This window comes from Alloyangia mangrovi (genome assembly GCF_002300555.2).
Taxonomy (GTDB): Bacteria; Pseudomonadota; Alphaproteobacteria; order Rhodobacterales; family Rhodobacteraceae; genus Salipiger; species Salipiger mangrovi.
The window spans coordinates 1-50,530 of sequence record NZ_NTHN02000039.1; the positions used below are offsets into that span (position 1 = coordinate 1).

A 50,530-nucleotide genomic window follows, 5' to 3' on the forward strand; every position below is an offset into this window, starting at 1 on the left:
CCTCTTCCAGCGCCCGCGCCGCGGCCCGGGCGGCCTCGCCCGGGGCCTGCGCCAGCGCCGGGCCCGCGATCAGGCAGAGGATCAGCGCCGCGGCTCTCATTTGTCGATCAGGCTCGTCCCGGTCATCTCCTCGGGCTGCGGCAAGTTCATCAGCTGCAGCAGCGTCGGGGCGACATCGGCGAGGATGCCGTCATGCACCATCGCGCCCTCGGGCCCGCCGAAGAGGATCACCGGCACCGGGTTGGTGGTGTGGGCGGTGTGCGGGCCATTGGTCTCGTCGTCCCACATGGTCTCGCAGTTGCCGTGGTCGGCGATGACCACCATGGCGCCGCCCACCTTCTCGAGCGCCGCGACCACCTTGCCGAGGCCCTCGTCCACCGCCTCGCAGGCCTTGATCGCCGCCTCGAGATCGCCGGTGTGGCCGACCATGTCGGGGTTGGCGAAATTGGTGACGATGAGATCATAGCCCTTCTCGATCGCGGCGACGAAGCGCTCGGCCACCTCGGGCTCGGACATCTCGGGTTGCAGGTCGTAGGTCGCCACCTTGGGCGACTTGGGCATGAAGCGGTCCTCGCCTTCCTCCGGGGTCTCCTTGCCGCCGTTGAGGAAGAAGGTGACATGCGGATACTTCTCGGTCTCGGCGAGGCGGAACTGCGTGAGCCCGTGCTTGGCCACCCATTCGCCCAGCGTGTTGACGATCACCCGCTTGGGATAGGCGGTGGTCATGTAGGCGTTGTGCTTGTCGGAATACTCGACCATGCCGAGAAGCGCCGAAAGCCCGGGCTTCTCGCGCGCGAAGCCATCGAAGTCGGGCGCGCCGATGGCGGCGAGGATCTCGCGCGCCCGGTCGGCCCGGAAGTTGAGGCAGAAGAAGCCGTCGCCCGCCTTGAGCCCCGCGTAGCCACCCACGACGGTGGCCGGGATGAACTCGTCGGTCTTGTCCTTGGCATAGCTCTGGCTGACGGCGGTCACAGCATCGGGCGCGCTCTCGCCCTCTCCCTTGATCATCGCGTCATAGGCGGTCTGCACCCGCTCCCAGCGGTTGTCGCGGTCCATGGCGTAGTAACGGCCAATAACGGTGCCGATGCTGGCGCCCGCGGGCAGGCTCTCGGAGAGGTCCTTCACGAAGGCCTCGCCCGATTTAGGCGGAACGTCGCGGCCATCGGTGATCGCGTGCAGCACCACCTCGAGGCCCTGATCGACCAGCAGCTTCACCGCCGCCTTGATGTGCACGATATGGCCATGCACGCCGCCGTCCGAGACGAGCCCCATAAGATGCGCGCTGCCGCCAGCGGCCTTCACCTTGGCAGCGAACGCGAGGATCGCCTCGTTCTTGAAGAAGGAGCCATTCTCGATCGCGAGGTCGATCTGCCCCAGATCCATCGCCACAACACGGCCCGCGCCGATGTTGGTGTGGCCCACTTCCGAGTTGCCCATCTGCCCGGTCGGCAGGCCCACGTCCGGCCCGAAGGTCACCAGCTTGGCGTGCGGGCAGGTGGCGTAGAGCTTGTCCATGGTCGGCGTCTTGGCCAGCGCCGGCGCGTTATACGCCGTCTCGTCACGCAGGCCCCAGCCGTCGAGGATGGTCAGGACAACGGGTTTCGGAGTGGTCATGCTCAAACGCCCTTTTTCTCGCGAGGTTGTCGCAGGTGTAGCAGGGCCGCGCGGCGATGTGGAGGGCCGCCGCGCGCCGGGCTCAGCCGAAGATCAGTTTCGGGATGAAGAGCGAGATCTGCGGCAGGTAGGTGATCAGCAGCAGCACCAGGATGTTGACCACGACGAAGGGCCAGACCCCGGCGATGATCTGCGACACCGGCTTGCCCAGCGTCGAGGAGGCCACGAATATGTCGAGCCCGAAGGGCGGCGTGATCATCCCCAGCGAGATGTTCAGCGTGACGATCATGCCGAAATGCACCGGGTCGATCCCCAGCGACTGCGCCACCGGGAAGAGCGGCGGCACCAGCACCAGCAGCGCCGAGTTCGGGTCGATGAACATCCCTGCGATGAAGAAGCAGAGGTTGGCCACCATCAGGAAGGTGATCCAGCCCGCGTCCACCGACTCCAGAAGACCGATGATCGAATTGGGCACCTGCGCCAGCGTCACGAAGAAGGAGATCAGCCCGCCCATCGCCAGAAGCACGAAGATGATCGCGGTGTTGATGGCGCTGCGCTCGGTGATCTTGAAAAGGTCGTTCCACGTCAGGCTGCGCAGGATGAAGGCCTCGACGACGATGGCATAGACGACGCTGACCGCCGCCGCCTCGGTGGGCGTGATGAAGCCGGAATAGATGCCGCCGAGGATGATGACCGGCATCCCCAGTGCCCATTTCGCCCGCCAGATGGCGCAGAGTCGCTCGGCCCACGGCACGCGCGGCTCGCGGGTCACCCCGCCCTTGCCGGCCTCGATCCAGACGAAGAGCGCGAAGGCGAGCCCAAGCACCAGCCCCACCGCGAGCCCCCCGGCAAAGAGCCGCGAGATCGAGGTGCCGGTCATCCAGCCGTAGACGATGAGGGTGATCGAGGGCGGGATCAACAACGAGGTCTCGGCGCTGGCGACCAGCAGGCCGAGGCTGAACTTGTCCGAGTATCCGGCCCGACGCATCTCGGGATAGACCATCCGGCCCATGGCCGCGACCGTCGCCGGGGCCGAACCCGAGACCGCGCCGAAGGCCATGGAGCCGCCGACAACCACGTGGCCGATGCCGCCGCGGGTGTGGCCGACGAGCGCCTTCACCACGTTAACCAGCTGCGCGGCGATCTGCCCCGCGCCCATGAGGTTGGCCGCGAAGATGAAGAAGGGGATGGCCAGCAGCGTCGTGTGGTCGATGCCGCCGACGATCTTCTGCACGATCGCGGGGTCCGGCAGCTTGGCGTAGAAGATTTCCTTGTAGGCCAGCGCGGGCACACCCAGCACCAGCAGCATCTCGAAGCCCGCAAGCAGCAGGAGCGCGGCGAGGAGAACGATCAGGATCAGCATCACTCGGCCTCCGCCTGCGCCGCGAAGCGGTCTATGACGCCGAAGAGGCTGAGCCCGTAGCGCAGCGCCAGCAGCAGGAAGCCGATGACCGGCGCGAGGTAGATCAGCCCCATGGGGATGCCCAGCGTCGGCGAGGTCTGGCCGGATTTCAGCACGAATTGCACCATCTGCACACCGAGCCATGCGACGTAGACCGAGAACAGCAGCCCGACCGTGTCGATACCCCGCAGCAGCCAGCGCCGCGCGCCCTCAGGCAGCTTGTCCCGCAGGTTGGTGATGCCGACGTGCTTGCCGCGCTCCAGCGCGAGGCCGAGCGCGAGAAAGACCAGGAAGAGGTTCATCAGCCGCACCGCCTCTTCGATCCAGGCGAAGCGGCTGGCCATGGTGCCACCGAATTCCCGCACCACGACCGAGCCGAAGAACAGCGCCACCATTGTCAGGAAGAGCACCACGAGGATCGTGCGCTCGACCTTTCGCAAGAGGGTGAGAAGGGGCATGGGCGGTCTCCGGGTCTGTCGCGAGCGGCTTGCAAAGAGGCGCCCGAGAAACCCGGGCGCCCTGTGTGGTCTTGGAATGTCTGCGGCGCGTGGCCCGGCTTACTTGGCGGTGGCCTCTTCGTAGGCGGCCAGCAGCGCCTTGCCCGCCTCACCGGCCATGGCGACATAGGCTTCCGAGGCCGGGCCCCAGGTCAGTTCGCGCAGCTCGGCGCGCTCTTCGGGAGAAGCGACGCGCACGTTGGTGCCGGAGTCCTTGATCACCTGCAGCGCCTCTTCGACGGCGGCGGCCTTGTGGGCGGTCAGCTCGGGGATGACCTCGGCGAAGGCACCTTTGATCACGTTCTGGTACTCGGCCGGCAGGCTCTCCCAGAACATCGGGTTGAAGAGCACCACGTCTTCCATCGCACCGTGATCAGAGATCACCACGTTCTCCTGCACCTCGTAGAACTTCATGTTCTTGATGGTGTCGAGCGGGTTCTCCTCGCCGTCCACGACGCCGGTTTGCAGCGAGGTGTAGAGCTCGCCGAAGGGCAGCGCGATGGCCGAGGCACCCAGAGCGTTGAACTGCTCGATGAGGATCGAGCTGTCCATCACGCGGAACTTCTGGTCGGCGAAGGCGGCGAGATTGTCCAGCGGCTTGTTCGAGGTGAACTGCTTCTTGCCGTTCGGCCAGAGCATCAGTGCGACCATTCCCTTGTCGGCGAAGGTCGCCAGCAACGCCTGGCCGAAGGGACCGTCGCGCAGCGCCTGCGCCTCGGCGGCGTCCTCAGGGATCAGGTAGGGGATGTCGAGGATCGAGACCGCCGGGTTGAAGCCGCCGAGGAATGCGGCAGGGGCGACGGTGGCCTCGATGGTGCCGAGCTGCACGCCCTCGTTCATCTGGCGCTGGTTACCCAGCTGGCCCTGCGGGAAGATCTGCAGCTCGACCGCGCCCTCGGTGCGCTCCTTGACCAGCGCGGCCACCTTCTCGAGGTGCACGTGGCGGCTCTGCGCGGTGCTTTCGAGGTGGCCGATCTTGGCCACGAACTCCTGCGCCGAGGCGGCTCCGGATGCGAAGGAAAGCGCAAGCGCAAGCGCGGCGCCGGCAAAGCGGGTCATGACCATGCGGGGTACTCCAGAATTTTCAACGCCACTAGCTATCGGCGGCGCAGGGCGCAAGTCAAAGCGAACCGCCTATACGGAAGGCGGTCCCGATGCATAGGCCCGTTTCTTGGGCGCCCCGCCCCGCTTGCAGCGTCGGCGTGAGGCGCGGCTCAGAGATCGGCCCGCGGCGACCCGCGGGATCCGGGCAGAAAAAAGCGGCCCGCTCATGTGCAACGGGCCGCAGTGAGATGCACTCCCCTCTCAAAAAAGTGCACCTGTCTCATCTCGCGCGCCTGAGCCGGGTCAACGGTGCCGAGATCCGGCATCCCGGCGGCGGCGCCTTGGCCAAGTCGCACTGGCTTGCCAGCCACTTTTCGCATTGTTCCACCAGCGCGCAGCTGCGGCAGGCGGCCACCATCACCTGATACTCCTCGGGCCGGAGCCGCCCCTTGTCGATCATCTCGCCAAGATTGAGCCCCATCACCCGCGCGACGCTGCGCGCCAGCCAGAAGTGCCGTGCCTGATCGCCCAGCATGACTCATACCTCGTGCCGAAGTTCATCCCGCAACATCTTGAAGGGGCGTCGGTTCACGCAGTCCTCGGGACAGGTGCGCGGGCCCTCCGCTTCGGCCTCGATCCCGGCCATGTGGTCGAGCCACCGCGCGCATCCCTCGGCCCAGAGACAGACCCGGCAGCGCCCGACCATCCCGGCCCAGTCGCGCTGCGGCAGCACGCCGCGGCGCTGCGCCTCGACGAGATCGACCCCGGTGGCCCGGGCCATGCGCTGCACGCGCCAGTAATGGGTGCGCTCGTCTCCCAGCGGAAACGGCCTCGGACCGCGCAGCATGTTGGCCGAGATCATCGCCCTAGCCTCCGGTCAGGTCGCGGAAGAGATCGGCGTTGCGGCAGTAGCTCGGCGTGGCCGCCATGATGCCGTCGCGCGTGGCGAGCCAATGCTCGCATTCGCCGGGCTTGTGGCAGCCGGTGCAGGCCAGCACCGCATCCTCGAGACCGGCAAAGCTCAGCCGGCCGCGCAGCATCTGTTCTTCGAGATCGACGCCGAGCGCTCCGGCCATCTGGTCGACGAGACCGGCGTGGCGCTTGAAATCCTTTGCTCCGGGCATGGCAGTTCTCCCTTGTTGGCGGCCTTTTCGGCCTTGCCTCGGGATGAGCCTAGCACGGCAGGGCGGGGTCGCCCTTGATGCACATCAACGTCAGACGCCGCCGCCGGCCCGATATGCCTCTGCCGTGCGCCGTACGGTTTCGATTCTTTCGCTGTTCGGCGGATGTGTCCCGAGGAAGCGATTCCCCGGATCGGGCAGGCGCTCGAAGAAGCGCGCGCCGCGAATCGGATCGAAGCCGCTGCGCAGCGTGATCACCGTGCCCAACTCGTCCGCCTCCAGCTCGTAATTCTTGGTGAAGGTCCGTGCCCCCACCGACGCGCCGAATTCCTCGGCCGAGCGCACCGAAGCCTCGTCGGCGCCGGTCATCGCCGCGATGCCCGAGAAGATGATCGCGCCGATGGCGGCATCTTCCTGCACCCGGTCGAGGTGGCCGAGGATGTGGTGCGAGGCCTCGTGCCCCATGACAAAGGCCAGCTCGTCGGCATTCTGCGCCTCGCGGATCAGCGCAAGGTTGAAGGCCAGCACCGGCCGGCCCTGACTGTCGCGGGTCTGGAAGGCGTTCGGGGTCTCGTCGGGGCGGTCATCGACCACGATTAGGAAGTCGCAATTGGCCCCGTCGCGGGTGAAGGCGTGGCACTGGCTCTCAGCCACCGGCTCGACCCGGTGCACCACCTCGGTGAACTGCTGCGCGGCACGGGATTCGGCGCCCGAGAAGGGATCGTTGCGGCCCGAGGGCACCGAAGAAATCGGCGCCACGGTACAGGCCGAAACGAGGGCCGAGGCGAAGACAAGGAAAACGGGCAGAAGTCGGCGCATGCGGCGGGTCGCTCCGGTTCGGGTCATGGATCCAAGGATAGGCGGCGCCGCGTCCCGGCGCCAGTGCAGCGCGCATTCAGTGGCATCTTTGTGCTTTTTGCGTGTGCCCAGCTTCCCCGCCGCGCGTTGGTACATTTTGTGGATTGCGCGCCGCGGGGCGGCAGGTCTAGGCTAGGATCATGTTCAGCATCGAGCACGAATTCGACGCCACCGTGGTGACCCTCGTCGACGAGGGAGAGCCGCATTTGCAGGAAGACGTGATCGTCTCGAGCTTCGAGGAATGCGTCACGGTCGAGCAATACGACCCGCGCACCGACAGGGTGAACAAGATCACGCTCTCGATGACCCAGATGCGCGATCTCGCCGCCGCGATCAGCTTGCCCGAGGGCGTCTACACACGCCAAGAACCCGACGAGGAGGAGTGATCACTCCTCGACCCGGAAGGCCTTGTCCCGCGAGGTCGCACCGCGGGTCAGCGTGAGCCGTGACTTCGGCACCCCCAGCGCCTTTGAGAGCAGCTTGACCACCGCCTCGTTGGCCTTGCCGTTCTCCGGAACGGTGGTGACGTAGACGCGGATCTGCCCCTCCTCCTCGCGGATCTCGTTGCGCGACGCCTTGGGTGTGACGCGCAGCTCCAGCACAGTGCCGGGCGCGGCGAGGTGCGAGAGGTCGGTCTTGGCCATGGCGGAGCTCCTGTAACAAGGGTGCATGGCGTCATAGCAGGCCCTCGCGCCGCGGGCATCCTGTTCTTTCGGACGTCCCCCCGCGCGCCGCAACCGGTTGAATCCGCGCCGCCAAAGCCTGACATAGGGGGCAACTGAATGAGGAGACGGCGATGCCCACCCCCAACCCGCAGGCGATGGATTTCCTGCTCAGCCGGCGCTCGCGCCCGGCCAAGACCCTGACCGGCCCGGCACCGGACCGCGCGGCGCTGCTGCCGCTGCTCACCGCCGCCGCCCGCACGCCGGACCACGGCAAGCTCGAACCCTGGCGCTTCATCGTCCTGGAGCGCGGCGCGCTCGACCGCGTGGCCGAGGCGGTCACCGCCCGTGCCGCCGCGCTCGAGATCGAGCCCGAGCAGGCCGCCAAGGCCCGTGCCGCCTTTGCCGACAGCCCGCTCTGCGTCGCAGTGATCGAGGTGCAGAAGCAAAGCCCCAAGATCCCGCCGCTCGAGCAGACCTACTCGGCGGGCGCCGCCTGCCTAGCCCTGCTCAATGCCGCGCTGGCCTCGGGCTGGGGCGCGAACTGGCTGACCGGCTGGGCCTCACACGACCGCACCTTCGTCGCCGAAACGCTGGGGCTGGCCGAAAACGAGCGCGTCGCAGGCTTCATCCACATCGGCACAGAGACCTCGGCACCGCCCGAGCGCCCCCGCCCCGACCTCGAGGCGATCACCACCTGGATGGACGCATGATCCCGGCGTCCTTCCTCGCCGCCATCGGCCAGATCGGCGATCCGCGCTTTCGCTCGGTGCTGCTCAAGGGGCTCGGCCTGACGGTCGGGCTCTTCGTGCTGATCTACTTCGTCTTCGTCACGGTGGTGGGATGGCTGGTCGGCGACACGGTCACCCTGCCTTGGATCGGCGAGGTGACCTGGGTCGACACTGCGATCAGCTGGGGCGCGGTGCCGCTGATGATGCTGCTCTCGGTGGTGCTGATGGTGCCCGTCGCCTCGGCGATCACCTCGTTCTTCCTCGATGACGTGGCGCAGGCGGTCGAAGACCGGCACTACCCCGCGCTCGGCCCGGCCTACGAGGTGAGCTGGGGCGAGGCCATGCGCGACACGCTGAGCTTCCTCGGGGTGTTGATCGGGGCGAACCTCGTGGCGCTGGTGCTCTACATCTTCTTCGCCCCCTTCGCGCCCTTCATCTTCTGGGGGCTGAACGGCTTTTTGCTGGGGCGGGAATATTTCACCCTCGCCGCCATGCGAAGGGTCGGGCGCGAGCAGGCGGCGGTGCTGCGCCGCCGCCACCTGGTAACGATCTGGATCGCCGGGGTGCTGATGGCGCTTCCGCTTTCGGTGCCGCTGGTGAACCTGCTGATCCCGATCCTCGGGGCGGCGACCTTCACCCACCTCTACCACCGGCTGCAGGGCGAACGCCCCGCAGGCTAGGCGAACAGTCTAAGCTGGCGGGGTCACTCGCCAGCCGTCACCGGCGGGCCCATCCGGTTGAACATCCAGCCGTCGATGTCCCGCACCGAGATCATCCCGCTGAAGATGATCCCCGCGAAGATCCCCCACAGGACGACCGAGATCCCTGTGGTGATCCACGCCTTGCGCTTGAGGTTGTGCACCTCGGGGCTGCCGGCGTGGGTGCCGGGAACGATCTCGCCGAGATCCCCCTGCGTCTTCAGCCGCACGGGGATCACGCAGAGAAAGGTCATGAACCAGATGACCGCGAAGAGCACGATGCCGGAGGTGATTGCCATGACCCTGCCTCAGACCTGCTCGAGCTCGACCAGCGTGCCCTGGAAGTCCTTGGGATGCAGGAACAGCACAGGCTTGCCATGGGCGCCGATCTTCGGCTCGCCGCTGCCCAGCACCCGCGCGCCCTGCGCCTTCAGGTGGTCGCGCGCGGCGAGGATGTCCTCGACCTCGTAGCACACATGATGAATGCCGCCCGAGGGGTTCTTGTCGAGAAAGCCCTTGATCGGCGAGCCCTCTCCAAGCGGGTAGAGCAGCTCGATCTTGGTGTTGGGCAGCTCGATGAAGACCACCGTCACGCCGTGATCCGGCTCGTCCTGCGGCGCGCCGACCGCTGCGCCCAGCGTGTCGCGGTACATCGCCGAGGCCGCCTCCAGATCGGGCACGGCAATGGCGACATGGTTGAGACGACCGATCATGACACTCTCCCTCGAATCCTCGCGTCGCCCGGTTATCGCGCGTGCGGCCCCTGCCCCGCAAGCCGGGTGCGTCCATTAACCGCCCATTAGCCAAGGGGGCGCAGGATGGACCGGCCCGGACGCCCCTTCGCGGCCCCGGCGCACAGCTCTATCGAGGAAGGCCCGATGACCGACAGCGACATGACCGACAGCGACCGCAACACGCCCTTTCCGCCACGCCCCACCGCCACCAGACCCCTGCTCGGAATGACGATCCTTGCGGTGGAAGACAGCCGCTACGCCTGCGATGCGCTGCGCCTGATGGCCCTGCGCAGCGGCGCAAGGATCCGCCGGGCGGACTGCCTGCAGGCGGCGCGCCGGCACCTGTCGCTCTACCGGCCGACCGTCGCGGTGATCGACCTTGGCTTGCCGGACGGATCGGGCGCCGGGCTGATCGCCGAACTGGTGGCGCGCAGCCCGCGGCTGCCGGTGATCCTCGGCATCAGCGGCGATCCCTTTGCCGAGAACATGCTGCGCGCCGCCGGGGCGGACGGCTTCCTGGAAAAGCCGCTGCGCAGCCTGCTCGAGTTTCAGAACGCGATCATCGCCGCCCTGCCCGACAGCCGCAAACCAGGCGGCATCCGACTGGTCTCGGACGACCCGATCCATCCCGATCCGCTGGCCTACCAGGACGACATCGCCCATGCCGCCGCGCTATTGCAGGAGGCTGGAGAGCCCGGACTCTCCGACTATCTGGCGCAGTTTCTCGCGGGGCTGGCGCGCAGCGCCGGGGACAACGCGCTCGAACGCGCGGCGCGGGCGCTCGCCGCGGCGCGGGCCGAGCGGCGCCCGACGGCGCAGGCGCTCACCCAGCTCTCCGCACTGCTGCACCAGCGTCTGGCGACCCGCATGGCTATCTGAGCCGGATTCCCGGAACCCCCCCCGCCTCTCTCCGCGTTGCCTGCGCAATCGCCATCTGCACGCGGAGAGCTGCCATGACCTCGATCTACGACGCCATCAAGAAGGACCACGAGACCCATCGCGCCCTACTCGAGCGCATCGACGCAACCAGCGGCGACAGCCCAGAACGCCAGGAGGCCTGGGACGCCTTCTATCGTGACATCAAGTCCCACTCCGCCGCCGAGGAGGAGGAGTTCTATTCCGAGCTGATGAAGCACACCTGGGGCCAGGACGCAGCCCGCCATTCGGTGCATGAGCACGCCGAGATGGATGAGATTCTCGAGGAATTAAACGAGATGGACATGTCCTCGCCCGGCTGGCTGACCCGTTTCCGCACGCTCAAGCATGACTACGAGCACCACATGGACGAGGAAGAGGAAGAGGTCTTCGCCCGCGCCCGTGAGGTCGTCGGCGAAGAGGACAACGACGCCTATGGAAAACGCTTCCTGGACCGCAAGGAAAAGGAGTTAGGGCTGATCGAGGAGAAGAAGGAAGATCATCTCGAGGACTGACCGCCAAGCTCTGCGAGACGCCGCGCAGGAGGGAGTCCCGAGGACCTCCCGGCGCGGCGGCCCGCCCCGATGCGGCCCGCGCCATCTCTCTACCGGGGACCGCAACGTCGAGGCAATTTCCCGCGTTCCCCAGCGTCGAATCGTTCCATTTTTGTTCGCTCCCTGCCATAGAGCGCAAATCCCCCGCGCGCGCGAAAGCCGCGTGACATTTGATCGATCCGGGGGCTATATTTCGACGATGACACAAAGCGCCGCGCAACATCTATCCGAGTTCCTGGGGAACGACCGGTTCGCCACCGTGATGGCCGATCCGCCGTGGCGGTTCACCAACCGCACCGGCAAGGTCGCCCCCGAACACAAGCGCCTGGCCCGCTATCCCACGATGACGCTCGAGGAAATCTGCGCGCTGCCGGTGGCCGACCACCTGCAGGACACGGCGCATTGCTATCTCTGGGTGCCGAACGCACTGCTGCCCGAGGGGCTGCAGGTGCTCCGCTCCTGGGGGTTCGAGTACAAGTCGAACATCGTCTGGCACAAGATTCGCAAGGACGGCGGCTCGGACGGGCGCGGCGTGGGCTTCTACTTCCGCAACGTGACCGAGCTGCTGCTCTTCGGAACCCGCGGCAAGAGCGCCCGCACCGAAGACGCGGGCCGTCGCCAGGTCAACATGATCCAGACCCGCAAACGCGAGCATTCGCGCAAGCCGGACGAGCAATACGCGCTGATCGAGAGCTGCTCGAAGGGGCCCTACCTCGAAATGTTCGGACGCGGCGTGCGCGACGGCTGGACGGTCTGGGGCAACCAGGCCGACGCCGACTACAAGCCAACCTGGAAGACCTACAGCTACAATTCGAGCGTCGCGGCCGAGTAACCGCCGCCAACTGCACGGATCAGCGCAGCGCCAGCCCGACGGCTGGCGCTTTTTGGTCAGTCTTGAACATTTCCGAAAATCCGGCGTCCCCAGGCGTCAGCCCAGCAGGATCGCGTCCGGCAGGCCGATCAGCACCAGCGGGCAGGGATTTCCGACGCCGCGGCGCACACGTTCCTCGAGCTTCGACCAATGCGTGGTGGCGGTGCCGAACTTGTCGGCGACGAACTTGCGGGCGAAGGCTTCGGGGAAAGACACGCCCCTGGCCACCTGCATCTCGACCGCCGAGCGCTGCTTGGCGGTGCGATCGCCGATGCCGAGCCGCTGCAGGTCTTCTTCCGATTGCAGCCCGTTCGCCTCGAGCCAGCCGCGGATGCGCGGCAGCATGCGGTCCTGCAGCGTCGAGCCGCGGGTCACCACGATCCCCAGCGAGATCGCAGACTGGGCGTGCAGGCGCTGGAAATTCTCGAGGTCGCGGTCGAAGAACGGATCCTTGTTGTTCCACTCGATCTCGAGCGCGAGCCGCCCTGCCCCGGCGCGGCGCACGTGGTCGATCTCGTGGGAAATCGCCTCGCGCTCGACGCCGTCGACGATGGTCTGGACAAGGAAGTTGTGCTTTTCCCAGCCGCGGGCGCTGAGCGCGCGCCGCAACCGCTGGGTCTGCCCCGACTCGCCGCCGCCGCCGGCGATCAGCTCAGAGAGTTCGATGGTGAACTCCGAAAGCGTCTCGACCAACTCGGCCGTTTCCTCGGGGAAGTCGACGCTCAGAATCGCCGCGGCATGGTTGCGCACTTCGACATCGAAGCCGCGGGTCCTGAGCGTCTCGAGCATCAAGGTCACTCCTGCGGGATGACCCGCAGGGAGAGCTCCATCAGCTGGTCCGGGCCCGGCACGGAGGGAGCCTGCATCATCAGGTCCTCGGCGCGCTGGTTCATCGGGAACATGATGACCTCGCGGATATTCTGTTCATCCGCCAGCAGCATCACGATCCGGTCGATGCCCGCCGCGCAGCCGCCGTGCGGCGGGGCGCCGTAGTGGAAGGCCTGGTAGAGCGCGCCGAAGCGGTTCTTGACCTCCTCCTCGCCGTAGCCCGCGATCTCGAAGGCCTTGAGCATGATCTCCGGCTTGTGGTTCCGGATCGCGCCCGAGACAAGCTCGTAGCCGTTGCACGCGAGGTCGTACTGGAAGCCGCGCACATCCATCGGATCGCCCAGCAGCGCGTCCATGCCGCCCTGCGGCATCGAGAAGGGGTTGTGCTCGAAGTCGATCTCGCCGGACTCTGCGTCCTTCTCGTAGATCGGGAAGTCGACGATCCAGGCAAAGGCGAAGCGATCGGTCTCGGTCAGGCCGAGCTCGGCACCGATCACGTCGCGCGCCTTGCCTGCCACGCGCTCGAAGCTCGAGGGCTTACCACCAAGGAAGAAGGCCGCGTCGCCGACACCCAGGCCAAGCTGCTGGCGGATCGCCTCGGTGCGCTCGGGGCCGATGTTCTTGGCCAGCGGGCCGGCGGCCTCGATGCCTTCGCCCTGATCACGCCAGAAGATGTAGCCCATGCCCGGCAGGCCTTCCTTCTGGGCGAAGGCGTTCATCCGGTCGCAGAACTTGCGCGAGCCGCCGGTGGGCGCGGGGATGGCGCGGACCTCGGTGCCTTCCTGCTCAAGCAGCTTGGCGAAGATCGCGAAGCCGGAGCCGCGGAAGTGCTCGGAGCAGTCCTGCATCTTGATCGGGTTGCGCAGGTCGGGCTTGTCGGTGCCGTACCACTTGGCCGCGTCACGATAGGAGATCTGCGGCCATTCACCGGGCGCGTCGACCTTACGGCCACCGCCGAACTCCTCGAAGATGCCCGCGATCACCGGCGAGATGGTGTCGAAGACGTCCTGCTGCTCGACGAAGCTCATCTCCATGTCGAGCTGGTAGAAGTCGGTCGGCGAGCGGTCGGCGCGCGGATCCTCGTCGCGGAAGCAGGGCGCGATCTGGAAGTACTTGTCGTAGCCCGACACCATGATCAGCTGCTTGAACTGCTGCGGAGCCTGCGGCAGCGCGTAGAACTTGCCCGGGTGCAGGCGCGACGGCACGAGGAAGTCGCGCGCGCCCTCGGGCGAGGACGCGGTGATGATCGGCGTCTGGAACTCGCGGAAGCCGTTGCCCCACATGCGGCGGCGGATCGAGGCGACCACATCCGAGCGCAGGGTCATGTTGCGCTGCATGCTCTCGCGGCGCAGGTCGAGGTAGCGATACCGCAGGCGGGTCTCTTCCGGGTATTCCTGTTCGCCGAAGACCATCAGCGGCAGCTCGTTGGCGGCGCCCAGCACCTCGATGTCGCGGACGAAGACTTCGACTTCACCGGTCGGCAGCTTGGCGTTCACCAGCTCGGGGTCGCGGGCCTTCACCTCGCCGTCGATGCGGATGCACCACTCGGAGCGCACCTTCTCGACCGCCGCGAAGGCGGCGCTGTCGGGGTCGCACAGGACTTGCGTGATGCCGTAATGGTCGCGCAGGTCGATAAAGAGAATGCCGCCGTGATCGCGGATGCGGTTCACCCAGCCGGAGAGACGGACGGTCTCGCCGACGTTGGCCTTGGTCAGATCTGCGCAGGTATGGCTGCGATAGGCATGCATGGCTCTTGCCCTTCGGAAACTGCTGGAAAGTTAGGCGCCGATACACCGCTAGAGCCGCGGGAAGTCAAGGGAGGCCCACGGTATTTGCCATATTTCGTTCATGTTGTAACGTCTGGGAACCTTTTTGCGATTCAAGCGGTTTTTCTGAGTTTTTTGCACTTCACGCAGTATAGGGGGGGCCGGCATGTGGCAGACCTTGCTCGAACGGATCTTGAAAAGACTCATTGTAGAAGGGCGCTTGCGAGTCACCTGGCCTGACGGCACCAGCCGCGACTACGGGCCCGGGGCCGGCCCGGAAGCCGAGGTCACGCTGACCGACGACAGCATCATCGGCGAGCTTTGCCAGAACCCCGCCCTGGCGCTTGGCGAGGGGTACATGGACGGCAGAATCGACTGCCCGCCGCACAGGCTCTATGCCTTCATCGCGCTGCTGGTGCGCAACCAGCAGTCAGGCAAGATGCCAAGCTGGTTCTCGGCCAGGGACAGGATGCGCGTCGCTCTGCGCGGCATCGAGCAGCGCAACAACCCGCTGCGTTCGCAGACCAACGTGAAGCACCACTACGACATCTCGGACGATCTCTACCGGCTCTTTCTTGACCAGGACATGCAGTATTCCTGCGCCTATTTCACCGATCCGGGCATCAGCCTCGAAGCGGCGCAGAAGGCCAAGAAGGACCACATCGCCCACAAGCTGCTGCTGAAGCCCGGCATGCGCGTGCTCGACATCGGCTGCGGCTGGGGCGGCATGGCGCTGACGCTGGCGCGCGACTACGGGGCGCAGGTGACCGGGGTGACCCTTTCCGAGAACCAACTCGCCACCGCCAGGCGCCGCGCCGAGGAGGCCGGGCTTGCAGACAAGACCGACTTCCGACTGCTCGATTATCGCAAGATCGAGGATCGCTTCGACCGGGTGGTCTCGGTCGGGATGCTCGAGCACGTGGGCTACCCGCACCTGCGCGAGTATTTTGCCAAGGTGCATGACGTGCTCGCCCCGGACGGTGTCGCGCTCATTCACACCATCGGCCACACCGCCCCGCCCGCGCCGACCTCGCCCTGGATCGACAAGTACATCTTCCCCGGCGGCTACATCCCCAGCCTCTCGGAAGTCTCGGCGGCGGTCGAGAAGTCCGGCCTCTGGACCTCCGATGTCGAAGTGCTGCGCGGCCACTACGGGCCGACGCTGAACCACTGGCGCCGCCGCTTCGAGGCGGCGCTGCCGAAGGTGCGCGAACTGGGCTACGACGAGCGCTTCATCCGCATGTGGCGGCTCTACCTTGTGGTCTGCGAGGCGGCGTTCGAGGAAACCCGGCAGGGGGTCTTCCACGTGCAGCTGTCGCACAAGCAGTACGCCGTGCCGACCACCCGGGATTACCTCTACGGGACACACGAGCAGGAAATGCTGCACGCTGCGCAGTAGGGTCTCGTAACCCGCCACCGCCTCGACCCTGGCCGCTCCACGGCCCGGCGCTTGCCGTTGAAATTCCGGGAAGACTTCGTGACCCAAGGGCAGCCTGCCGTCACGCCGCTGTCACCGCCATTTGCTTTGCAGAAGAAAACAAGGCGGATCTGGGGTTGCGTGGGCAAAGCTTCTGTCTATAACGCACGACAATTTGCGGGGAGCGGCGACTCCAGCGCGTGCTGCCCCATGCCCGACCGCGACATACATGACATGAAGGTGCCCCCATGCCTAAGAGAACCGATATCAAATCCATCATGATCATCGGAGCGGGGCCCATCATCATCGGGCAAGCCTGCGAATTCGACTACTCCGGCGCCCAGGCCTGCAAGGCCCTGCGCGAAGAAGGCTACCGGGTCATCCTGGTGAACTCGAACCCGGCCACCATCATGACCGACCCCGAGCTCGCCGATGCGACTTATATTGAGCCGATCACCCCTGAGGTCGTCGCCAAGATCATCGAGAAGGAACGCCCCGACGCGCTGCTGCCGACGATGGGCGGCCAGACCGGCCTCAACACCTCGCTGAAGCTCGAGGAAATGGGCGTGCTCGAGAAGTTCGGCGTCGAGATGATCGGCGCCAAGCGCGACGCCATCGAGATGGCGGAGGACCGCGCCCTGTTCCGCGAGGCGATGGACCGCATCGGCCTCGAGAACCCGCGCGCCACGATCGTCACCGCGCCGAAGAAAGAGAACGGCAAGGTCGATCTCGACGCCGGCGTCGCCATCGCGCTCGAGGCGCTCGAGGACATCGGCCTTCCGGCGATCATCCGCCCTGCCTTCACCCTCGGCGGCACCGGCGGTGGCGTCGCCTACAACCGCGAAGACTACATGCACTACTGCCGCACCGGCATGGATGCCTCGCCGGTGAACCAGATCCTCGTCGACGAGTCGCTGCTGGGCTGGAAAGAGTATGAAATGGAGGTCGTTCGCGACAAGGCGGACAATGCGATCATCGTCTGCGCCATCGAGAACGTCGATCCGATGGGCGTGCACACCGGCGACTCGATCACCGTCGCCCCGGCGCTGACCCTGACCGACAAGGAATACCAGATCATGCGCAACGGCTCGATCGCCGTGCTGCGCGAGATCGGTGTCGAAACGGGCGGGTCGAACGTGCAATGGGCGGTGAACCCCGAGAACGGCCGCATGGTCGTGATCGAGATGAACCCGCGCGTGTCGCGCTCCTCGGCGCTGGCGTCGAAGGCCACCGGCTTCCCGATCGCCAAGATCGCCGCGAAGCTCGCCGTCGGCTACACCCTCGACGAGCTGGACAACGACATCACCAAGGTGACCCCGGCCTCCTTCGAGCCGACCATTGACTATGTCGTCACCAAGATCCCGAAATTCGCCTTCGAGAAATTCCCGGGCTCCGAGCCCTACCTCACCACGGCGATGAAGTCGGTCGGCGAGGCGATGGCGATTGGCCGCACCATCCACGAATCGCTGCAGAAGGCGCTCGCCTCGATGGAATCCGGCCTGACCGGCTTCGACGAGGTCGAGATCCCCGGTGTCGATGTCGACCTCTGGTCGAACGCCCCCGAGAAATCGGCGGTGATCAAGGCAATCAGCAAGCAGACCCCGGACCGCATGCGCACCATCGCGCAGGCGATGCGCCACGGCCTGTCGGATGACGAGATCCACGGCGTGACCATGTTCGACCCGTGGTTCCTCGCCCGCATCCGCGAGATCGTCGAGGCCGAGGAGCAGGTTCGCAAGGAGGGTCTGCCGACCGACGCTGACGGGCTGCGCGCGCTGAAGATCATGGGCTTCACCGACGCCCGCCTCGCCAAGCTCACCGGCTTTGCCGAGAAGGACGTGCGCAAGCGCCGCACCGACCTCGGCGTCGTCGCCAGCTTCAAGCGCATCGACACCTGCGCCGCCGAGTTCGAGGCGCAGACGCCCTACATGTACTCGACCTACGAGATGCCGATGATGGGCGAGGTCGAATGCGAGGCGCGCCCGTCCGACCGCAAGAAGGTCGTCATCCTCGGCGGTGGCCCGAACCGCATCGGCCAGGGCATCGAGTTCGACTACTGCTGCTGCCACGCCTGCTTCGCGCTGACCAATGCCGGCTACGAGACCATCATGGTCAACTGCAACCCCGAGACCGTGTCGACCGACTACGACACCTCGGACCGCCTGTATTTCGAGCCGCTGACCTTCGAGCACGTGATGGAGATCCTGCGCGTCGAGCAGGAGAACGGCACGCTGCACGGCGTGATCGTGCAGTTCGGCGGCCAGACCCCGCTGAAGCTGGCCAACGCGCTTGAGGCAGAGGGCATCCCGATCCTCGGCACCACACCCGACGCGATCGACCTCGCCGAGGACCGCGAGCGCTTCCAGGCGCTGGTCAACCAATTGGGCCTCAAGCAGCCGCGCAACGGCATCGCCTCGACCGACGCGCAGGCGCTGGCCATCGCCGAGGACATCGGCTTCCCGCTGGTGATCCGCCCCTCCTACGTGCTGGGCGGCCGGGCGATGGAGATCGTCCGCGACATGGCCCACCTCGAGCGCTACATCGCCGAGGCGGTGGTGGTCTCGGGGGACAGCCCGGTGCTGCTCGACAGCTACCTGTCGGGTGCCACCGAGCTTGACGTCGATGCGCTCTGCGACGGCGAGGCCGTGCACGTGGCGGGCATCATGCAGCACATCGAGGAAGCCGGCGTGCACTCGGGCGACAGCGCCTGCTCGCTGCCGCCCTTCTCGCTCTCGGACGAGATCATCGCGCAGATCAAGGAGCAGACCGTGGCTCTGGCCAAGGCGCTCAACGTGGTCGGCCTGATGAACGTGCAGTTCGCGATCAAGAAGAACGAGCAGGGCATCGAGGAAATCTACCTCATCGAGGTGAACCCCCGCGCCTCGCGCACCGTGCCCTTCGTCGCCAAGGCGACCGACAGCGCCATCGCCTCGATCGCCGCGCGGATCATGGCCGGCGAGAAGCTCTCGGCCTTCCCGCTGCGCGCACCCTACCCCGAGAACGCCGATTACGACACCGCCCTGCCGCTGGCCGATCCGATGACGCTGGCCGATCCGAACATGCCCTGGTTCTCGGTGAAGGAAGCCGTGCTGCCCTTCGCCCGCTTCCCGGGTGTCGACACGATCCTCGGGCCGGAAATGCGCTCGACCGGCGAAGTGATGGGCTGGGACCGTTCGTTCCCGCGCGCCTTCCTCAAGGCACAGATGGGCGCTGGCACTCACCTGCCGGAAGAGGGCGCGGTGTTCATCTCGATCCGCGATCAGGACAAGACCCCGCAAATGATCGAGTCCGCGCAGATCCTGTCGGACCTCGGCTTCAAGATCCTCGCCACTGTCGGCACCGCGAAGTTCCTCGAGGAGGCCGGGATCACCTGCGAGGTGGTCAAGAAGGTCTACGAGGGACGTCCGAACGTGGTCGACCTGCTGAAGGACGGCGGCGTGCAGCTGGTGCTCAACACCACCGAGGGCGCGGCCTCGATCTCCGACAGCAGCGCCATCCGCTCGGTCGCGCTCTATGACAAGATCCCCTACTTCACCACCGCCGCAGGCGCCCATGCCGCCGCGCAGGCGATGCAGGCCCGCGAAGAGGGCGATCTGGTGGTCAAGCCGCTGCAGGCGTAAGCCACGGACCAGAGACAAGAAAGGGGCGGGAAATTTTCCCGCCCCTTTTTGTATTCTAGAGACTCCCTTCGATCTAGATTTAGGAAGTGATCTCTCCGGAAAGCAATTTATAGACTCCGGCACCAATTGTTGAGGGAAGTTCTAATCATCCGGATAATTGTTGACTCAGCGGCGCCTTATTTACACCATTATCCGCAGACAGCTCCGGAGATTCGAAAGCCGCCCAAGCGGCCAGGCTTGAGCGGCTCGTTTTTCCGGTTCCGCCAACCAATGAAGGTCGGGGCGGCATCCAGAGTACAAACCGAGTGAATCAACTCGAGTGCGGTGTGTCAACGGCCTTCGCAAACAACGGAGACCTGCGATGGCTCGATATTACCTTAACGACAACGCTCAGGCGAATGGCGATCACGAAGTGCACAAGGAAGGCTGTGCTTGGATGCCGCTAACCTACAACCGCACTTACTTGGGAATTTTCGGCTCTTGCCGACAGGCGGTACAGCAAGCGCGCCGCCACTACAGTTCTGTCAACGGTTGCTATTACTGCAGCACCGATTGCCACACGAGCTGAGGTGCAAGATGGCGACAAATCCTCCTAAAGGCGATGGCCACCGAAACGGTGCTGTTCGCGGCAGATCGCAAACTCAATCACCCAACGGGAATTGGGTGAAGAGGGACACAAAGACTGGCCGCTTCTTGGATCAGAAGACGTCCAGCAAGACTCCGTTCAAAGGCGTCAGAAAAGAGAAATGAGAGGCGCGGGGCAGCAATGCCCCGCCCTACTCGACAACCGTCAAACCCCCAGGTAGCGCTCCGCGACCTCGCCCTTCACCTCGGCGAACACCCCGTCCCAGACCGAGCGCCCGCGTTCGAGGATCACCGCGCGGTCGGCAACCTGCGCCAGTTCCGCCAGCGCCTTGTCGACCACCAGGATCGACAGCCCGCTCTCGCGCTTGAGCACCCCGAGCGCGTCCCAGATCTCCTGACGCACCAGCGGGGCGAGCCCCTCGGTTGCCTCGTCCAGCACCAGAAGTCGCGGGTTGGTCATCAGCGCCCGGCCGATGGCGAGCATCTGCTGCTCGCCGCCCGACAGCGTGCCCGAGATCTGCGTGCGGCGCTCAGCCAGCCGGGGAAACAGCGCCTCGACCCGCGCCTGGTCCCAAGGGCCCGGCCGGGCGGCGGCGATCAGGTTCTCGGTCACTGTGAGGTCGCGGAAGCACCGGCGGCCCTCGGGCACCAGACCGATCCCCAGCCGCGCCACCTTGTGCGAGGGCAACTTGCCGATGTCCTGCCCGGCAAAGCGCCGGACACCCCCCGCCGCCATCATCCCGCACAGGCAGCGCACCGTGGTGCTCTTGCCCATGCCGTTGCGGCCCATGAGTGCCAGAACCTCGCCCTCGGCGATCTCCAGGGACACGCCGAAGAGCGCCTGCGACGCGCCATAGGAGGCGGTCAGATCGTGCAGTTCCAGAAGGCTCATTCGGCATCTCCAAGGTAGGCGTCGCGCACCTCCGGGCTGCGCCGGATCTCATCCACCGTGCCGGTGGCGACGATGCGCCCATAAACCAGCACCGAAATCCGGTCGGCCAATGCGAAGACCGCGTCCATGTCGTGCTCGATGAGCAGGATCGGCGCCTCGGCGCGCAGCCGGTCGAGGATGCTGGTCAGCTGCTGCGAGCCCTCGCCGCCGAGGCCGGCCATCGGCTCGTCCATCAGGAAGGCCCTGGGCTGCAGGGTCAGCGCCACCGCCACCTCGAGCTGACGGCGCTGGCCGTGGCTGAGCTCGCTGACCACAGTGGCGGCATGACCCGCCAGCCCCATGCGCTCGAGCGCGGCCATGGCCCGGTCACGCAGCTCTGCCCGCTTCAGCGCGGGCCGGAAGAAGCGGTAGGGTGAACTCGTGGCCCCCAGCGCGCCCAGCACCGCGTTCTGCAGCACCGTGTCCTCCATCGCCAGCGCCGAGACCTGGAAGGTGCGCGCCAGCCCCATGCGAGCGCGGGCCATGGTGCTGAGCCCGGTGACATCCTTGCCGAGGAAATGCACCGTGCCCTCGTCAGGCGCGATGTTGCCCGAGAGCTGCTTGATCATCGTCGACTTGCCCGCGCCGTTGGGACCGATCACCGCGTGGATCTCGCCGGGACGCAGGTCGAGCGTGATGCCGTCCGAGGCGCGCAGCGCGCCGTAGGTCTTCACCAGCCCGCGGGTTTCGAGAATGGCCTCAGTCATGGGCGCGCTCCCGTCCTGCAATCAGCCCGACAAGGCCGCCCCGCGCAAAGAGCACCACGGCGAGCAGCAGAACGCCCAGCCAGATGTGCCAGTATTCCGACATGTCGCCAAGCCAATGCTCTAGCATCACGAAGACCGCCGCGCCGACCACCGGACCGAAGAGCCGCCCGACGCCGCCGAGGATGATGAAGACCATGATCTCGCCGCTGGTCTGCCAGCTGAACATGGTCGGGCTGACAAAGCGGTTGAGATCGGCAAAGAGCGCCCCCGCAAGGCCGGTGATTGCACCAGAGATGACGAATCCCACCAGTCGCAGCCGCTTGGGGTCGAGCCCCACCGCCTGCACCCGGTCCGGGCTCTGCCGCGCCGCGCCGAGGGCGAGGCCGAAAGGGCTGCGCGCCAGCAGGTGCGCGCCCAGCAGCACGAGGCAGAGCACCGCGTAGCACAGGCCGAAGAACTGGATCGGGTCGAGCGTGTTGAGCCCCGGGAAGCCGTTGCGCACGTAGATCGACATGCCGTCCTCGCCGCCGTAGCGGCTCCAGGAGATCGAAAAGAAGTAGAACATCTGCCCGAAGGCGAGCGTGATCATGATGAAGTAGACGCCCGAGGTGCGCAGCGCCAGCAGGCCGATCAGCAGCGCCACCAGCGCCGACGCCAGCACCGCCACCAGCCAGATGACCGGCATCGAGGTGGACCCCTCGAAGAGAACCGGCCATTCGAACATCGGTTCGTAGTTCTGCACGTGGCTAGCGAGGATGCCCATGGCATAGCCGCCGATGCCGAAGAAAGTGGCGTGGCCGAGGCTCACCAGACCACCGAGGCCGAGCGCGATGTTCAGCCCCACGGCGGCAAGCGCGAGGATCGCGGCGCGCGTGGCCAGCGTGATGGTGAAGGGCTCGCCCATGAGATGCGCGGCCAGCGGCACGAGACCGAGCGCCAGCAGCACCACGGCTCCCAGAAGACGTTCGCGGCTCATGATTTCGCTCCGAATAGTCCGGTGGGCTTCCAGACGAGCACCGCCGCCATCAGCACGTAGATCGCCATCGACGCCAGCGCGGCGCCGGTCTGCGTGGCGGCGGCGGGGTCCATGAAAAGCCCGAAGATCTGCGGCAGGAAGATGCCGCCAAGCGTGTCGGTGAGGCCCACGAGGATGGCGCCGACGAGTGCCCCCTCGATCGAGCCGATGCCACCGATGACGATGACCACGAAGGCGAGGATCAGCACCGGCTCGCCCATGCCCACCTGCACCGACTGGATGGCGCCCACGAGTGCACCCGCCAGCCCCGCCAGCGCCGCGCCGAGCGCGAAGACCAGCGTGTAGAGCCGGGCGATGTCGACGCCGAGCGCGGCGATCATCTCACGGTCGTTCTCGCCCGCGCGGATGCGGATGCCGAGCCGGGTGCGGGCGATCAGCCAGAACAGCAGCGCGGCCACCACGAGGCCCATGCCGATGATGAAGAGCCGGTAGAGCGGATACTGGATGCCCCCCGGCAGGGTAACCGGCCCCGAGAGCGCCTCGGGAATGTCGAGATAGAGCGGGAAGGAGCCGAAGATCCAGCGCGTGCCTTCCGAGAAGATCAGGATCAGCGCGAAAGTGGCCAGCACCTGATCGAGGTGGTCTCGGTCGTAGAGCCTGCGGATCACCAGCCGCTCGACCAGCGCACCCGCGGCGGCTGCGGCGGCGAGTGCCGCGACCAGCGCCAGCAGGAACGAGCCGGTGACGGCGGCGGTGGCGGCAGCGGCAAAGGCGCCGACCATGTAGAGCGAGCCATGGGCGAGGTTGATCAGCCCCATGACGCCGAAGATCAGCGTCAACCCGGCGGCCATGAGGAACAGCATCACGCCCGATTGCAGGCCGTTCAGGACCTGCTCGGCGATGAGGATGGGGGTCATTCTGTGGTCCGTCTCAATTCAGCAGCGGGGCGTCGCCCGCGATGCCCGACCCGCGGGCCGGGATGGAACGCGGCCCTCCAAGCAAATGCTCGGAGGGCCGCACCCGTCTGAATTACATCTTGCACTCGTCCTCGTAGGCGTGGCCACGATCCTCGATCGCCGTGCCGACGATCTTGTTGGTGAGGATGTCGCCTTCCTTGATCACCTCGCGGACGTAGATGTCCTGGATCGGGTGATGGCTGGCCGAGAACTTGAATTCGCCGCGAACCGAGGCGAAATCGGCCGCTTCCAGCGCGGCGCGGAAGGCGTCCTTGTCGCTGATGTCGGCCTTGTCCATCGCCGAGAGCAGCAGCAGCGCGGTGTCATAGCCCTGCGCCGAGTAGAGCGAGGGCAGGCGGTCGTACTTGGCGAGATAGGCCTCGACGAAGTGGGCATTGGACTCGTTCTCGAGATCCTTGTTCCACTGCGAGGTGTTCTTCACGCCGAGCGCCGCGTCGCCCACGGCCTGCAGGATGTTCTGGTCGAAGGAGAAGGCCGGGCCCACCAGCGGCAGATCAACGCCGCTGTCGGCATATTGCTTGAGGAAGGAGATCCCCATGCCGCCGGGCAGGAAGAAGAACACGCTGTCGGCACCCGAGGCGCGGATCTGCGCGATCTCGGCGGCGTAATCGGTCTGTCCAAGCTTGGTATAGATCTCGCCGGCCAGCTCGCCCTTGAAGAAGCGCTTGAAGCCGTTGAGCGAATCCTTCCCGGCCGGGTAGTTCGGCGCGAGGATGAAGGTCTTCTTGAAGTCGGCGCTGGTGGCATAGGCGCCCGCCGCCTCGTGCAGGTTGTCGTTCTGGTAGGAAACCGAGAAGTAGTTGGGGTTGCAGCCCTTGCCCGCCAGCTGCGCCGGTGCCGCGTTGGTCGAGAGGTAGAACAGGCCCTGCGCGGTCGCCGAGGGCACCACCGCCATGGCGAGGTTCGACCAGACGATGCCGGTCAGCAGGTCGACCTTGTCGGACTGGATCATCCGGTCGGCGATCTGCACCGCGACGTCGGGCTTCTGCTGGTCGTCCTCGACCACCACTTCGAGATCGTCGCGGCCTGCCTCTTCGACGGCAAGCATGAAGCCGTCGCGGGTGTCGATGCCGAGCCCGGCGCCGCCGCCGGAGAGCGTGGTGATAAGCCCGACCTTGACCTCGGCAGAGGCCGCGGAGGCGCAGGCGATGAGCGCCGCGGAAGCGAGAAGTTGTTTGAGCATGAATGACTCCCTGGTTGTCTTCGGGACCGCCTCTTGCGTGCGGCCCGCAATTTTTGTGAGCATCAGTCTTCGCCAGACGCACGTGAAATACAATGGAAGAAAAGCCGCTCTGCCGCCTTACGTGAACTTTTCGCCCTGCCGCCGGGTCATGTGCTTGCCAGTCCACCGGCGATGCGGGAAGACTTTAAACATGAAAGAGTCCAGACCCGAGACGCAATGCCCGCCGAGACTGCGTCTGCGCATCCTCTTCGGCACCGACGCAATGCTCGGCCCCGGCAAGGCCGACCTGCTGGAGCACATCCGCGAGACCGGTTCCATCGCCGCCGCGGGGCGTGCCATGGCGATGAGCTACAAACGCGCGTGGAGCCTCGTCGAAGAAATGAACCACGCCTTCCGCGCGCCGCTGGTCGACAGCAGCCGCGGCGGTGCGAAGGGCGGCGGTGCACATCTTACCGAGACCGGCGAGGAGGTTCTGGCCAACTATCGCGCCCTCGAAGAGACCATCGCCGAAGCCGGGGCCGATCGGATCGAGACGCTGCGGGGGCTGCTGCGCGACGCGCCGGAATCGCCCCCCGATATTCCCGAGGGGAAATAACGCTTGCCCGGGCGGAGCTTGATTGCGATATGTTTTAAGAAACATATCACTTTCCAAGGCTTTCCTTCCATGCATTTTCTCCGCCTCCTCCGACCGGCGCTGACCTCTGCGCTACTCTGCGCCCTGCCCCTCGCCGCGCAGGCCGAGGAGGTGGTGGTCTTTGCCGCTGCAAGCCTGAAGACCGCGATGGACGAGATCGCCCCTGCCTTCGAGGCGCAGACGGGACATGAGGTCACCGTCTCGCTCGCCGGCTCCTCGGCGCTGGCGCGGCAGATCGAGCAGGGGGCGCCCGCGGATATCTTCATCTCGGCCAACGAGGCCTGGATGGACACGCTGGAAGAGGACGGGCTGCTCGCGCCTGGCAGCCGCAGCGATCTTCTGCGCAATTCCATCGTGCTGATCGCCCATGGCGCCGATGCCGTGCCCGTCGAGATCAGCCCCGCGCTCGATCTGCCCGGACTGCTTGGCGAGGGGCGCCTTGCCATGGCGCTGGTCGACGCGGTGCCCGCGGGAATCTACGGCAAGGCAGCGCTGGAGAGCCTCGGCCTCTGGGACACCGCCCTGCCGCAGGTGGCGCAGGCGGACAACGTGCGCGCCGCTCTGGCACTGGTCTCGACCGGCGAGGCACCGCTCGGCATCGTCTACGCCACCGACGCCGCCGCCGATGACAATGTCTCGGTGATCGGCACCTTCCCCGAAGACAGCCACCCGCCCATTGTCTACCCGGTGGCCGAACTGGCCGGGCGGGAGGGCGCGGCGGCGGTGGCCTTCCTCGCCTACCTGCACGGCTCCGAGGCTCGCGCCGCCTTCGAGGCGCAGGGCTTCGAGGTCATTTCCCAGCCCGGCGCCGGCGACTGAGGCATGGAGTGGCTGGGCCCCGAAGAATGGCAGGCGGTGCGGCTCTCGCTGCGGGTTTCCTTCTGGGCCACGCTCTCCGGACTGCCACCGGCGCTGCTGGCAGCCTATGCGCTGGCGCGCTGGCGCTTCCCAGGCAAGCAGCTGCTCAACGGACTGGTGCACCTGCCACTGATCCTGCCACCGGTGGTGACCGGCTACCTGCTGCTTCTGACCTTCGGCACCCGCGGCCCCATCGGTTCGGTGCTGCAGGAGATCGGCCTCGTCTTCGCCTTCCGCTGGACCGGCGCGGCGCTGGCCGCGGGGATCATGGCCTTTCCGCTGCTGGTGCGTGCCATGCGCCTGTCGCTCGAAGCCGTCGACCCCAAGCTTGAACAGGCCGCCGCCACGCTTGGCGCCTCACGGCTCTGGGTCTTTGTCACGGTGACCCTGCCGCTCATTCTGCCCGGCATCATCGCAGGGGCGGTGCTCGGCTTTGCCAAGGCGATGGGCGAGTTCGGCGCGACCATCACCTTCGTTTCGAACATCCCCGGACAGACCCAGACCTTGCCCTCGGCGATCTACGCCTTCCTGCAAGTTCCGGGCGGAGAACACGCCGCGCTGCGTCTGGTGGCGGTCTCGGTCGCCGTCGCCATGTCGGCACTGCTGCTGTCGGAATGGCTGGCGCGGCGGGCGCAGCGGCGGGTGTCGGGCACATGACGCTCTCGGTCGACCTGCGCCACCGGTTCAAGGGATTCGAGCTCGACGCGCGCTTTGAGGCTCCGAAGGGGATCACCGTGCTTTTCGGCCGCTCTGGCTCGGGCAAGACCACCATCGTCAACGCCGTCGCCGGGCTGCTGCGCCCCGATGCAGGTCGGGTCGCGGCCGACGATCTCGTGCTCTTCGACACCGCGCGGAGCCTCTGGTTGCCACCACACCGGCGCCGCATCGGTTATATCTTCCAGGAGGGGCGGCTCTTCCCGCACCTCTCGGTGCGTCAGAACCTGCGCTACGGCGCCTGGTTCTCGCCGAAGCGCGTGACACCCGCGGAGGTCGACCGCGTGGTCGAGATGCTGGGCATCGGCGGGCTGCTCGAACGCCGCCCCGGCGCGCTCTCGGGAGGCGAGAAACAGCGCGTCGCCATCGGTCGCGCGCTGCTCTCCTCACCGCGCATGATCCTTGCCGACGAGCCCCTGGCCGCCCTCGACGAGGCGCGCAAGTCCGAGATCCTTCCCTATTTCGAGCGGCTGCGCGACGAGGCGGAGATTCCAATCCTCTTTGTCAGCCACTCCGCCGCCGAGGTCGCCCGGCTCGCCACGACGGTGGTCGTGCTCGAGGGCGGGCGCGTCACACGGCAGGGGCCGGCGGTCGAGGTTCTTGCTGACCCCGCCGTCACCCCGCTTGGCGCGCGGGCGGCGGGCGCGGTGCTCAGCGCGCGCGTGGCGCGGCACCACGAAGACGGTCTGACCGAGCTCGACGCGGGCGGCACCGCACTCTTCATTCCCCGGCTCGAGGCGGCACCTGGCACCCCTGTGCGGGTCCGCATCGCCGCGCATGAGGTGATCCTTTCGCGGCAGCGGCCAGAGGGGCTCTCAGCGCTGAATATCATCAGCGGCGAGGTGCAGGAGATCCGCGCCGGCGAGGGTCCGGGCATGCTGGTCTCTCTGGACACCAAGGCGGGCCGGGTGCTGGCGCGCATCACCCGCCGGTCTGCCAAGGCGCTGCAGCTCGCCCCCGGCACCCCCTGCCATGCGGTCATGAAAACTGTTGCCGTCGCGCCCGAGGACATTGGCGGGCAAGGCAGGGACGTGAGTAAGTGATTGCAGGAACGACAGGTTCCCCCTAACCTATGGCTGCGTAAAGTACGGGTATTGTGTCATGGTTCTCCGCGTTGCGCCTTCGGCGGATATCGGATCTGATCTGCCGCCGGTCCGAAAGGTCTTCTTAAGCCTGCGCGACTGCATTTCGCGCAATCGGCTTCCGGCAGGGACCCTGATCGTGCTTTCCAGCATAGCCCAAGAGCGCGACCTCTCTGTCGAGACCGTGTCGGGCGCCGTCCTGATGCTGAGCCTGGGAGGCCTCGTGGAGCGCACCGCAGAAGATGAGGCGCGTGTGCTGCCAATCTCGGAGCAGCGCCTTCGGAACGCGGTCTTTCTCCGCGAGCAGTCCGAAGTCGAGATCGTGCGGCGCCTCGCCCGCAGCGCCAACGGTGATTTCCTGAACGACCTGCGCGAGCTGATCCTGCGCCAGAAGCTCGTCGGTATGCGCGGTCCGCGCGACCTGCTGCGGCTCGACGCCCGGTTCCATCGCACGCTGGCCGAACGCGCCGGGCTGGGCACGCTCTGGCCCTGGCTCGAGGAATGGAAGCTATGCATCGACCGCGTGCGCTTCACGGTCGAAGGCAGCCTCGCCCCGGAAGAGATGATCAGCCAACACAGCGGAATCGTTGATCGGATCATCATGCGCGACGCCGACGGCGCGGCGGCGGCGACCCGTTATCACTTGTCCGGCGTGCTGCGGCAGCTTCCGGAGTACCGCAGAACACACGCCGGGCAGTTCTGCGACTGAGCCGGTTCAGCCCTGCGGGGTCATCCCCGGACGCGCCTTGAACCGCTTCAACCCGAGCGCGCGCTCGCGCAGGATGATTGCAATTCCCGAAGAGACGACGATCGCCGAGCCCACGAGCATCAGCACCGTCGGCACCTCCTCGAAAACCACGTAGCCGATCAGGATCGCGAAGAGGATCGAGGCATAGTCGAACGGCGCCAGAAGCGCCGCCTCTGCGCCCTTATAGGCCGAAGTCAGCAGGATTTGTGCCACCCCGCCGATCAACCCGGTACCGATCAGCAGCGCCAGCGTGCCGGGCTCCGGCATGACCCAGCCGAAGGGCAGGCTCAGCAACGACAGCACCGTGGTGGTCAGCGAGAAGTAGAAGACGATGGCCGAGGTTGCCTCGGTCTGCACCATGCGCCGGATGTGGATCTGCACCAGCGCCCGCAGCACCGCCGAGGTCAGCACGAAGCCGATGCCCCAAAGCACCGCCGGGCTCACCTCCGATACCGTGAGCATGGGCAGCATGATCACCAACACGCCCAGGAGCCCGATGAACACCGCCGAGATCCGGAACAGCCGCACCTTCTCGCCCAGCAGCAGCGCCGCGAAGACCACCGTCAGCGGCGGCGCGGCATAGTCGAGCGCGGTCACCTCGGGCAGCGGCAGAAGTCCCAGCGCGGCGAAGCTGAAAGCCATGGCCCCGCCGCCGATTATGCCGCGCAGGAAATGCGCCATCGGACTGGCGACCTTCAGCCCGGTCTTCAGCTTCCCGGTCCATACCAGCCAGGCAAAGATCACTGGGATCGCGAAGAACGACCGGAAAAAAAACCACCTCGCCGGTCGGGACCTCGTCGGAGACCGATTTCACGATGGCGGACATGATAACGAAGAGCACCACGGAGGTGAGTTTCAGCGCAATGCCGCGCAAGGGGGACATGATGACTCCGGGCGACGCGCCGAAAGAGAAAAATCTCGGGCACACTGGCGCTTGGCCGCGGCAAGGTCAACCAGCCGTGGGGCCCTCTGTCTCGAGGCAATGGCGGCGGAAGGCGCGCTTGAGCATGTCGAGCTCGGCGCGCAAGAGCGACATCTCGGCCCGGATGTCCTCGCCCATGGGTTCGCCGGCGATCAGGGTGAAACTTTCGAGCAGCGCGCCGCTCGCCGCCTCGGTTATGAGGAAGGTCCGCACCCCGTCGCCGACCGCCTCGAGCGGCACCGGCACCTCCAGCGCCCATTGCCCTCGTGCGTCCATCTCGGTCAGCTTGACCCCGCGCAGCGGCGCGTCGTCGAGCGTGACGGCGATCTCGGGTTGGCTTCCGGCCGGGCCGGACAGCAGCCCGTGCCAGACACCTTCGCGGAAGTGGGTCTTGGTCAGGGTGTAATCGCTCATCTGTCTCTCCGACTCAGAACTGCGCCCGCGGGCTGCGGCTGAAGGTCAGATCCCGCAGGATCACCTCGTTCATCTCCGGACCCTCGAAGATCAGGTCGAGCCACATGCCCTCGACCCGCTTTTCATTGAGCCGGGTGTAGGCGAGGTCGAACTCGACAGCGATCTCCTCGGCGTTCAGCGGCAACTCGCGGACGATCTGCTCGGTGTTCGGCCCGTGGCGAATGTTGAGCCGGGCGAAGATCTCTAGTGGCTTTTCCATCTCGACGATGGTCTGGGCCCGGATCAGGTGGCGGCGCGAGAGCCCGGCGCAGGCCTCGGCGGGCAGGTCGACCGCAAGCGACAGGTAGGAACCGCTGAAACGGAAAACATCAAGCCGAAGCCCGTAGGGGGCAACGTCGGCTTCGCGCAGGTTGCGGATCTGGCGCAGGGTGATCTCGGAGCGCGGGCAGTCGTGGAACAGCGTCGCCTCGGCGCCGAGCTTGGCCTTTTCGGGCACCGAGGCGATGCCGGGTTGTGGCAGCGGCCCGCGCCAGAGTTCGGGGCGCCATGCCCAGTCGGCATCGGCCGGGCGCGGAAAGGCCTGGTTGCCGGTCAGAGGCAGCGCCAGTCGCTCCTCGGCCACGTGCAGCAGGTCGTCGAGGCGGGCGCGCAGGCGCCGCGCGGCGCGGCGCTGGTTGCGCAGCTCGGGCAGCGCCATGCCGGGCGCCTCGGTCGCCAGCCGCGACCAGCGCCGCAGCGATGCCGCCTGCAGCGCCTGCCGCATCCATCCGCCGCCCCATTTCCTTGCCATGCGTCCCCGGTCCCTCGCCCATCCCCCGTCGCGCGCTGTGTCGCGCACGTTCCGGTTCTTATGGCAAATCCCGAAGGTCGAATAAACGGGGCCGCGATCGGTGGGGCGGTCAGCGTTGCACCGCCGCCTCGGGACTGAGCCGGGTGATGTGCGCCCGCACCGCCTGCAGCATCGCCGCGCCGTCGCGCCCGGCCAGCGTGCCGTCCTTCGGCGCATAGAGCGCCATGAGCACCAGCCGCCCGTTCAGCCGGAAGGCGCCGCGCCAATAGCGCGGGTCGCCCTCGGGCAGCACCCGGTTGCCACCCGCCGCCAGATGTACCAGCGACAGCCCGTCCACCACGCCGCCGCCGGCGATCACCCTCTGCCCCGCCTCCGCGGCCATTGTCTCGGGCGAGGGCAGATCCGCGGCACCCTCCACCGGGCCGACCGTCACCGTCAGCATCATCGGATCGACGAAGGCGCCGCTCTCGCCGCCGCTGAGGATCTGGCAGGAGGCCAGCACCGCGAAGCCCCGCCCGGCGCGACGTTCAAGCGTTACCGGGTCGATGCAATATCCGCCGGGACCGGCGACGATTACCGCGCCCTCCTCGAGCGCCGCCCGCTGCAACGGCGCACGGCCCGTCGTGGCCTCGCAGGAGGCCAGTGCGACAAGCGCCAGCAGCGCCATGCCGCGCAGGGCGCGGCTCTTTCCGAGGATCGACATCATGCGAATGGGTTAGCGAAGCCCCCGAAATCGCACAAGCAACAAAGCCGAGGGCGCCGCGTGATGGTCACGGAGCCGCGCATTGACAGCCGGGCACAAGCACCTGACCATCGGTGCAAAAGGACACCCTCCATGCGCCCCGAGCGAGCCAACTCCCCCGCCCCTCCGGCGCGCCCCTGCCCGCAGGCCCCGCAATGAGATATGCCCCCTTCGCCATGCTGACCGGACCCGCGCGGCGAACGCAGCTTTGGCGGCTGGCGGTCGGCATCGGGATGGTGCTGGCGGTGACCTTCCTGCTCGGGCAGCTGCTCTTCGGCCTCGTGCTGATGCTGGCGCCGCAGCACGGCAGCGCCGCGCTGGCCGAGGCGATCCACCGCGCCGACACGCCGCTCGGGATGCTGATCCTGCTGGTTTCGATGGGCGCGCTGGGGATCGGCGCCGCGACCGCGGCGCGGGTCGTGCACGACCGCGACCCCCGGACCCTCATCGGCCCGCTGCCGCTGGCGCTCTCGCAGTTCCTGCGCACCGCGGCGGCGGCGGGGCTTGCCGCCCTGCTCGGCGCAGCGCTGATGATCTGGGCCACCGACGGAGGGCCGGGGCCCGGACTCACCCCGCTGCGCTGGCTGGCGCTGCTGCCGCTCACCCTGCCCGCAATCCTGATCCAGACCACCAGCGAGGAACTCTTGTTCCGCGGCTACCTGCAAAGCCAGCTTGCCGCCCGGCTGCCGCAGCCCTGGGTCTGGCTGACCGTGCCGTCACTGCTTTTCGCGCTCGGGCACTACGCCCCCGGCACCTATGGCAGCGCCGCCACCAGCGTGGCGATCTGGGCCTTTCTCTTCGGCCTCGCGGCGGCCGACCTGACCGCCCGCTCGGGTACGCTCGGCCCCGCGATAGGCCTGCATTTCGTCAACAATATCATAGCACTGGCGCTCATCTCCCCGCAAGGCGACATGTCCGGCCTCGCACTGATGCTCTGGCCCTTCGGCCCCTCGGACACCGAGGCGCTGCTGCGCATGCTGCCGATGGATCTGGTGACCCTGCTGATCAGCTGGCTCGCCGCCCGGCTCGCCCTGCGGCGCTGAGGACGTTGCGGCCCGCCAAAGCCCCGCGCGGCGCCGCCGCGCAGGCCGCGATTGCATTTCCCCTGCCTCTTGCTTAAGTCAGCGCCAACACAAAAACGCTGAACGCCGCACGGAACGCTCGGAACACAAGGGCAGCACCGCATGAACTGGATTACCAACTACGTCCGTCCCCGGATCAACTCGATCTTCTCGCGCCGCGAGGTGCCCGAGAACCTGTGGACCAAATGCGACTCCTGCGGGACGATGCTCTTCCACCGCGAGGTGGCGGACAACCTCGGCGTCTGCACCAGCTGCGCCCACCACATGAACATCACCCCGCGCGCCCGCTTCAGCGCGCTCTTCGACGGCGGCGTGTTCAACGAGATCGCCGTGCCCGAGCCGATCACCGATCCGCTGCAGTTCCGCGACCAGAAGAAATACCCCGACCGGATGAAGGCGGCGCAGAAATCCACCGGTGAGCGCGAGGCCATGCTGGTCGCCGCCGGCGAGATCAACCGCACCCCCGTTGTCGCCTGCGCGCAGGACTTCTCGTTCATGGCAGGCTCCATGGGCATGTACGTCGGCAACGCCATCGTCGCCGCCGCCGAAGAGGCGGTGAAGCTGAAGCGCCCGCTGATCCTCTTCTCCGCCGCCGGTGGCGCGCGCATGCAGGAAGGGATCCTGTCGCTGATGCAGATGCCGCGCACCACCGTGGCCGTGCAGATGCTGCGCGAGGCGGGCCTGCCCTACATCGTCGTTCTGACCCACCCCACCACCGGCGGCGTCACCGCCTCTTACGCGATGCTGGGCGACGTGCAGATCGCCGAGCCGGGTGCGCTGATCTGCTTCGCCGGTCCGCGCGTCATCGAGCAGACCATCCGTGAAAAGCTGCCCGAAGGCTTCCAGCGCGCCGAATACCTGCTCGAGCACGGCATGCTCGACCGGGTGACCGACCGCCGCGAGCTGAAGGGCGAGCTGACCACCATCCTGCGCATGCTGCTGGGCCTGCCGCCCGCCGTTTCCGGCGATCTGCCTGCGCCGGCCGCAGACGCCGAGGCCGCGCCCGCTCCTGCCGCCGAAGACAAGCCCGCGAAGAAGACAACCGCCAAGTGACCAGCGTGACCAGCGCGCCCCGCACCGCCGGATCGGACATCATCCTCGAGAGGATGATGTCCTTGCACCCCAAGATCATCGACCTGACCCTCGACCGGGTCTGGCGGCTGCTGGAGGCGCTGGACCACCCAGAGCGCGCCCTGCCCCCGGTGATCCACCTTGCCGGGACCAACGGCAAGGGCTCGACCCAGGCGATGATCCGCGCCGGGCTCGAGGCCAGCGGCAAGCGCGTGCACGCCTATATCTCACCCCATCTCGTGCGCTTCCACGAACGCATCCGCCTCGCCGGAGAGCTGATCTCGGAAGACGCCCTGAGCGCCGTGCTCGACGAGTGCTGGGAGAGGAACGGCGGCGCGCAGATCACCTATTTCGAGATCACCACCTGCGCCGCGCTGCTGGCCTTTGCCCGCACGCCCGCCGATTACACGCTGCTTGAGACCGGCCTCGGCGGCCGGCTCGACGCGACCAACGTGGTCGCGCAGCCAGCGTTGACCATTCTCACGCCGATCTCGCTCGATCACCAGCAGTACCTCGGGGAGACGCTGGCCGAGATCGCCGGCGAGAAGGCCGGCATCCTCAAGCGCGGTGTGACCTGCGTGGTCGGCCCGCAGCCCGAAGCGGCGATGGAAGTCATCGAGGCCCGCGCCGCCCAGCTCGGCGTTCCGCTCCTGGCGCATGGCCAGCAGTGGCACGTCTGGGAAGAGCGTGGCCGCATGGTCTATCAGGACGAGACCGGCCTGCTCGATCTGCCGCTGCCGAACCTGCCGGGCAAGCACCAGCTCTTCAACGCCGGTGCGGCGCTCGCGGCGCTGCGCCATCTCGGCCTCGACGAACCCGCCTGCGAGGCGGCGGTGACCTCCGCCGACTGGCCAGCCCGCATGCAGCGCCTGACCCGCGGGCCGCTGATCTCGGCAGCGCCGCTGGCAGAGCTCTGGCTCGACGGCGGCCACAACCCGGCGGCGGGAGAGGCCCTGGCCGAGCACATCGCCCGGATGCCGCGCCGTCCGACGCATCTGATCTGCGGCATGCTGAACACCAAGGATGTCGGCGGCTACCTGCGTCCGCTCGCCGCCGTGGCCGACAGCCTGACCTCGGTCTCGATCCCCGACGCCCCGGCGACGCTGGAGGCAGAGGAGACCGCGCGCATCGCCCGCGCCTCCGGGCTGCGCGCCCATGCCGCCGCTGACGTCTCCGCAGCCCTCGCCGCAATCACCGCCGAGGAGCCCCGTGCGCGGGTCCTCATCTGCGGCTCACTCTACCTTGCGGGCACGGTTCTGCGCGAAAACGGCTGACTTTCAGGCTGCCGAGAGGGCACCAAGACTGGTGGTCCGAAAAAATCGGACTCTTAGGGTTCGTTTAACCAACTATATCTTGACGGATCACGCGAACGTCACCTAGGCTTTGAGGTGTAAGGTTTTGCTTCACTGCAATCTGCGCGGCGAAGCACATCGGGGACAGACAGAGCTACGGGGCAGTGCCAGCCAAGACGGCACTGGAGGGACAGATCGGCCACGCACAATTCCTGTGTGGCCTCCGCTACCGAACTCTCTGCGATGCCCACGACCCCTCGGGGTCGAAGTGAATTTCTATCGCAGGCAGAAGACTTTAAAAAAAAATCGAGCAGTTAGAAGGGTCCCTAGGGACCCTTCCTTTTTACGTTCGCCGCACGACTTGTCGCGGCGCGCATCGGGCCGAACGGCCCTGTCCTCAGATCGGCTTGCCCCACTCCGCGTCCTGCATTTCGCGCAGGCGGCTGGCGGTACGCTCGAATTCGAAGGCCCCCGCCCCCTCGATATAGAGGCTTTCGGGCTCGTCCACCGCGCTGGCGATCAGCTTCACCTTGGCTTCGTAGAGCGCGTCCACCAAGGTCACGAAGCGCTTGGCCTCGTTGAAGTTGCCCCGGCCGAGACGCGGGATGTTCTCGATCACCAACACCCGCACCGCATCGGCCAGCGCGAGGTAATCCGCCGGGCCCAGAGGTTGGCCGCAGAGGTCGTAGAAAGACGCCCGGGCAACGCCGTTCCAGTAGCGCGGCAGCTCGACCTTGCGGGTCTTGATGTGCAGCGTCAGCACTTCCTCGTGGCCGTGGGTCAGTTCCTGCCAGACGTGGTCGATCTGCGCCCGTGTCTCGGCGGTCACCGGGCAGAAGTAGACCTGCGCCCCCTTGAGACGGTCCTGCCGGTGGTCCTTCTCGGAGACCAGCTCGCGCACCTCGAGCTTCTCCTTGATCTGCTTGATAAAGGGCAAGAAGAGCTGGCGGTTGAGACCATCCTTGTAGAGCTCGTCCGGCACCCGGTTCGAGGTGGTCACCACCACCGTCCCCGCCGCGAAGAGTTGCTCGAAGAGCCGCCCCACGAGCATCGCATCGCCGATGTCGGTGATCTGCATCTCGTCGAAGGCCAGCACCTTCACCGCGTCCGAAACCTTCTTGGCCATTGGCACCACCGGGTCCGACACGCCCTCGCCGCGCAGCCGGTGCAGCTCGGACTGCATCTCCTGCATGAAGGCGTGGAAGTGCACCCGGCGCACCGGCACCTGCAGGCTCTCGACGAACATGTCCATCAGCATGGACTTGCCGCGCCCCACCCCGCCCCAGAGGTAAAGCCCCTTGGGCGGCTCGGGGGCCTTGCGGAAGAAGCTCTTCTTCACCGGCTTGGCAAGCTCGGTACGGATGCGCTCGAAATGGGGCAGCGCCTCTTCCTGCGCGGGATCGCGCAGCAACAGGCCCTCGGCCACCTTCTCGTCATAGAGGTCCATCAGCGTGGTCATGCCCGCGCCATAGCGCGGCGCGGCGGGATTGTGTAGAGCCAGCCGCGGCCTGCCCGTGCAGCACGGCGGCAATCATTCCGATCCGTGATGTTTTTCATCAAGATCCGAGAATTGACGCCGCGTTCAGATGCCGTAAAGCTGCCGCGGCGCAGCAGGAGCCTCCCCAATGAGCCGCACCCCTCTCTTCACGCCCGTCCTGATGGTGGGCTGCCTGATCATCCTGATCTCCTTCGCGATCCGAGCCAGCTTCGGCGTATTCCAGATCCCGATCGCAACGGAGTTCAACTGGCCGCGCGCCGAGTTCAGCCTTGCCATCGCCATTCAGAACCTCGCCTGGGGCATTGGCCAGCCGATCTTCGGCGCGATGGCCGAGAAGATCGGCGACCGCAAGGCGATCATCCTCGGCGCGCTGATCTATGCCGCGGGCCTCGTGCTTTCGAGCTTTGCCGTCAGCCCGGTGCAGCACCAGATGTACGAAGTGCTGGTGGGCTTCGGCGTCGCAGGCACCGGCTTTGGCGTGATCCTCGCCGTCGTGGGCCGCGCCTCGTCGGACGAGAATCGCTCGATGAGCCTTGCGATCGCCACCGCCGCGGGCAGCGCCGGGCAGATCTTCGGCGCGCCGGTGGCCGAGTGGATGCTGGGCATCATGCCCTGGCAGCAGGTGTTCCTCGTGTTCACCGCGGCGATCCTTGCCGTGCTGCTCTTCCTGCCGCTGATGCGCGCCCCTGCCGCCAGCAAGGCCGAACTCGAGGAAAGCATGGGCACCATCCTCGGCCGGGCCTTCCGTGACCCGTCCTTCGCGCTGATCTTCCTCGGCTTCTTCTCCTGCGGCTACCAGCTGGCCTTTGTCACCGCGCATTTCCCGGCCTTCGTCACCGAGCTCTGCAGCCCCATCGCCGCAGGCAGCGTGCTGGCCAATATCGGCATCACCAGCACCTCGGCGCTCGGCGCGCTGTCGATCGCGGTGATCGGGGTGGCCAACGTCGGCGGCACGCTGCTGGCCGGCTGGGCTGGCAAGCGCTGGCCGCGCAAGTACCTGCTGGCGCTGATCTACCTGGGGCGGACCATCGCCGCGGGGCTGTTCATCATGCTGCCGATCACCCCGGTCAGCGTGCTGGTCTTCTCGGTGGTCATGGGCTCGCTCTGGCTCGCCACCGTGCCGCTCACCTCGGGGCTCGTCGCGCATCTCTACGGGCTCCGGTACATGGGCACGCTCTACGGGATCGTCTTCTTCAGCCACCAGCTCGGCGGCTTCCTCGGCGTCTGGCTCGGCGGACGGATGTACGACATCTACGGCGATTACACGCTGGTGTGGTGGATCGGCGTCGGGGTCGGCGCGCTGAGCGCCATCGTCCACCTGCCGGTGCGCGAGACACCCCGCGTGGCCGTCGCCCAGCCGGTCTGAGACCGGCCGGGCGCCCCACGCGGGGTGGCCCTCAACCAAACCCGCGCAGGGCTTCCTTGGCGCAGATAAGCCGTGCCAGCTCGCTGGCATGGGTGTGCGGGATGCCGTGCCAGGCATCCTCGATCAGTCGCTGCTCGGCATGGGGATTCCACGTCGAGAGCTGCTCCATGGTTCCGGCGCGGACCATCTGGTCCTGCCCGCCCCAGATCGCCAGGACCGGGATCCCCAGACCGGCAATGCGCCTATGCTGCGCCTCCTGAGGCTCCTGCAGGCAGCCACGCAGGCTCGAGAGCACCGAGCGCACGTAGCCGCGCCGGTCCAGCTCGGCGAGGTGCAGTCGGTCGATCTCGGGCACCTCCGAGCGCGAGTCCGAGCTCTCGAAGACGTTCTGGCGATGCGCCTTGGGGAAGACCATGTGGAACAGCCAGTCCCCCAGACCCCGGTGCTGCGCCGTCCAGTCGACGATCGGCGAGAGCTCCGACTCGATCCCCGCCGGCGCCAGCAGCACCAGCCGCGAGACCCGCTCGGGCATCTCGGCGGCGAATTGCACCGCCACCGTCGCCCCCAGCGAATATCCAAGCAGCGTGACCGGCCCCTGCAGCTGCAGCGCCGAGAGCAGCTCATGCAACTGGCGGGTCAAGAAGGCCGGGGTCTGCAGCGCGTGCGGGCGATCGGAATAGCCGCGGCCGTAAAGATCGTAGATCAGCACCCGCTTGCCCTCTGCCGCGAGATGCCGCGCCAGCGCCTTGAACACGACCGAAGGCGCGGTGAGCCCATGGATGCAGACCACCAGCTCCCCCGTCTCCGGGCCGAGCAGGCTGTAATGGGTGTCGCCCAGAGAGAGCCGGGCGAATTGCCCCGTGGCTTCGATGCGACGGCTGTTGTCGAGCTTCCGGCGGCGGAGTTCCCCAATCCCCGGAAGCGCTGCGAGCAGCGGAAGCGCCACCCCGATGGCGCCCAGCATATAGCTCATGCGGCGTCGCGCTCCGGCAGCAGCCCATGCGCGATCAGGCTGCGCTCCCAGCCCTCCGGTCCCTCGAAGAGATGCACCTGCCAGCCGCGCGCGGCGGCGGCGGCGATGTTGTCCTCGCGGTCATCCGTGAACAGCAGCCGCCCCGGCGCCACCCCGCTCTCGGTCTCGAGCCGCGCGTAGATCTCGGCATCGGGCTTCGTGACGCCCATGTGCCCCGAGATAAACCGGCGGTCGAAGTCCTTGAGGAACGGGTAGGCCTCCTCGGCAACCTCGAAGGTGCCGATGCCGAAGTTGCTCAACGCAAAGACCGGCACGCCGCGCCCCCGGAGCGCCCGCAGGAGCGCCACGGTCTTCGGGATCTCCGGGCTCGCCAACTCGATCCAATGGTCGTGCCAATGCCGGATTTCGTCCCGCCACTGCGGGTACTGCTCGGCCAGGGTGTAGACTTCGTCGTGAAAGTCCTGGCCCTGGTCGACGCGTTCGTTCATTTCGTGAAGATCGACCTCTGCAAAAAGCGCTTTGCGCCTCTCCTCTCCCAGAAGGCGATCGAAGTATCGCTCGGGCTGCCACTCGATGAGCACGTTCCCGATGTCGAAGACAACAGCTTCGATGGTCATTTCCTAGTCCCCTGCAGCGCGCACCTCGCGCTCTAGAGCATTTAGGAAACGGGAGCGGTCATTCTTTGTAAAGCTCCGGCCTTTCCCGCTCTGGTAGAAAGGATCCGAAGCGCGGATATCTTGCATCAGGTCGCGCATCGCCAGCTGCGCGCCGATATTGCCGGGGGTGAAGATCTCGCCATCCGGGCGCAGCACCCGCGCGCCACCCTCGATGCAGCGCGCCGCCAGCGGAATATCGTTGGTCACAACCACGTCGCCCCTGCCCGCGCGCTCGGCGATCCACATGTCAGCCTCGTCGGGCCCGGCGGCGACGGTGACCACCTCGACCAGCGGATTGCGCGATGGGCGCAACCCGCCGTTCGACACCAGCACCATCCGCAGGCGGTGGCGGGTCGCCACGCGCTCCGCCTCCTCCTTCACCGGGCAGGCATCGGCGTCGATATAGAGTGTCACGCGTAGAGCGCCTCGGCGTGGAACGCGACGTGCTCTTCCATGAAGGTCGAGACGAAGAAGTAGCTGTGGTCATAGCCCGGCTGGGTGCGGAAGCTGCCCGCCTGCCGCTTCGCCGCCATCGCCTCGGCCAACGCCTCGGGCTTGAGCAGGTGCAGGAACTGGTCGTTGCCGCCCTGGTCGATCAGCACCGGCCCGTCAAAGCCTTTCTCGCGCATCAGCAGCGTCGCGTCATGCGCCGCCCATTTGGTTTCATCCGCGCCGAGGTAGGCACCGAGCTGCTTGCGACCCCAATCGCTCTGCGTCGGGTTGGCGATGGGCGCAAAGGCCGAGACCGAGCGGAAGCGCCCCGGCAGCGACATGGCCAGCGTCAGCGCGCCATGGCCGCCCATCGAATGTCCGGTGATCGCCTGCCGCTCCATGTCGACCGAGAACTCCTGCCCGATCAGCGCCGGCAGCTCTTCGGCCACGTAGTCCCACATGCGGAAATGCGGCGCCCAGGGCGTTTCGGTGGCGTTGACGTAGAAGCCCGCGCCCTTGCCGAGGTCATAGGCCTCGTCATCGGCCACGCCCTCGCCGCGCGGCGAGGTGTCGGGGAAGACCAGCGCCACGCCCGCCTCGGCGGCCCAGGCCTGCGCCCCGGCCTTGGTCATGGCATTCTCGTGGGTGCAGGTGAGCCCCGAGAGATACCACAGCACCGGCACCTCCATGTCCTTGGCGATCTCGGGCAGGAAGAGCCCGAAGGTCATGTCGCAGGCGCAGGCCTCGGAGGCGTGGCTGTAGACGCCCTGCACGCCGCCGAAGCAGCGGTTCTTGGATTTGGTTTCCATGGGCACTCCTGTCTGGGTTTTCTGCGCCGGTTCCGGTTCGGCCCAAGGGCTACCCTGTCGGGGCGCCGCCGCGCAAGCGAAAGACGGGTTGTGGCTCAGGGATGCACCCAGGCGATCACCGCGCTGACGGTGACGATGCTCGCGACGGTCGAGATCAGGATCGCCGCCGAGACCCGCTGCGGCGCGATGCCGTAATGCTGCGCCAGGATAAAGACGTTGCCCGCCACCGGCAGCGCTGCCGCCGAGACCATCACCGCCGCCTGGTAGCTGGTCACCGGGAAGAGGAAGAAGGCGCCGATGCCGACAAGGGCCGGATGCAGCACCAGCTTGCAAACGCTCAGCCAGCCCGCCACCGCCAGCCGCTCGGCACTCTTCGAGGCCAGCGAGGCACCGATGGCGAAAAGCGCGCCCGGCGTTGCGGCATTGCCGAGGATGGTCAGGAATTCGGTGACCGGCGCGGGCAAGGGGATCCCCGATGCCGACACGCAGAGCCCTGCGGCGATCGAGACGATCATCGGGTTCTGCACCAACCCCAGCCCGACCCGCTTCAGCGTGGCGGGCGTAAGCCGCCCTTCACGCGAACCGGTGACGAGGATGACCAGCAGCGTCGAGAAGACGATGAGGTCGATCGACAGCATCAGGATGATCGGCCCCACCGCCGCCTGCCCCAGCAGCACCGCCAGCATGGGTACCCCGAGAAAGCCGGTGTTGCCGATGGCCGCGCATTGCGCCTCGATGGCGGTGGTCTGCACATCCTGCCGCCGCAGCAGGCCCACCACGGTCGCCACGGCATAGACCGCGGCGGTGCCGAACAGATAAGCCGAAGCCACGCGCGGATCGAAGATCTCGGAGATCGACAGCGTCGCGGAAAAGCGGAAGAGCATCGCGGAAAGGGCGAAATAGAAGACGAAGCGGGTGATCGCCGCCACCGACTGCTCGGAAAAGAACCGGATCCGCGCGGCCCCGTAGCCGAGGCCGATCAGCGCGAAGAACGGCAATACCTTGAGAAAGACGGCGAGCATGAACCGGGGTCAGATGGCCCGTCGGGCGCTCAGACCTTGCCCTCGAAATCCCGGCCCTCAAAATCCTTGTGCACGTAGCGCGCATCGCAATAGGGGCATTCGACGACGCCGGTCTCATGCGGCAGCGAAAGCCAGACGCGCGGGTGTCCCAGAGCCCCCTCGCCGCCGTCACAGGCGATGCGGTAGCTGTCGACGATTTTGGTCTCGGGCGCCTCGGTGGCCATGCTCCGGTTCCCTTTTCACTGGCTTTGCACTACCTGCGTTATGAGACAAGTAAGGCACGGGAGCAAGGCTCGGCATGAGTGATGACGCGATCCGCATCGAGGGGCTGCGAAAGACCTACGCAAGCGGCAAGCAGGCGCTGAAAGGCATCGACCTAAACGTGCCCCGGGGCTCGATCTTCGGCCTCCTCGGCCCCAACGGGGCGGGCAAGTCGACGCTGATCAACATCCTCGCCGGGCTGGTGGTGAAAAGCGCCGGCAAGGTGTCGATCTGGGGCTGGGACCAGGACCGCAACCCGCGCCAGTCGAGGGCCTCGATCGGGGTGATGCCGCAGGAGCTGAACCTCGATCCCTTCTTCTCGCCGCGCGGCGCGCTCGAGGTGCAGGCCGGGCTCTACGGCGTGCCGAAGCGCGACCGCCGCACCGACGAGATCCTCGAGCTGGTGGGCCTCGAGGACAAGGCCGAGGCCTATGCCCGCACCCTTTCAGGCGGCATGCGCCGCCGCCTGCTGCTCGGCAAGGCGCTGGTGCATAACCCGCACATCCTCGTGCTCGACGAGCCCACCGCCGGCGTCGACATCGAGCTGCGGCAGATGCTCTGGCGCAACGTGCGGCGGCTCAACCGCGAGCGCGGCATGACGATCATCCTCACCACCCACTACCTCGAGGAGGCCGAGGAGATGTGCGACGAGATCGCCATCATCAACCACGGCGAGGTGGCTGCGCGCGACAGCACGGCGAACCTGCTGGGCAATATCGACGCCAAGACCATGGTGATCACCCCCGAGACCATGCCCGAGGTGCTGCCCGAGGCCCCCGGCATCAAGGCCGAGCGCCGCGAGGGCGGACTGATCGCGCTAAGCTACCATGCCCGCGAGACCTCGGCCGAGGATGTGCTGACCCTCGTGCGCGAACGCGGCATCCGCCTGCGCGATGTGCGCACCGAGCAGGCCGACCTCGAGGATGTCTTCCTCGAGCTGACCCGCAGCCGCCCCGCCGCCTGACAACCAAGAGGGCGCCGCCCGATCCCGGCGCCGCCCTCTCTGCGAAGCTCCGGCAGGAGCGCCGCGCCCTTGCCCTCTTCTCTTTGAAAATACGCCCGCCTGAGGCGGTCCCGCCCGCATGGCTCGCGCGGCGGCGCGATGGCTCAGCCGCGCTCGAGCATCCGACCCAGCGACCGGCCGGCAAGGATGTGCACGTGGAGGTGCGGCACCTCCTGCACCCCCTCCTCCCCGGCGTTGGAGATCAGCCGGAAGCCGTTCGCCGCCACGCCTTCCATCTCGCAGACCTTGCCGATGGCACGGGTGTAGTCGAGGATCTCGGCGTCCGAGGCGTTCAGCGCGAAATCGTCGTAGCAGACGTAGGCGCCTTTGGGGATCACCAGCACATGGGTCGGTGCCTGCGGGCGGATGTCGCGGAAGGCGAGGCTGTGCTCTGTCTCGAGCACGGTGTCGTTGGGGATCTCGCCCCGCAGGATCTTCGCGAAGATGTTCTGGTCGTCGTAGCTGTAGGCCATGGGAACCCTCAATCGGAATAGAGTTGGTCGTCGGAGACGATCTCCCGCGCGAGCTCGGGGGAGATCGAAAGGAATTGCGCCACTGCCTGCACCTGCGCCTCGCACGGATCAAGCTCGCGCAGGTGGAAGTGGTCCGGAAGCTGCGCGTCGCGCAAAGCGTCGCTCTCGTGGAGGAAGTCGTTGCGGATCGTCGGCAGCAGCCGCGCCATTGCCGTCTCGGATGTCCGCTCCCCCGCCAACCCGATGCGGGTTGCGTGCCCGGCGAGGAACGCGTCCGAGAAGGCGCAGTCGATCTGCAGCAGCCGGGTGCTGGCGCGGTCGCGGCAGAAATCCTCGATCAGGTCGAGGTTGCCGGGATCGAGGCAGATCACCAACCGGTCGCAGCCGTAATAGTCGTAGAGCATGCGTATCAGCGCGCGGCGGTGGCGGTGGCGCTTGTCCATGGTCGACTGGACGCCGCCGAGGTCGGGTAATTCGCAGCTCTCCTCGTTGAAGAGGTAGTCGATGCAGGGCAGCCCGGTCGCCTCGCGGATACGCCCGATCAGCCGCTTGGCCACGTGCCATTTCTTGCTGACCACGATCAGCAGCTCGCGCTCGCGGCCGAGCGTGCTTTCGGTCTCCCAAAAGCGCGGCGCGAAGCGGTGGCCGTCGCGGCCCTTCTCGGTCAGGAAGCTGTAGAGCGCGCGCCCCTCGCCCGAGATCTGGAACGTCACCCGCTCGGAGGAATAGAGCACCGCGAGCCGCCGCTTCAGGTCGAGCGCACCGGGGCTGATCTTGCGGGCAAAGAGGTAATCCTGCGCCAGCAGCAGGTCGTAGTGGTCGTTGTAGAAGGTGACCGGCATCCCGTAGTCCGAGAACATCAGGAAAGTCAGCGTTCGGTTCTCGATCTCGGACCCGGGAACGAGATGCCGCACCAGCGTCTGGAAGAAGGTCTCGTCGGGGATCCAGGTGCCGCGGAAGAAGCGCAGCACGTCGGGCCGCCCGGCGATGAACTGCAGGATCGCCTCGACCGTGCGCCGCCGCAGGCACCACCATTGCGAGCCGATCATCACCTCGAGATCGGCGGGGATTTTCCGCTTCAGCCCCAGCCGCTTCTGCAGCTCGAACATGGCGTAGAACCGCCGCGTCTGAGTGCGCTCGTTGAAGGGGTGGCGGTAAATCAGCCGTTCTTCCTTCCAGCCGGTCTTGATCCAGCCGGAGGAGAAGAAATCGACGCTCTCGATGTAGTCGATCTCGCGCGCGTCGAGCCTTTCGTGGGCGTATTCGGCGGATTTGATCGCCATGCAGTCGCCCGAGACCATGTAGAAATGCGTCGCGCGCGGAAAGCGCTCGAGCGCTGCCTCCAAGGCATTCAGCGTCGCCTGCACCAGCGACCAGGCGCCCCAACCGCATTTCACCCGCCGCGCGAATGTCACATTGGGATTGTCCTCGAGCGCCGCGCGGATGCGGTCGTAATCGGCCTGCGGCGCGCTGGCATCGAAGTGGATGGCCATGCAGTCGCCAACGGCGGTCAGGCTCTGCGCCTGCTTGATGATCGCCTCGGGATCCTTGTGGCACAGCAATATAAAGGCAATCTTCGCCAAAGGATCAGGTCCGCCCAATTTTCGCCCGCTTCTTCACCTTTACCCCGGCGAAGACATTGAACAGGCCGATGTCTTTTGCTTTTTTGCATGCAGAGGGAGCCCGCGACAAGCCGGGCGGTACGAGGAGCGGGCGGTATGGGATTTCCGGGCACATGGATGACCGAAAGCGAAAGCATGGTCTATCGGGTTGTGCCGAAATGCGCCTGTTCGACCATCGGCCAGATCATGTACTACGCCGACCACGGCACCTTCTACGACGGTGACATCCATGACGCGACCGAGGGCCTGCACAAATGGGCCCGCGAGGAGAGCCAGAACCCGATCCGCGCCAACGTGAAGACCCGCGGCGCCTATGCCTTCACCGCCGTGCGCAACCCCTACAGCCGCATCCTGTCGAGCTTCTTCGACAAGATCTGCGGCATCCAGCGCAATGGCAACCGCTACCGTGGCAACCTCGTGCCGCTGCTGGTGCAGAAATACGGGATCGAGGTCGGCGGGCCGGACGGCAAGGACGAGTTCGACCAGATCCGCTCCTTCCGCCGCTTTCTGCTGTTTGCCCGCGACACCATCCGCTGGCGCCGCCCGATGGACCCCGACATCCATTGGTCGGCGGTCTCGGGGCATGTTTCGACCTTCATCGCGGGCGGCGGGCGCTACGACAGCATCTTCTGGACCGAGAAATTCGACGAGGGCATGCAGGGTGTGCTGGACCGGGTGCAGACCCGGCATCCGGTCGACCTCTCGGCCATCCCCCGCTTCAACGAATCCGAGGGGCACGGGCCGAAGCGCGCGCATCCCGTCGAAGACTATTTCGACGACCTGTCGATGCATCTGGTCTACGAGATCTACAAGCGCGACTTCGAGCTCTTCCGATATGATGTCGAGAATCCGGCGAACAAGCTGCCGACCGGCGAGATCGACCTCGACGAGGTGCATGCCAAGCTCGGCGACTGAGCCTCAGACCTCCAGCTCCTCCGAGGGGATCATCGGAAAGAACTCCCCCGAGGACCACAGGCCGAACCAGCGCGCGCCGTCGTGATCGTGGTGCGCGCCCAGCTCGACCAGCCGGTAAAAGCTCTTGCGGTCGATCAGCGCCTCGAGGTTGCGCCGCACCAGGATGTAGGGCGCGGGCTCGCCGGTCTCGGGATCGCGCACAACGCGGATCGGGTGCTCCCGCCCCGCGACGGCGAAGTCGCCGACATGGGTCTGGAAGGTCAGCACCTGCGTGCTGCCTTCCCCCTCCGCTTCGAAGTCGATGGCGACGAAAGGCACGTCCTCGACGGTGATTCCGACCATCTCGACCGGGGTGACGAGGAAATATTTATCGCCGTCTTTCCTCAAGATGGACGAAAACAGCTTCACCAGCTCGAACCTGCCGATGGGGGTTCCGAGGTAGAACCACGTGCCGTCGCGGGCGATCCGCATGTCGAGATCGCCGCAAAAGGGCGGATTCCAGCGCTCGACCGGCGGCAGGCCCTGCCCCGAAGCGGCGCGTGCTGCAGCAGCAATGCCGTCAGCCGAAGGTGTCACGTAATTTTGTGTGCGCATTGCTTTTGCCATTTTTCACCCCCGCGATACACTCGCTTCGGTAAAGGATTTACGCAAGGGAGTCTCCCCCATGTCCGAAGACCTGGTCGCCGAGATCGAGGCGCTGGAAATAAAGCTCGCCGAAGCCAAATCGGCGATCACCCGGCGCTTCATCGGGCAGGAACGGGTCGTCGACCTGACCCTAGCCGCCCTGCTCTGCGGAGGCCATGCGCTGCTGATCGGCCTGCCCGGTCTCGGCAAGACCCGGCTGGTCGAGACGCTGTCGACGGTCATGGGGCTCAACGGCAACCGGGTGCAGTTCACCCCCGACCTGATGCCCGCCGACATCCTCGGCTCCGAGGTTCTGGAGACCGCCACCGATGGCAGCCGCGGCTTCAAGTTCCTGCCCGGTCCGATCTTCTGTCAGCTTCTCATGGCCGACGAGATCAACCGCGCCTCGCCGCGGACGCAATCGGCCCTGCTGCAGGCCATGCAGGAGAAATCGGTGACCATCGGCGGCGAGACCCGCACGCTCGAGCTGCCGTTCCACGTGCTTGCCACGCAGAACCCGATCGAGCAGGAGGGCACATACCCGCTGCCCGAGGCACAGCTCGACCGCTTCCTCGTGCAGATCGACGTGGCCTATCCCGACCGCAAGACCGAAAAGGACATCCTGCTCGCCACCACCGGCACCGAGGAGGCGCAGGCGCATCAGGTCTTCGATCCCACCACTCTGATCGCCGCGCAGCACCTGCTGCGCCGCATGCCCGTGGGCGATGCGGTGGTCGAGATGATCCTCGATCTGGTGCGCGCGTTCCGCCCCGCCGATCCTTCCTCTTCCGCGCGCGTGCGCGACACCGTCGCCTGGGGCCCCGGCCCGCGTGCCGCGCAGGCGCTGATGCTGACCGTGCGCGCCCGTGCCCTGCTGCAGGGCCGGCTCGCCCCCTCGCCCGAGGACGTGATGGACTTGGCCCGCCCGGTTCTGGTGCACCGCATGGCGCTGACCTTCTCGGCCCGCGCCCGCGGCGAGGATCTGGGCAGCATCATCGACGAGGTCTGCAGCACGCTGGAGCCCTCCGAGGCTGCCGCTTGATCACCCCCGTCGCCCAGCTCCGCAAGAGCGCGCAGGAAGAGGCCACCCGTTTCCCGGCCCTGCTGGCCCGTGCCGAACACCTCGCGGGCACCGTGCTGCTGGGTGAGCACGGGCGGCGGCGGTCGGGGCTCGGCGACGATTTCTGGCAATACCGGCCGCTGCGCCCCGGCGACACCTACCGCTCGATCGACTGGCGCCGCTCGGGCCGCGGCGACGAGCAATACGTGCGCGAGCGCGAGTGGCAGATCGCGCAGAGCGTGCAGCTCTGGGTAGATTCCGGCGCCTCAATGCGCTTTTCCTCGCACAAAGACCTGCCGACCAAGGGCGACCGGGCCCGGCTGGTGGCGCTTGCGACCTCGATCCTGCTGATCCGCGGCGGCGAAAGGGTGGGCTTCACCGGCTGGTCCCTGCCGCCGCGCAACGGCGATATCCAGATCCTGCGCCTCGCCGAGGCACTGACCAAGGATGGTGACGAAGATTACTCCGAGCCCGAGGCGCGCGGCATGATCCCCCATGCACGCGCCATGTTCGTTTCGGACTTCCTCGGCGACATTGCCCCGATGGAGGCTGCGTTGACGAAGGCCGCCGACCGCGGCGTGCGCGGGGTTCTGCTGCAGGTTCTCGACCCTTCGGAAGAGACCTTCCCCTTCAAAGGTCGTACGATTTTCGAAAGCGTTGGCAAGACCTTGGCCCATGAGACCCTGAAGGCGGGCGATCTGCGCGAACGCTATCTCGAGCGCCTGGCCGAGAGAAAAGCCCGGATTGACCACCTATCTCGCTTAACTGGTTGGCAATTTCTGTGCCATCATACCAGTGACAGCGCGCAGAACGCCCTGCTCTGGGTCTACCGCGCGATGGACGGAGGGCACGGATGACGGTTCTCGGCCCCCTGGGCTTCACCGCCCCCTGGCTGTTGGTTGGATTGCTGGCGTTGCCGGTGCTCTGGGTGATCCTGCGCGCCGTGCCCCCGGCGCCGATCCGCCGGCTGTTTCCCGGCGTCGTGCTGCTGCTGGGCCTCAAGGATGACGACCAGGTCACCGACCGCACGCCCTGGTGGCTGCTGCTGCTGCGCCTGCTGGCCGTGGCGGCGGTGATCATCGGCCTCGCCGGGCCGATCCTGAACCCCGAGGACGAGGCAGAGGCCGCCGGAACCGGACCGCTGCTGGTGGTGATGGATGCGAGCTGGTCTTCCGCCGCCGACTGGCGCGCGCGGCAGACCGCGCTCGACGCGCTGCTCTCCCGCGCCGAGCGCGAGGCGCGCCCGGTCGCCGTGCTGCGCCTGACCGAACCCGAGGTGCCGCAATTCCAGCAGGCCGCCGTGCTGCGCGCCCGCCTCAGCGGCCTGCAGCCTGAACCCTGGGAGCCGGGCGAGGCGCATGTCACCCGCGCCCTGTCGATGCTGCCCGAGGGCGATTTCGACAGCTACTGGATGTCCGACGGGCTCGCCCGCGACAGCCGCGAGCCGATGCTCAACGCGCTGATGGACCACGGGCAGGTCACCGTCTTCGAAAGCCCGCGCAACCTGACCGCGGTGCTCCCACCTGCCTTCGCGGACGGCCACGTGCAACTCACGGCGCGCCGCCTGCATGCCGGGGCCGAGCGCGAAATCTCCATTGCCGCGCATGGGCTCGATCCGGCCGGCAATCCGACCGTGCTGGTCCGCGCCCCGATCACTTTCGCCGAGGGTGCCTCGGAGGGCGAGCTTGACCTCTCGCTGCCGGCCGAGCTGCGCGCCCGCATCACCCGTTTCGAGATCGACGGCGCCCGGAGCGCCGGGGCGGTCAGCCTGCCCGACGACAGCCTGCGCCGCCGCGAGGTCGCGCTGATCGCCGGGAACGAGAACCGCGAGGGGCTCGAGCTGCTCTCGCCGCTCTACTACCTGCACAAGGCGCTGGAAGAGGATGTCGACCTGCTGGACGGCGCGCTCACCGAAGTGCTGCCCGCCAACCCCGATGTCATCGTGCTGGCTGACGTGGCGACGCTCGGCCCGGGCGAGGCAGAGGGCGTGGCCGACTGGGTCGAGAAGGGTGGCACGCTGCTGCGCTTCGCCGGGCCGCGGCTTGCCGCCTCGGATGTCTCGCGCGACCGCGAGGACCCGCTGATGCCGGTGCGCCTGCGCGCCGGTGGCCGCTCGGTCGGCGGCGCGATGAGCTGGGGCGAGCCGAAATCCCTGGCCCCCTTCCCCGAAGGCAGCCCCTTCGAAGGTCTGGCCATCCCCGGGGACGTGACCGTCACCAGCCAGGTCATGGCCCAGCCCGACCCCACGCTGGCCGAGCGGGTCATTGCCCAGCTCAGCGATGGCACGCCGCTGGTCACCCGCAAGCGGGTCGGCGCCGGGCAGGTCGTGCTCTTCCATGTCACCGCCAACGCCGAATGGTCGACCTTGCCGCTCTCGGGGCTCTTCGTGCAGATGCTCGAGCGGCTGGCGATTTCGGCCATGCCCGCCACCCCCGAGCCCGAGGAGCTTGCCGGCACCATCTGGCAGCCGATCCGCGTGCTCGACGGCTTCGGCGCGGTGGTCGATGCCGGCACCCTGCCGGGCGTGCCCGGCGAGGCGCTGCTGACCGGCGATCTGGGCCCCGAGCTGCGCCCCGGCCTCTACCAGGGCGAAGAGCGCAGCCTCGCCCGCAACGTGGTCACCCCCGACAGGGTGCTGCAGCCCGCCGCCTGGCCCGACACCGTGCCGGTCGAGGGCCTCAGCCGCCCGCAGGAAACCCCGCTCGCCGGTTGGCTGCTGGCGCTGGCCATCGCGCTGCTGCTGGCCGACGTGATCGCCTCGCTGGCGCTCTCGGGC

Annotated in this window: 53 protein-coding genes and 1 pseudogene; 22 read left to right on the forward strand and 32 right to left on the reverse strand. The window is 66.9% G+C overall.

The features are described 5' to 3' along the window. Nucleotides 1-96: 96 nt before the first annotated feature. The 8 genes from gpmI to CLG85_RS18600 all read right to left on the reverse strand — a co-directional run bounded on the left by gpmI (nucleotide 97) and on the right by CLG85_RS18600 (nucleotide 6,497). Entirely contained in the window at nucleotides 97-1,614 is a 1,518-nt protein-coding gene (gpmI, locus tag CLG85_RS18565; protein WP_260349838.1) for a 2,3-bisphosphoglycerate-independent phosphoglycerate mutase, read from the reverse strand. Nucleotides 1,615-1,696: 82 nt separating this feature from the next. Beyond that, complete coding sequence (locus tag CLG85_RS18570) at nucleotides 1,697-2,977, reverse strand: TRAP transporter large permease (RefSeq protein ID WP_095882875.1); 1,281 nt, start codon at nucleotides 2,975-2,977, stop codon at nucleotides 1,697-1,699. After that, on the reverse strand, nucleotides 2,977-3,474 hold the full coding sequence (locus CLG85_RS18575) for a TRAP transporter small permease (RefSeq protein WP_095882876.1): 498 nt from the start codon (nucleotides 3,472-3,474) through the stop codon (nucleotides 2,977-2,979). The genes CLG85_RS18570 and CLG85_RS18575 overlap by 1 nt, the downstream gene beginning before the upstream one ends. 99 nt (nucleotides 3,475-3,573) lie before the next feature. Continuing rightward, entirely contained in the window at nucleotides 3,574-4,578 is a 1,005-nt protein-coding gene (locus tag CLG85_RS18580; protein ID WP_095882877.1) for a TRAP transporter substrate-binding protein, read from the reverse strand. A gap of 259 nt (nucleotides 4,579-4,837) precedes the next feature. Beyond that, nucleotides 4,838-5,092 (reverse strand): DUF6455 family protein, encoded by a 255-nt coding sequence (locus CLG85_RS18585; protein WP_095882878.1) that lies wholly within the window; start codon nucleotides 5,090-5,092, stop codon nucleotides 4,838-4,840. A gap of 3 nt (nucleotides 5,093-5,095) precedes the next feature. Further along, nucleotides 5,096-5,419 carry a DUF6455 family protein gene (locus tag CLG85_RS18590; RefSeq protein ID WP_095882879.1) on the reverse strand — a complete coding sequence of 108 codons (324 nt, stop codon included), beginning with the start codon at nucleotides 5,417-5,419 and terminating at the stop codon, nucleotides 5,096-5,098. Nucleotides 5,420-5,423: 4 nt separating this feature from the next. Further along, complete coding sequence (locus tag CLG85_RS18595; RefSeq protein ID WP_095882880.1) at nucleotides 5,424-5,681, reverse strand: DUF6455 family protein; 258 nt, start codon at nucleotides 5,679-5,681, stop codon at nucleotides 5,424-5,426. Between the two features lie 90 nt (nucleotides 5,682-5,771). Then, nucleotides 5,772-6,497 (reverse strand): M48 family metallopeptidase, encoded by a 726-nt coding sequence (locus tag CLG85_RS18600; RefSeq protein ID WP_095882881.1) that lies wholly within the window; start codon nucleotides 6,495-6,497, stop codon nucleotides 5,772-5,774. Nucleotides 6,498-6,676: 179 nt separating this feature from the next. On the opposite strand from CLG85_RS18600, the gene CLG85_RS18605 reads away from it, so the two are divergent. Beyond that, nucleotides 6,677-6,922: a DUF8831 family protein gene (locus tag CLG85_RS18605; RefSeq protein ID WP_095882882.1), complete on the forward strand. Its 246-nt coding sequence runs from the start codon at nucleotides 6,677-6,679 to the stop codon at nucleotides 6,920-6,922. Here CLG85_RS18605 and CLG85_RS18610 read toward each other — a convergent pair whose 3' ends face one another. Next, nucleotides 6,923-7,180 carry a DUF167 domain-containing protein gene (locus tag CLG85_RS18610; RefSeq protein WP_095882883.1) on the reverse strand — a complete coding sequence of 86 codons (258 nt, stop codon included), beginning with the start codon at nucleotides 7,178-7,180 and terminating at the stop codon, nucleotides 6,923-6,925. Between the two features lie 152 nt (nucleotides 7,181-7,332). Between CLG85_RS18610 and CLG85_RS18615 the strand changes: the two genes are divergently transcribed. Further along, entirely contained in the window at nucleotides 7,333-7,911 is a 579-nt protein-coding gene (locus CLG85_RS18615; protein WP_260349839.1) for a nitroreductase family protein, read from the forward strand. Next, a complete protein-coding gene (locus tag CLG85_RS18620) occupies nucleotides 7,908-8,609 on the forward strand; it encodes an EI24 domain-containing protein (RefSeq protein WP_224846184.1) in 702 nt (233 codons plus the stop codon). The genes CLG85_RS18615 and CLG85_RS18620 overlap by 4 nt, the downstream gene beginning before the upstream one ends. 23 nt (nucleotides 8,610-8,632) lie before the next feature. Here CLG85_RS18620 and CLG85_RS18625 read toward each other — a convergent pair whose 3' ends face one another. Next, nucleotides 8,633-8,926, reverse strand: a complete 294-nt coding sequence (locus CLG85_RS18625; RefSeq protein WP_095884321.1) for a DUF1467 family protein — start codon at nucleotides 8,924-8,926, stop codon at nucleotides 8,633-8,635. Between the two features lie 9 nt (nucleotides 8,927-8,935). Further along, nucleotides 8,936-9,340: a methylmalonyl-CoA epimerase gene (mce, locus tag CLG85_RS18630; protein WP_095884322.1), complete on the reverse strand. Its 405-nt coding sequence runs from the start codon at nucleotides 9,338-9,340 to the stop codon at nucleotides 8,936-8,938. Between the two features lie 165 nt (nucleotides 9,341-9,505). Here mce and CLG85_RS18635 point away from each other — a divergent pair, with 165 nt between their 5' ends. The 3 genes from CLG85_RS18635 to CLG85_RS18645 all read left to right on the forward strand — a co-directional run bounded on the left by CLG85_RS18635 (nucleotide 9,506) and on the right by CLG85_RS18645 (nucleotide 11,662). Continuing rightward, on the forward strand, nucleotides 9,506-10,240 hold the full coding sequence (locus CLG85_RS18635; RefSeq protein WP_224917645.1) for a response regulator: 735 nt from the start codon (nucleotides 9,506-9,508) through the stop codon (nucleotides 10,238-10,240). Nucleotides 10,241-10,314: 74 nt separating this feature from the next. Continuing rightward, nucleotides 10,315-10,791 (forward strand): hemerythrin domain-containing protein, encoded by a 477-nt coding sequence (locus CLG85_RS18640; RefSeq protein WP_095882987.1) that lies wholly within the window; start codon nucleotides 10,315-10,317, stop codon nucleotides 10,789-10,791. 238 nt (nucleotides 10,792-11,029) lie between these two features. Continuing rightward, entirely contained in the window at nucleotides 11,030-11,662 is a 633-nt protein-coding gene (locus tag CLG85_RS18645) for an MT-A70 family methyltransferase (protein ID WP_095882988.1), read from the forward strand. A 96-nt stretch (nucleotides 11,663-11,758) separates the two neighbouring features. Here CLG85_RS18645 and CLG85_RS18650 read toward each other — a convergent pair whose 3' ends face one another. Next, nucleotides 11,759-12,490, reverse strand: a complete 732-nt coding sequence (locus CLG85_RS18650; RefSeq protein ID WP_095882999.1) for a BglII/BstYI family type II restriction endonuclease — start codon at nucleotides 12,488-12,490, stop codon at nucleotides 11,759-11,761. Between the two features lie 5 nt (nucleotides 12,491-12,495). After that, nucleotides 12,496-14,277: an aspartate--tRNA ligase gene (gene aspS / locus CLG85_RS18655; RefSeq protein WP_095882989.1), complete on the reverse strand. Its 1,782-nt coding sequence runs from the start codon at nucleotides 14,275-14,277 to the stop codon at nucleotides 12,496-12,498. Between the two features lie 184 nt (nucleotides 14,278-14,461). Here aspS and CLG85_RS18660 point away from each other — a divergent pair, with 184 nt between their 5' ends. Both CLG85_RS18660 and carB read left to right on the forward strand, forming a co-directional pair. Beyond that, on the forward strand, nucleotides 14,462-15,694 hold the full coding sequence (locus tag CLG85_RS18660) for an SAM-dependent methyltransferase (RefSeq protein ID WP_095882990.1): 1,233 nt from the start codon (nucleotides 14,462-14,464) through the stop codon (nucleotides 15,692-15,694). Between the two features lie 266 nt (nucleotides 15,695-15,960). Next, on the forward strand, nucleotides 15,961-19,332 hold the full coding sequence (gene carB, locus CLG85_RS18665) for a carbamoyl-phosphate synthase large subunit (protein WP_095882991.1): 3,372 nt from the start codon (nucleotides 15,961-15,963) through the stop codon (nucleotides 19,330-19,332). A 790-nt stretch (nucleotides 19,333-20,122) separates the two neighbouring features. Here carB and CLG85_RS18670 read toward each other — a convergent pair. From CLG85_RS18670 to CLG85_RS18690, 5 genes are all read right to left on the reverse strand, one after another. Then, complete coding sequence (locus CLG85_RS18670) at nucleotides 20,123-20,809, reverse strand: ABC transporter ATP-binding protein (RefSeq protein WP_095882993.1); 687 nt, start codon at nucleotides 20,807-20,809, stop codon at nucleotides 20,123-20,125. Beyond that, nucleotides 20,806-21,555: an ABC transporter ATP-binding protein gene (locus tag CLG85_RS18675; protein WP_095882994.1), complete on the reverse strand. Its 750-nt coding sequence runs from the start codon at nucleotides 21,553-21,555 to the stop codon at nucleotides 20,806-20,808. Before CLG85_RS18675 ends, CLG85_RS18670 begins: the two co-directional genes overlap by 4 nt. Beyond that, entirely contained in the window at nucleotides 21,548-22,531 is a 984-nt protein-coding gene (locus tag CLG85_RS18680; RefSeq protein ID WP_095882995.1) for a branched-chain amino acid ABC transporter permease, read from the reverse strand. Before CLG85_RS18680 ends, CLG85_RS18675 begins: the two co-directional genes overlap by 8 nt. Further along, entirely contained in the window at nucleotides 22,528-23,448 is a 921-nt protein-coding gene (locus CLG85_RS18685; protein WP_092425983.1) for a branched-chain amino acid ABC transporter permease, read from the reverse strand. Before CLG85_RS18685 ends, CLG85_RS18680 begins: the two co-directional genes overlap by 4 nt. A 112-nt stretch (nucleotides 23,449-23,560) precedes the next feature. After that, complete coding sequence (locus tag CLG85_RS18690) at nucleotides 23,561-24,691, reverse strand: ABC transporter substrate-binding protein (protein ID WP_095882996.1); 1,131 nt, start codon at nucleotides 24,689-24,691, stop codon at nucleotides 23,561-23,563. 190 nt (nucleotides 24,692-24,881) lie between these two features. Here CLG85_RS18690 and CLG85_RS18695 point away from each other — a divergent pair, with 190 nt between their 5' ends. The 5 genes from CLG85_RS18695 (at nucleotide 24,882) to CLG85_RS18715 (ending at nucleotide 28,688) form a co-directional block, all read left to right on the forward strand. Beyond that, complete coding sequence (locus CLG85_RS18695; protein ID WP_224846170.1) at nucleotides 24,882-25,286, forward strand: winged helix-turn-helix domain-containing protein; 405 nt, start codon at nucleotides 24,882-24,884, stop codon at nucleotides 25,284-25,286. Nucleotides 25,287-25,355: 69 nt separating this feature from the next. Next, nucleotides 25,356-26,144, forward strand: coding sequence for a molybdate ABC transporter substrate-binding protein (gene modA, locus CLG85_RS18700; RefSeq protein WP_095882997.1), 789 nt, complete (start codon nucleotides 25,356-25,358; stop codon nucleotides 26,142-26,144). Between the two features lie 3 nt (nucleotides 26,145-26,147). Beyond that, nucleotides 26,148-26,840 carry a molybdate ABC transporter permease subunit gene (gene modB / locus CLG85_RS18705; protein ID WP_095882998.1) on the forward strand — a complete coding sequence of 231 codons (693 nt, stop codon included), beginning with the start codon at nucleotides 26,148-26,150 and terminating at the stop codon, nucleotides 26,838-26,840. Beyond that, complete coding sequence (gene modC, locus CLG85_RS18710; RefSeq protein WP_260349840.1) at nucleotides 26,837-27,940, forward strand: molybdenum ABC transporter ATP-binding protein; 1,104 nt, start codon at nucleotides 26,837-26,839, stop codon at nucleotides 27,938-27,940. The genes modB and modC overlap by 4 nt, the downstream gene beginning before the upstream one ends. A 58-nt stretch (nucleotides 27,941-27,998) precedes the next feature. After that, nucleotides 27,999-28,688: a GntR family transcriptional regulator gene (locus tag CLG85_RS18715; RefSeq protein ID WP_095884442.1), complete on the forward strand. Its 690-nt coding sequence runs from the start codon at nucleotides 27,999-28,001 to the stop codon at nucleotides 28,686-28,688. A 6-nt stretch (nucleotides 28,689-28,694) separates the two neighbouring features. Here the strand turns inward: CLG85_RS18715 and CLG85_RS18720 are convergent. The 4 genes and pseudogenes from CLG85_RS18720 to CLG85_RS18735 all read right to left on the reverse strand — a co-directional run bounded on the left by CLG85_RS18720 (nucleotide 28,695) and on the right by CLG85_RS18735 (nucleotide 31,559). Continuing rightward, nucleotides 28,695-29,610, reverse strand: a pseudogene (locus CLG85_RS18720) (DMT family transporter). A gap of 66 nt (nucleotides 29,611-29,676) precedes the next feature. After that, complete coding sequence (locus CLG85_RS18725) at nucleotides 29,677-30,063, reverse strand: hypothetical protein (RefSeq protein WP_095884440.1); 387 nt, start codon at nucleotides 30,061-30,063, stop codon at nucleotides 29,677-29,679. A gap of 13 nt (nucleotides 30,064-30,076) precedes the next feature. Then, on the reverse strand, nucleotides 30,077-30,853 hold the full coding sequence (locus CLG85_RS18730) for a DUF6478 family protein (RefSeq protein ID WP_260349841.1): 777 nt from the start codon (nucleotides 30,851-30,853) through the stop codon (nucleotides 30,077-30,079). A gap of 109 nt (nucleotides 30,854-30,962) precedes the next feature. After that, nucleotides 30,963-31,559 (reverse strand): dihydroxy-acid dehydratase, encoded by a 597-nt coding sequence (locus tag CLG85_RS18735; protein WP_224846156.1) that lies wholly within the window; start codon nucleotides 31,557-31,559, stop codon nucleotides 30,963-30,965. 191 nt (nucleotides 31,560-31,750) lie between these two features. Here CLG85_RS18735 and CLG85_RS18740 point away from each other — a divergent pair, with 191 nt between their 5' ends. The 3 genes from CLG85_RS18740 (at nucleotide 31,751) to CLG85_RS18750 (ending at nucleotide 35,022) form a co-directional block, all read left to right on the forward strand. Further along, nucleotides 31,751-32,638, forward strand: a complete 888-nt coding sequence (locus CLG85_RS18740; protein WP_224846154.1) for a CPBP family intramembrane glutamic endopeptidase — start codon at nucleotides 31,751-31,753, stop codon at nucleotides 32,636-32,638. A gap of 141 nt (nucleotides 32,639-32,779) precedes the next feature. Beyond that, complete coding sequence (gene accD / locus CLG85_RS18745; protein ID WP_095883741.1) at nucleotides 32,780-33,730, forward strand: acetyl-CoA carboxylase, carboxyltransferase subunit beta; 951 nt, start codon at nucleotides 32,780-32,782, stop codon at nucleotides 33,728-33,730. 53 nt (nucleotides 33,731-33,783) lie between these two features. Beyond that, entirely contained in the window at nucleotides 33,784-35,022 is a 1,239-nt protein-coding gene (locus tag CLG85_RS18750; RefSeq protein WP_260349844.1) for a bifunctional folylpolyglutamate synthase/dihydrofolate synthase, read from the forward strand. Nucleotides 35,023-35,437: 415 nt separating this feature from the next. Here CLG85_RS18750 and zapE read toward each other — a convergent pair whose 3' ends face one another. Then, on the reverse strand, nucleotides 35,438-36,499 hold the full coding sequence (zapE, locus tag CLG85_RS18755; RefSeq protein WP_095882274.1) for a cell division protein ZapE: 1,062 nt from the start codon (nucleotides 36,497-36,499) through the stop codon (nucleotides 35,438-35,440). Nucleotides 36,500-36,665: 166 nt separating this feature from the next. Between zapE and CLG85_RS18760 the strand changes: the two genes are divergently transcribed. After that, nucleotides 36,666-37,904, forward strand: coding sequence for an MFS transporter (locus tag CLG85_RS18760; RefSeq protein WP_095882275.1), 1,239 nt, complete (start codon nucleotides 36,666-36,668; stop codon nucleotides 37,902-37,904). Nucleotides 37,905-37,935: 31 nt separating this feature from the next. On the opposite strand, the gene CLG85_RS18765 is transcribed toward CLG85_RS18760, so the two are convergent. The 6 genes from CLG85_RS18765 to CLG85_RS18790 all read right to left on the reverse strand — a co-directional run bounded on the left by CLG85_RS18765 (nucleotide 37,936) and on the right by CLG85_RS18790 (nucleotide 42,020). Then, nucleotides 37,936-38,877: an alpha/beta fold hydrolase gene (locus CLG85_RS18765; protein ID WP_095882276.1), complete on the reverse strand. Its 942-nt coding sequence runs from the start codon at nucleotides 38,875-38,877 to the stop codon at nucleotides 37,936-37,938. Continuing rightward, a complete protein-coding gene (locus CLG85_RS18770) occupies nucleotides 38,874-39,494 on the reverse strand; it encodes an HAD family hydrolase (protein ID WP_095882277.1) in 621 nt (206 codons plus the stop codon). Before CLG85_RS18770 ends, CLG85_RS18765 begins: the two co-directional genes overlap by 4 nt. A gap of 3 nt (nucleotides 39,495-39,497) precedes the next feature. After that, nucleotides 39,498-39,947, reverse strand: coding sequence for a YaiI/YqxD family protein (locus CLG85_RS18775; protein WP_095882278.1), 450 nt, complete (start codon nucleotides 39,945-39,947; stop codon nucleotides 39,498-39,500). After that, entirely contained in the window at nucleotides 39,944-40,774 is an 831-nt protein-coding gene (gene fghA, locus CLG85_RS18780) for an S-formylglutathione hydrolase (protein ID WP_095882279.1), read from the reverse strand. Before fghA ends, CLG85_RS18775 begins: the two co-directional genes overlap by 4 nt. A 95-nt stretch (nucleotides 40,775-40,869) precedes the next feature. Next, a complete protein-coding gene (locus CLG85_RS18785; RefSeq protein ID WP_095882280.1) occupies nucleotides 40,870-41,796 on the reverse strand; it encodes an AEC family transporter in 927 nt (308 codons plus the stop codon). Between the two features lie 29 nt (nucleotides 41,797-41,825). Further along, entirely contained in the window at nucleotides 41,826-42,020 is a 195-nt protein-coding gene (locus tag CLG85_RS18790) for a zinc-finger domain-containing protein (RefSeq protein WP_095882281.1), read from the reverse strand. A gap of 74 nt (nucleotides 42,021-42,094) precedes the next feature. Between CLG85_RS18790 and CLG85_RS18795 the strand changes: the two genes are divergently transcribed. Next, nucleotides 42,095-43,021 carry an ABC transporter ATP-binding protein gene (locus CLG85_RS18795; RefSeq protein WP_095882282.1) on the forward strand — a complete coding sequence of 309 codons (927 nt, stop codon included), beginning with the start codon at nucleotides 42,095-42,097 and terminating at the stop codon, nucleotides 43,019-43,021. A 143-nt stretch (nucleotides 43,022-43,164) separates the two neighbouring features. Here CLG85_RS18795 and CLG85_RS18800 read toward each other — a convergent pair whose 3' ends face one another. Further along, the gene (locus tag CLG85_RS18800) at nucleotides 43,165-43,533 is read right to left on the reverse strand and encodes a histidine triad nucleotide-binding protein (protein ID WP_095882283.1); all 369 of its coding nucleotides are present in this window, start codon (nucleotides 43,531-43,533) and stop codon (nucleotides 43,165-43,167) included. Between the two features lie 8 nt (nucleotides 43,534-43,541). Beyond that, a complete protein-coding gene (locus CLG85_RS18805; RefSeq protein WP_095882284.1) occupies nucleotides 43,542-45,116 on the reverse strand; it encodes a DUF5928 domain-containing protein in 1,575 nt (524 codons plus the stop codon). A 135-nt stretch (nucleotides 45,117-45,251) separates the two neighbouring features. Between CLG85_RS18805 and CLG85_RS18810 the strand changes: the two genes are divergently transcribed. Then, nucleotides 45,252-46,070: a sulfotransferase family protein gene (locus CLG85_RS18810; protein WP_095882285.1), complete on the forward strand. Its 819-nt coding sequence runs from the start codon at nucleotides 45,252-45,254 to the stop codon at nucleotides 46,068-46,070. Nucleotides 46,071-46,073: 3 nt separating this feature from the next. Here the strand turns inward: CLG85_RS18810 and CLG85_RS18815 are convergent, their stop codons facing one another. Then, nucleotides 46,074-46,664: a DUF1285 domain-containing protein gene (locus CLG85_RS18815; protein WP_095882286.1), complete on the reverse strand. Its 591-nt coding sequence runs from the start codon at nucleotides 46,662-46,664 to the stop codon at nucleotides 46,074-46,076. Between the two features lie 70 nt (nucleotides 46,665-46,734). Here CLG85_RS18815 and CLG85_RS18820 point away from each other — a divergent pair, with 70 nt between their 5' ends. The 3 genes from CLG85_RS18820 to CLG85_RS18830 all read left to right on the forward strand — a co-directional run. After that, on the forward strand, nucleotides 46,735-47,736 hold the full coding sequence (locus CLG85_RS18820) for an AAA family ATPase (protein WP_260349842.1): 1,002 nt from the start codon (nucleotides 46,735-46,737) through the stop codon (nucleotides 47,734-47,736). Beyond that, nucleotides 47,733-48,611: a DUF58 domain-containing protein gene (locus CLG85_RS18825; RefSeq protein WP_095884381.1), complete on the forward strand. Its 879-nt coding sequence runs from the start codon at nucleotides 47,733-47,735 to the stop codon at nucleotides 48,609-48,611. Before CLG85_RS18820 ends, CLG85_RS18825 begins: the two co-directional genes overlap by 4 nt. Then, the coding region (locus CLG85_RS18830; protein WP_260349843.1) for a BatA domain-containing protein at nucleotides 48,608-50,530 on the forward strand (1,923 nt) is incomplete at its 3' end. The genes CLG85_RS18825 and CLG85_RS18830, both read left to right, overlap by 4 nt.

Excerpts from the sequence above, each read along its gene's own strand:
- gpmI (WP_260349838.1), bottom strand. The coding sequence starts at position 1,614 with ATGACCACTCCGAAACCCGTTGTCCTGACCATCCTCGACGGCTGGGGC.
- CLG85_RS18570 (WP_095882875.1), bottom strand. The coding sequence starts at position 2,977 with ATGCTGATCCTGATCGTTCTCCTCGCCGCGCTCCTGCTGCTTGCGGGC.
- CLG85_RS18575 (WP_095882876.1), bottom strand. The coding sequence starts at position 3,474 with ATGCCCCTTCTCACCCTCTTGCGAAAGGTCGAGCGCACGATCCTCGTG.
- CLG85_RS18580 (WP_095882877.1), bottom strand. The coding sequence starts at position 4,578 with ATGGTCATGACCCGCTTTGCCGGCGCCGCGCTTGCGCTTGCGCTTTCC.
- CLG85_RS18585 (WP_095882878.1), bottom strand. The coding sequence starts at position 5,092 with ATGCTGGGCGATCAGGCACGGCACTTCTGGCTGGCGCGCAGCGTCGCG.
- CLG85_RS18590 (WP_095882879.1), bottom strand. The coding sequence starts at position 5,419 with ATGATCTCGGCCAACATGCTGCGCGGTCCGAGGCCGTTTCCGCTGGGA.
- CLG85_RS18595 (WP_095882880.1), bottom strand. The coding sequence starts at position 5,681 with ATGCCCGGAGCAAAGGATTTCAAGCGCCACGCCGGTCTCGTCGACCAG.
- CLG85_RS18600 (WP_095882881.1), bottom strand. The coding sequence starts at position 6,497 with ATGCGCCGACTTCTGCCCGTTTTCCTTGTCTTCGCCTCGGCCCTCGTT.
- CLG85_RS18605 (WP_095882882.1), top strand. The coding sequence starts at position 6,677 with ATGTTCAGCATCGAGCACGAATTCGACGCCACCGTGGTGACCCTCGTC.
- CLG85_RS18610 (WP_095882883.1), bottom strand. The coding sequence starts at position 7,180 with ATGGCCAAGACCGACCTCTCGCACCTCGCCGCGCCCGGCACTGTGCTG.
- CLG85_RS18615 (WP_260349839.1), top strand. The coding sequence starts at position 7,333 with ATGCCCACCCCCAACCCGCAGGCGATGGATTTCCTGCTCAGCCGGCGC.
- CLG85_RS18620 (WP_224846184.1), top strand. The coding sequence starts at position 7,908 with ATGATCCCGGCGTCCTTCCTCGCCGCCATCGGCCAGATCGGCGATCCG.
- CLG85_RS18625 (WP_095884321.1), bottom strand. The coding sequence starts at position 8,926 with ATGGCAATCACCTCCGGCATCGTGCTCTTCGCGGTCATCTGGTTCATG.
- mce (WP_095884322.1), bottom strand. The coding sequence starts at position 9,340 with ATGATCGGTCGTCTCAACCATGTCGCCATTGCCGTGCCCGATCTGGAG.
- CLG85_RS18635 (WP_224917645.1), top strand. The coding sequence starts at position 9,506 with ATGACCGACAGCGACATGACCGACAGCGACCGCAACACGCCCTTTCCG.
- CLG85_RS18640 (WP_095882987.1), top strand. The coding sequence starts at position 10,315 with ATGACCTCGATCTACGACGCCATCAAGAAGGACCACGAGACCCATCGC.
- CLG85_RS18645 (WP_095882988.1), top strand. The coding sequence starts at position 11,030 with ATGACACAAAGCGCCGCGCAACATCTATCCGAGTTCCTGGGGAACGAC.
- CLG85_RS18650 (WP_095882999.1), bottom strand. The coding sequence starts at position 12,490 with ATGCTCGAGACGCTCAGGACCCGCGGCTTCGATGTCGAAGTGCGCAAC.
- aspS (WP_095882989.1), bottom strand. The coding sequence starts at position 14,277 with ATGCATGCCTATCGCAGCCATACCTGCGCAGATCTGACCAAGGCCAAC.
- CLG85_RS18660 (WP_095882990.1), top strand. The coding sequence starts at position 14,462 with ATGTGGCAGACCTTGCTCGAACGGATCTTGAAAAGACTCATTGTAGAA.
- carB (WP_095882991.1), top strand. The coding sequence starts at position 15,961 with ATGCCTAAGAGAACCGATATCAAATCCATCATGATCATCGGAGCGGGG.
- CLG85_RS18670 (WP_095882993.1), bottom strand. The coding sequence starts at position 20,809 with ATGAGCCTTCTGGAACTGCACGATCTGACCGCCTCCTATGGCGCGTCG.
- CLG85_RS18675 (WP_095882994.1), bottom strand. The coding sequence starts at position 21,555 with ATGACTGAGGCCATTCTCGAAACCCGCGGGCTGGTGAAGACCTACGGC.
- CLG85_RS18680 (WP_095882995.1), bottom strand. The coding sequence starts at position 22,531 with ATGAGCCGCGAACGTCTTCTGGGAGCCGTGGTGCTGCTGGCGCTCGGT.
- CLG85_RS18685 (WP_092425983.1), bottom strand. The coding sequence starts at position 23,448 with ATGACCCCCATCCTCATCGCCGAGCAGGTCCTGAACGGCCTGCAATCG.
- CLG85_RS18690 (WP_095882996.1), bottom strand. The coding sequence starts at position 24,691 with ATGCTCAAACAACTTCTCGCTTCCGCGGCGCTCATCGCCTGCGCCTCC.
- CLG85_RS18695 (WP_224846170.1), top strand. The coding sequence starts at position 24,882 with ATGAAAGAGTCCAGACCCGAGACGCAATGCCCGCCGAGACTGCGTCTG.
- modA (WP_095882997.1), top strand. The coding sequence starts at position 25,356 with ATGCATTTTCTCCGCCTCCTCCGACCGGCGCTGACCTCTGCGCTACTC.
- modB (WP_095882998.1), top strand. The coding sequence starts at position 26,148 with ATGGAGTGGCTGGGCCCCGAAGAATGGCAGGCGGTGCGGCTCTCGCTG.
- modC (WP_260349840.1), top strand. The coding sequence starts at position 26,837 with ATGACGCTCTCGGTCGACCTGCGCCACCGGTTCAAGGGATTCGAGCTC.
- CLG85_RS18715 (WP_095884442.1), top strand. The coding sequence starts at position 27,999 with ATGGTTCTCCGCGTTGCGCCTTCGGCGGATATCGGATCTGATCTGCCG.
- CLG85_RS18725 (WP_095884440.1), bottom strand. The coding sequence starts at position 30,063 with ATGAGCGATTACACCCTGACCAAGACCCACTTCCGCGAAGGTGTCTGG.
- CLG85_RS18730 (WP_260349841.1), bottom strand. The coding sequence starts at position 30,853 with ATGGCAAGGAAATGGGGCGGCGGATGGATGCGGCAGGCGCTGCAGGCG.
- CLG85_RS18735 (WP_224846156.1), bottom strand. The coding sequence starts at position 31,559 with ATGATGTCGATCCTCGGAAAGAGCCGCGCCCTGCGCGGCATGGCGCTG.
- CLG85_RS18740 (WP_224846154.1), top strand. The coding sequence starts at position 31,751 with ATGAGATATGCCCCCTTCGCCATGCTGACCGGACCCGCGCGGCGAACG.
- accD (WP_095883741.1), top strand. The coding sequence starts at position 32,780 with ATGAACTGGATTACCAACTACGTCCGTCCCCGGATCAACTCGATCTTC.
- CLG85_RS18750 (WP_260349844.1), top strand. The coding sequence starts at position 33,784 with ATGATGTCCTTGCACCCCAAGATCATCGACCTGACCCTCGACCGGGTC.
- zapE (WP_095882274.1), bottom strand. The coding sequence starts at position 36,499 with ATGACCACGCTGATGGACCTCTATGACGAGAAGGTGGCCGAGGGCCTG.
- CLG85_RS18760 (WP_095882275.1), top strand. The coding sequence starts at position 36,666 with ATGAGCCGCACCCCTCTCTTCACGCCCGTCCTGATGGTGGGCTGCCTG.
- CLG85_RS18765 (WP_095882276.1), bottom strand. The coding sequence starts at position 38,877 with ATGAGCTATATGCTGGGCGCCATCGGGGTGGCGCTTCCGCTGCTCGCA.
- CLG85_RS18770 (WP_095882277.1), bottom strand. The coding sequence starts at position 39,494 with ATGACCATCGAAGCTGTTGTCTTCGACATCGGGAACGTGCTCATCGAG.
- fghA (WP_095882279.1), bottom strand. The coding sequence starts at position 40,774 with ATGGAAACCAAATCCAAGAACCGCTGCTTCGGCGGCGTGCAGGGCGTC.
- CLG85_RS18785 (WP_095882280.1), bottom strand. The coding sequence starts at position 41,796 with ATGCTCGCCGTCTTTCTCAAGGTATTGCCGTTCTTCGCGCTGATCGGC.
- CLG85_RS18790 (WP_095882281.1), bottom strand. The coding sequence starts at position 42,020 with ATGGCCACCGAGGCGCCCGAGACCAAAATCGTCGACAGCTACCGCATC.
- CLG85_RS18795 (WP_095882282.1), top strand. The coding sequence starts at position 42,095 with ATGAGTGATGACGCGATCCGCATCGAGGGGCTGCGAAAGACCTACGCA.
- CLG85_RS18800 (WP_095882283.1), bottom strand. The coding sequence starts at position 43,533 with ATGGCCTACAGCTACGACGACCAGAACATCTTCGCGAAGATCCTGCGG.
- CLG85_RS18810 (WP_095882285.1), top strand. The coding sequence starts at position 45,252 with ATGGGATTTCCGGGCACATGGATGACCGAAAGCGAAAGCATGGTCTAT.
- CLG85_RS18815 (WP_095882286.1), bottom strand. The coding sequence starts at position 46,664 with ATGCGCACACAAAATTACGTGACACCTTCGGCTGACGGCATTGCTGCT.
- CLG85_RS18820 (WP_260349842.1), top strand. The coding sequence starts at position 46,735 with ATGTCCGAAGACCTGGTCGCCGAGATCGAGGCGCTGGAAATAAAGCTC.